Here is a 57,671-nt window from a genome sequence, read left to right as displayed (position 1 = left end):
GGGAAGTTACAAATGTCTTTTTAGTATTCTTCTTTGTTGGGATTGTCGGATTTTTCCCACAAACAGCCTTCTATTATGGAACAATATTACTTATACCCGTTAGTATTTCGTTGGTTTTGTTAGCAATTCGAGGCTCCTACTATGCGTTTGAGGCATATGGTTCACGTGGACATATCGGTTACACACTAACGTATGGAGTGGCAGGTTTACTCATTCCCGCCTCACTTTCTGTTGTCTTTGCGATTGCAGGGGGTGGCTATGTGGATATTGTCAATGAACAACCAGTGCTGAATTATTTTACATTGTATACTAGTACATTTGCTTGGAGCATCGTTGTCCTGAGTATTGCCGCGGTATTGTATATATCAGCCGTGTTCTTAACGTGGTACGCCCATAAGGCAAATGATAAGGAAGCAACAAATTTAATGCGAAAATATGCCCTTATTTGGGCCCTTCCTTTAATGATTAGTGCACTTGGAATCATGTATGAAATGAAATCCATCAATCCAGAAAGTTATAGCCATATGGTAAATTTATGGTGGATGTTCGCTATTTCAGCGATACTATTTATCATTACGGTGGGATTATTATGGATGCGTAAAAATTACGGGCTTGCTGTAGGGCTTTTAATTGCACAATTTGCAGTGGCCTTCTTTGCGTACGGTATTGCTCAATATCCTTATTTACTGTATCCATACTTAACAATTTATGATGGCTTTACAAGCACACAAATGGCGATTGCATTAATCATTGCCTTTATTTTAGGATTATGTCTGCTCATTCCATCCTTGTATTTATTGTTGAAACTATTCTTGTTCAACAAAAATTATGTAACAGGAAAAGAAGACAATCACGCGTAGGAGGTTGTGGTTATGGATAAGTTTATTATTTTTTATGCTCCGTTTATAGTCGTTATTATCGGCATTGTAGTTGCTTTTTGGTGGGCACCAAAAGACCGCCATGCCACGAAAAACGGGGGAGAGAGTCGCGAATAGCGGCTCTTTTTTAGCGCTAGTTATGTAAATGAACGTATAGCTTATTCACTGCTCGGATGATGGTGGGGACTGCTCGGGAAAGTGGAGCTAGCGCTCAGGTCTGTCGCGAAACCGCTCGGGTAGAGCTTCGTAACGCTCAGGTCGTTAGATTTACTTTCCAGCTATACCTAAGAAATTCAAGTCTTGTTCTTTTTTCATCCGCCACTGCATGCTACAATAAGGAGATTGAAATGGAGGATGTTCGAATGTCAGCACCCGTAAAAAAGAATGATCGACTCACTGTTTATATAGAAGATTTAACACATGATGGTAATGGCGTGGCTAAAGTCGATGGCTATCCGTTATTTATTCAAGGCGCTCTTCCCAACGAAACGACAGAGGTGCATGTGTTAAAAACATTAAAAAACTATGGCTTTGCCAAAGTCATAGAAATTTTAAAGCCCTCAGCAGACCGTGTAGACGCACCTTGTGAATATTTCGCCCAATGTGGCGGTTGTCAATTGCAGCATTTATCCTATGAGGGACAGCTGAAGTGGAAAGAAAATATGGTGCGAAATGTCATGCAACGTATTGGCAAAATTAATGCACCAGTTTTACCGGTTAAGGGGATGGAAGAACCTTGGCACTATCGTAATAAAGCGCAGATTCCTTTGTCGATAAATGAAGCAGGACAAGCCATTGCAGGCTTCTATAAAACGAAAACGCATAGCATTGTAGATATGGAGCGTTGTTTAATTCAAACGGGAGAAGCGGACGCCGTTCTCGCTGGATTGAAAAAGGAATTGGCAGCGAGTGGTATTCAACCATATAATGAGCTAACTCATGAAGGCATGCTACGTCATGTAGTTATTCGTAAAGCACGAGCGACTGGTGAAGTCATGGTTGTCCTCATTACGAAAAAGAAAAAGTTCCCTCAAAAAGAAACAGCTGTAGCCATCATAAAAAAACTTGTACACAACATCACATCGATTATGCAGAATATTAACAGTGCTAAAACAAATGTTATTTTTGGTGATGAAACTGTAAATCTATGGGGCAAAGACGTTATTATTGATACAATTGGCGATGTTCGCTTTGAAATTTCAGCTCGTTCATTTTATCAGGTTAACCCTGAGCAAACGGAAGTGCTATACAAACAAGCACTAGACTACGCTGACTTACAGGGGGATGAACGAGTAATTGATGCTTACTGTGGTATCGGTACCATTTCCTTATTCCTTGCACAAAAAGCACAAGCTGTTATGGGTGTTGAAATTGTACCGCAAGCTATTGAAGATGCAAAACGCAACGCTGCATTAAATGGCTTTACCAATACGTATTTCGAAGCTGGACCTGCAGAGGAAGTCATCCCACGTTGGTATAAGGAAGGCAAGGAAGCAGATGTGCTTGTAGTGGATCCACCACGCAAAGGGTGCGATGAAGCACTTCTCAATACGATTTTAGAGCAACGTCCAAAGCGTGTTGTTTATGTTTCCTGTAATCCAGCTACATTAGCGCGGGACCTCCGTATTTTGGAATATGGAGGCTATCAAACACAAGAGATTCAACCTGTGGACATGTTCCCGCATTCGACGCATTGTGAAGCTGTCGCGTGGTTAAACTTAACTTAGATATAAGAGCAAGAGTTATGGCTTGAAATACCCCGTAAATGTTAGTTAAAAAACTAACGTTTGTGGGGTGTTTTTATGACAATATTTACAATAGAAGAAACTATACAAATATCTTGCATGTATTTAACAACTTGACAGAAGTCTAAATGGGGAGTAAGCTACATTAGCTGCGAAAAAAGCTATTGTGAAAGTACATTTTTTCGAATTTAATACTTATAATCTAAATTAATATAAATCTAGATTTAAATTTAAGTAAGTAAAAGGAAGGTGCAAAAATGAAAAATCTAGTAAGTAAAAAAGATGACCTATTAAACAACTTTTTAGGGATATATTTAATTGCTGTTTTGATGTTATGGTTTAAAACATACATCACGCAAAAAGCACAATTTGAATTAGGTGTAGAAGGATTCCTTCAACAATTCCTTTTAATAATAAATCCACTAGGTTCAGCAATGCTATTTCTAGGATTTTCATTTTTATTTAGAGGAAAGAGAAAATATACATCACTCGTTGTAGTTTACACTCTTATGTCTATTCTTTTATACGCTAATGTTGTTTATTACCGATTTTTTAGTGATTTCATCACATTGCCCACGATTTTCCAAACGCAGAACTTCGGAGATTTAGGTGGTAGTGTTCTTTCTTTATTAAAACCTTATGATATTTTGTTCTTTGTGGATGTATTTGTAATGTTTTACCTACGATTCTCAAGAAAAATACAAAAAGAAACCAATCGTTTTGGCAATAAAAAAGCAATGGCAATTATTGCTTTTGCATTAGTAGTATCAATCCTAAATTTAGGACTAGCTGAATCTAGTCGTCCGCAACTATTAACTCGAGGTTTTGATAGAAACTATATTGTGAAATATCTAGGAATGTATAACTATACGATTTATGACTCAGTAGAAACTATGAAAGCATCATCACAGAGAGCATTGGCGGATAGTAGTGATATTACAGAAGTGATTAACTATACAAAATCTAACTATGCCAACCCTAATGCAAAATATTTTGGTGCGGCAAAAGGAATGAACGTCATCTATTTACATTTAGAATCATTCCAAAACTTTATTATTGACTATAAATTAAATGGTGAAGAAGTTACACCATTTTTAAATTCATTAACAAAAGATGACAATACAGCGTATTTTGATAATTTCTTCCATCAAACAGGTCAAGGTAAAACTTCCGATGCGGAATTTATGCTAGAAAATTCTTTATTTGGGTTACCACAAGGGTCTGCATTTATTACAAAAGCACAAAATATGTACCAAGCAGCTCCTAGTATTTTAAAAGATTATGGTTATACATCAGCTGTCTTTCATGGTAATAACGGAAGCTTTTGGAATCGAAATGTAATTTATAAATCATTTGGCTACGATAACTTCTTTGATGCTAGTTATTATGACACGAGCTCTTCAGAAGACATGGCTGAATATGGTTTGTTAGATAAACCATTCTTTGAACAATCTGAAAGTCTTTTAAGTTCGTTACCGCAACCTTTTTATACGAAATTTATTACGGTAGGGAACCACTATCCATATAAAATGAATCAAGATTTAGTAACAATTGATAAAGCCGATACTGGAGATGCAAGTGTTGATAATTATTTCCAAACAGCACGTTATGCGGATGAAGCAATCGAACAGTTCTTCAATCAATTAAAAGAATTAGGCTTATATGATAATACGATGATTGTTCTTTATGGTGACCATTATGGTATATCAGACAATCATAATAAAGCGATGGAACAAGTCATTGGAAAAGACATTACGCCATATGAAAGTACTAATTTACAACGTGTGCCATTACTAATACATGTTCCAGGAATGCAAGGTGAAACTAACCATACTTATGGTGGCCAAATAGACCTTCTTCCAACGGTATTACATTTACTGGGGATTGATACGCAAAACTTTATACAATCAGGTTCAGATTTATTATCAGAAGAGCATAATGAAATTGTGCCATTTAGAAATGGCGATTTTGTCAGTCCTACAATTTATTCAATTAATGAAAAACTTTATGATAATAAAACAGGTTTACCACTAGATGATAGTCAATTAGAGTTGGCAAATGCTATCAAAAATGAAGTAGAACATAAATTAGGATTTTCTGACAAAGTTGTGAATGGTGACTTATTGAGATTCTATACGCCACCACAATATACGCCAGTTGATCCTTCCCAGTACAATTACTTTAAAGATACGCATGTAGAATCTAATTAATTGTTGAAATTTGGTGGGCAGTTCAAGAAAATGTGTTTGAAATCAAAGAGTGTATGATCCGATTGCTTGATGATGTCTTACCGTTATCTTGAACTGCCTTTTTTATATGTTATTTGGATAGGAACTAAAGAAGCAAACCCACCAACACCCATGTGCTGCCACATACACTCTGAACATTGTGAAGCGGTAACTCGGTTGGAGTTGGACTAATAATAAGCAGTTGATATAGAAAAAATCTATACATCTGCTTTTTTGTTTATAAATTACCATTCAGGACCGATTTTCGTTAAAATAAACATTGCTGATTTTCACAATAGTTTTTCACATTTGATAATAAGTTATTAAGCATGATATAAGTGTAAAAGAAGTGGAACATTTGGCTTTATGTTTTTTGACCGAGAGTTTAAAGTTGTATCCATAGTGAGAGGATTTGAGTTTGACATGATAGATAATTTTTGGCGTGATTTACCACGACCATTTTTTGTACTGGCACCAATGGAAGATGTGACGGATGTTGTTTTTCGTCACGTAGTAAGTGAAGCCGGTCGACCGGATGTATTTTTCACAGAGTTTACAAACTCGGATAGCTATTGTCATCCAGAGGGCATGAAAAGTGTGCGTGGCCGTTTAATATTTACAGAAGATGAACAGCCAATGGTGGCACATATTTGGGGGGATAATCCCGAATATTTCCGTCAAATGAGTATTGGTATGGCAGAGCTTGGGTTTAAAGGCATCGATATTAATATGGGCTGCCCTGTACCGAATGTGGCATCGAGAGGGAAAGGTAGTGGCCTTATTCTACGTCCAGATGTTGCGGCAGAACTTATTCAAGCGGCAAAAGCAGGCGGACTGCCTGTCAGCGTGAAAACACGACTTGGCTATGACGATGTAAATGAGTGGCAGGAGTGGCTAACGCATATTTTAAAACAGGATATTGCAAACCTTTCTATACATTTACGTACAAGAAAGGAAATGAGCCAAGTAGATGCGCATTGGGAGCTAATTCCGGACATCAAAAAATTACGTGACCGTATCGCGCCAAATACGCTATTAACCATCAATGGAGATATTCCTGACCGTCAAACTGGGCAGGAGCTTGCTGAGAAATATGGTATTGATGGGGTTATGATTGGACGCGGTATTTTTAAAAATCCGTTTGCCTTTGAAAAAGAGCCAAAGGAGCACAGCAGTAAGGAGTACCTGGATCTTTTAAGACTGCAGCTTGATCTTCAAGATCAATATGCGGAAGCACTACCACGTTCAATCACGGGGCTTCATCGCTTTTTCAAAATTTATGTTAAAGGTTTCCGTGGAGCAGGTGAATTAAGAAATCAATTGATGAACACGAAATCAACAGATGAAGTGCGTGCATTGCTTGATAACTTTGAATCAAACAATGTTGATTGACGATAGACGGTAGACTGATGTAACCGCAAAAAAGTTAGAGCTTATTAAGCCATAAATTGGCAACAATGCATGCGGTATTGAATCCACTAGCACCCTTGTGTTGCCACATACACTCTGCACATGTAAAGCTGTTTTAAGAGGCTGAAAGAAATGAAAGCCTTATAATAAGAGTAGCAGATAATTAAATTAAAACAGGATTAGTTTAATGGTTATTGATTTTAATATTAAGTTTAAGAAGCGCTTGCTTTAGTTTTTTAATGGTACGGAAATATCTTCCGTACCATTTTCTTTTGTAATTTGCTTAGTCATTTACCGTCCTCTGATTTTATCCTGCATGAACTAACCGTAGAAGCTCGATTTTTGAAGACTAATAATCAGTGAGGGTTTCTGCGACTAAAGTCTCGTATTATAACAGGCAGTAAGACTCCCACCCAAGGTTCAACGAAAGCAATGAACTGAGTAAAGTTTTACGTTATCCCGCATTAACCGCCCATAAAAGTAAGATAGCCCCCACTAAAAAAGTTTCACTTTATCCTTCTTTCACACTGTATATTTAACCACTAAAAATCTAATTTTTCCGACCTATAGGAATACTTTTTGTCTATTCTCATTAATATTGAAGATTGATGTTGACTTTTTAACTATGGTTTATTAGCATGTTTACAGATAAAAATAACCAATTAATTAGTTAATTACCATATATGTAATTAAATTTATCCTGGTGGTAAAAAAGGTAAATTATTAACAAAGGCATCAATTTATTAGGTTATGAGATAGAACGAATACATAGAAATGAAATAAAGGAGCGTGAACAAATGGATTTCATGGATGAAGAAGTTATTGAAATGACGAAACATGCAAGGCAGAAGAAACGAATGGAGAACATCGAAAACCAATTATTACATACTGATATTGTTAAAGCGATTAAAGATGGTCAGCTAATGATCGAAGATGAAACGATTGCCTTTACAGAAATTAGTTTTTATGAGGATCAAATCCGGATGTGCATGCCTACATCATTTGACGTGATGGAACCTGAATTAATGGATATTAAATATCCATCAAGTCGTAGACCAGATTATATCTATACAAGCGAAAGTACGTCAATCAACGTCACGATGAAGATCATGGAACAACAGATAAAAGCAGAGGAATTGGAAGATTTCACACAGACCATGATGAATATACTTCAAAAAACGCAGCCAACTGCAAAAATGTTGGATATCGACATGGAAGAAGTTAACAGTGTACAAATTGGTTACTTTGATTTCATCATGCCAGCACTAGATAACAAGATTTATAATTTAATGTTTTTGTTTAGGGTAGGCGAGAATGTGACGATGGGCTCGATTAATTGTTTGCAGAAAGAGATGAATATTTGGAAACCCATTGCTTACGGCATGATGGAATCTATCTCGGTTGAAAACAAATTATTAGATGGAGAAGGTGTTGTTTGATGGATCGGATGAAAAAGGAAACAGCCTTAACGTATAAAGATATGATTGTGATGCCCTATAATATTCGCGTCAATCAAATCGAAATAACGCAACAAATGAATGAACATGCTACATTGCATTTAACGGGCGTGATTCCAGATGAGCTCGAAGATTCTTATGTATATATGACAGATGCAGAAACGGCTATTGAAGTATTGCAAATCGGCAGTGATGGACAAACTATTCCTATTTTTAATGGGCTAGCGTTAGATGTGCAAGTGAAATCAGTTATGGGCACATATTATTTGGAAGTTAAAGCCGTTTCGCATACGTATGTGTTAGATGTTAAGAAGAAAAACCAAACCTATCAAAATGCGAGTATGCCCTATAGTGAATTAATAGATGTCTGTATTGCCGATCAAAAAGGTGCAGATTTCATGGATTATGTCACAAATGGCGCTAGTCTTGGTAGCTTCACGATGCAATATTTAGAGACAGATTGGGAGTTTCTTAAACGAATGGCATCACGATTTCATACAGGCTTGGTGCCAAACACTGTTCACTCAGCCGCAAAGTTTTACTTCGGTGTTCCATTTCAAGCCGGCAACACGCAGAAAATGGATGCCATTAATTATCGCGTCAAAAAAGCGATTGGCAACTTCCTTGTCTCCAGTAAAAATCACCTCGACAGTATTACCGATAGTGACTATATGTACTATGAAGTAGAATCGATTCAACTATTCAAAATAGGCAATGAAGTTACTTTCCAATCAAAAAAATTGTATGTCTATAACATCATCTCGACACTAAAAGATGGTTTATTCAAGCATATCTATACGTTAACACCTCAGAACGGTTTCAGTGTCCACACTACTTATAATCAAGCCATTATTGGAGCTTCCATTCAAGGAAAAGTAATTGATGTTGCAGGCGACAAAATTCGCATTCATGTCGATTTCGATGAGGGGCAAGAAAAAGATACGGCCTATTGGTTTCCATATTCAACGATCTATGCATCAGCAGATAATACAGGATGGTATTTTATGCCAGAATTATCTGATAATGTTAGAATCTACTTCCCAAGCAATCGTGAGGATGCAGGGATTGCGATTAGTTCCGTATCAAAAGCGCCTCCACAATCTGGTGCGATGTTAGCCAAAAGTAATCCAGCCAGTCAAGGTGGCGGCGGTCAATCAAGTGCTGCACCATCGGTGGATGGTCGCCAAGATCCAGCGCGGATGGCCGACCCAGATGTAAAAACACTCAGAACCAAGCATGGTAAACAAATTCTACTTGCACCTGATCGGATTGTTATATCGGGTGGAGGATTAATGATTTCACTGATGGATGATAATGGAATTTCGATAATTAGTGATAAAAATATTAACTTACAAGCAGCAGAGAAAGTCGTCATCAATGCAAAACAAATAATGATTAATGCGACTGAGAAAATTGAGATGACTTGTAAGGACAATTCAATCAAGATGGAAGACAAAATGGAGATTAAAGGAACAGAAGTACGAGCAAATTAGTGAGGATGTGGATGCATGAAACGAGAAGAAGCAATACAGCATTTTATGGATGAATGCGTGTCAGTTCATGTCAGCCGGTTGCAGGAGAAGGTTGATCGACAGTTTCGCCAAGAGAAGGAAAAATTGCTACAACCAATCATTGACGCACTTGAACAGCTGTTTGCGAATATTAGAGATCAGCAAGAACAGGAAAAGCTAGCGCCAGTTGGCTTTATACATTTCTCATTATTGCGAACATCATTACTAGAAAACAAGTGTACATATTTGCTAGAAGCATATGGAGAAACATGGTACTACGATTGGGTAGAATGCACGGCACAGTATGAAGCAGAATGGCTTAGTGAGGCGATTATAGATTTACAAAAAACGCTTGAAAAAGAAAGAAAGCCATATCTCTCCATCCAAGCAGCTGATATTCGAGGGATCATTCAACAGACAGTAACCCTGTTTCATCAATATATCATTCAATTGGTACGCTACCTCTTTCGCTATCAACAAGAATGCGTGCCTGAAATAGATTTTCAACGAACAGCGTGCTTACGAATTCGTGTCGGTGAATATAAAGGGTTTAGTGAAGATGTTGCGGTCATAGATGAACGGGAACGGGTGGAAAAAAATCTTCTCGCATGGTTAGAGAAAGAAGAGACGGACAAATCGTATACGTTTGAAAATTTCTCAAACCTTCAATTACAGCAGAAGCATTTCAACCAAATAGACTTTTCCTATGCGAATTTCAATGGCAGTGACTTAGAAGGTGCTTCATTGAAACGAAGTGTTTGCATGGGTACTAGTTTTGTAGATTGTAGGTTAGTACATGTTGATTTTTCTTATGCAGTCATTCAAGATGCGGATTTTCGAAATGCCAATTTAGCAGGCGCTGATTTTACGCATGCACAGGGAAAAACGCTGATGCTTTCCGATGATGAAGTTGCGTGTTACCTAGGTACTGATTTCAGTAATGCGAATTTGGAAAATGCAAGGTTTGAGTTTGCGCAGATCGCAGGTACCAATTTTACAGGTGCCAATTTAAAAGGGGCCACGTTCTTTAAGCGCGATCAAGAGAAATGTTTATTTAGCCCAGACCAGATAGAAGACATTCATTGGATTTATTAACTTGGATGTTATGTGCAAAAGTTATGAGATACAGCAATGATGGTTACAGGAGGAAAAGATGGAGTATTTTATTGTTCGGCAAGATCAAAGTATTACAAATCCAATCATTCCGTTGAAGACAGACCTCGATGATAACTTTGTCTGTTCATCTGTATTCGGGGAAGTGGTAGAGAAAGAGAATGCGCTATATCTGGATTATTTGGACAAGCCTCGAAGAATTGTGTCTGATGATTTGAAAGCATTGTTAGCGAAATACGAGGATAACTTAGATTTTACTGCCATAGTGTTTACGGATATGAAGAAAGGGACACAGCGCGTATATTGGCTTATGGACATTGTGAAGAAGAACTGTATTTCCCATGAGACAACTTATTATCCAGACGGACAAATGAAGGAGCTCGTGATCGACCCTAAGAAAGTGGAACTGGATTGTATTTTTCAAGTCGATAGCAAAAAGCAATCTTTCACCATAGTCAATTTAGATGTGGCAGAAAGTATGTTGCGCAGACCCTTTCTCGGGATCCAGTTGCAGCGAGTAAGACTAGAAAGACGATAAATAAATTCCAAAACACTGTTGCATGTAGTTTTGGACAGTGTTGAAGCGATATTTAACCACAAACGAATACGAAAGGAAGAATGTCTAATGGCTCAAGTTGTGGAAAATTTGGAGACAGAAAGTACGGAACAGGAGCAATTTAGTTATGTGGTACATGGGGCAATTATTTCCTGTGAGCATGGTAGCCATCTTAATTATTTAAACTTACCGCAAGATCATGGCGTATATATCAAAGGGAAGGCCGTGATGAATGTAGGGGATCGAAACCCTGAAAATATTCCAACCTTTGGTGTGTGCTTACAGTTGAAAAAACCTTGTACGCCAGTATGTTCCATTGATTGGTTGGAAGGGATGGAAAATGTCAATGTCGAAGGGAAGCAAGCGTTATTAAACCGCTGTCATACTCAATGCTCAGCAGGTGGAGGCAAAATCGATATTGTTCATGACGGGCAAGAGGAATTAGAAATACCGATACAAGGTTTTTAAAAGAAGTGGTTCATTGAAAGGAGGCAAGTAATGAAATCGCTAGAAGAAAATAAAGTACATATGATTAGTACGTATGAAGATCTTGTGCTCGAATGGCCTTATCCACTTATACATTTAGATAAACTAACAATCAAACATAAGGGCAATGACCATGCGAAATTGTACTTCACAGGAATGATTGCTGAGGAGCAAGCGCAAAAATATATTCAGCGGGTCAGTCATACAGATGAAGTTGTAGTGAGATTTGGGCGAGAGAGGGACATATTATTCTCAGGAAGAATTGAAAATGCGGAGTTGCAGGCATCACAAGGCGTGCATTATGTCTCAGTTGAGGCTGTATCGTTTACGGCAAATATGGATATTGAGAAGCGCTCACGTTCTTTTCAAGATGTAAGCATGACGTATGTACAGTTAATCAATAACATCGTGAGCGCCTATCCTAATGGGGATTACATCGACCAGGCTTCTAACGGTCAAGCCATGGATAGTATTTCGATTCAATACTTAGAAACAGATTGGGCATTTATTAAAAGAATGGCCTCCCGTTTGCACGCGGTTGTTTTTCCTGATTTAAAAGGAAAGGGTGCTCGATTCTGGCTTGGTACACCTCAAAGTAGGAAAAGTGTAACCATCGACCATCTACCTTCTGTCTTACGTATGGATGTCGATGCGTACCGGTTGATTACTGAAAACGATGGTACGGATGTGAGCGAAGCCGATTATACTTTTTGTGAGTTTGAAAGTACGGAAGCTCATGAATTGGGCACGTTGGTGCAATTCAAGGGAAGATCCTATGTCGTAACGGCTAGGGAAACCCATCTTGATGGGGGTGTGTTGAAGTTTCAATATACTGCCCAACCAGAGAAAAGTATTCGTCAGCGATTGGTACGCAATTTAGATCTCATTGGTGCAGCATTTACAGGAAAGATTATTGATGTCACGCAGAACACAGTCAAAATTCATTTAGATATAGATAAAAACCAGGGTAAAGAAAAAGCACATTGGTTTGCTTATTCCGCAGATGCCAATGGCGTTATGTATTTAATGCCCCAAATAGGTGCACGTGCTCAATTGCATTTTCCGAGTGCAGTTGAAGAAGAGGCCATCGTCATCAGCTCGGTGCGTGTTGACCCAGTCACACCAGAGGGTGGGCAAAAGGCAACGAAGAAAATGGCTGATTCTACCGTTAAGTCATTGGCCACCAATGCTGGGAAAGACATGACATTAGGTGTTGGAAATATTACCTTTAGTGCAGTAGATGGGGTATTGGATTTAAAAATGGATGATGGAGAAGGCATAACATTTCTTAGCAACAGTACCATCATGCTAGCGGCAGATGAAACACTCGAAATTAGTGGAATGAAAGAGCTAGCTGTGGAGGCGGAAGAATGGATTGCTGTATCAGCGCAGGAGCAAAGTCATGTGATTCTTGCAGCTGACACACAGTTAATTAGTACGCTCATTGAGCAAGAAGGTACGGAGAAGCAAAGTCAACCACCGAAGTTAAATGAAGAAGCAATCGAAGCTACGTCGAAAGTCGACTTAATTTTCCCGCAAAAGGCAGAAGAGAAGAAAGAGAAGAAAGGCTGGTTTAGTAGTTTAGTAGATGGCGTAAGTTTAGCACTGGATGTCGCTGGGTTTATTCCTGTCATCGGTACATTTGCAGATATTGCGAATGCAGGAATTAGCTTGGCAAGAGGAGATTACATGGGGGCAGCTATGAACATAGTAGGTGCAGTCCCAGTAGTTGGAGATGCAGCAAAAACAGCCTATAAGGCCGGTAAAGCGGCAAAAGTTGGAGATGCAGCCATTACAACCGCAAAAGCTGCGGATAAGGTAGTGGATGCATCAAAAGCAGTAAAAGGGATGAAAGCAGCTTATACGAAAGTTTCTAAAACGCTAGATACAGTAACGGGGCTAGCCAACAAAGGATCTAAGAGCGTGAAGACGGCAGCAGATAAAGTCATCTCCTCGATGGATGAAGTGCTAGCTGTTTCGAAGGCAGTAGACGGAATGAAGGCTATGGCGAAAACGGAGCTAACGAAATTTAATCATGGGGTATTAAAGAAATTTAATTGTACAAAAGGGTTAAGTGATAAATTCTGTAAAAAAGGTTTTGAACCCGTTGATTTAATCACAGGGCGTATGATATATGAAGGTGTCGACTTCGAACTACCTGGACCGATCCCCCTATCATGGGAACGTGCTTGGTACAGTGATAGTAGTCGGGTTGGCTTGTCAGGTCATGGTATGCACTTTACATACGATCTAGCCTTAGAGATATTTGAAGAAGAAGACCTGATTGGGATTGTGGTGACAGATGGTCGCGCAGTTGGCTTTCCAATTTTACCAATAAATTTGTCATATTTTAATAAAAAAGATAGAATGACCCTGAAAAATACCGGTGAGGAGTATCATTTGTTTGAGCATGATACACGATTGATTTATGTATTTGAACAAACAATAGAGACGAAATACCGATTAAAAGAAGTAAGAAATGAGCAAGACCATCATATTCAATTTGCGTATAACCTTAAAGGCTTCTTATCCCAAGTAACAGACAGTGTTGGTAGAGTGCTCGAGGTTACTACTAATGAGGCAGGCAGAATGACAGAAGTCGCCTTACGTAATCAGATGAGTCGTGAAGTTTTGGTCCGATATATTTACAATGATGGTCAAGATTTAGTTGAAATCCAAGATGCATTAGGGCAAAGTACGCATATAAAATATAACAATCACTTAATGATGCAAAAAACGGATCGAAATAAAAATACCTTCTTCTGGCGCTATGATGGGCCAACTACAGGTGCACGAGTCATCAAAACATGGGGAGATGGCAATGTCCTTGCAGGTGAGCTTGCGTATCACGGGGGCTATAACGAAATTACGAATAGCTTAGGCCATAAGAGTACTTACTATTTTAACGAAGATAACCTCTGTACGAAAATCGTTCATCCAGATGGTAGTGAAGTCAGCTATGAATATAATGAGGACTTTGAATTACTCCAAGCAGTAGAAGAAGATGGTCGTGTGACGACATTTAGCTATGATGAGTGGGCAAATCCAGTGACGATTACGCGTGCAGATGGCAGTACCTTATCCTCTCAGTATGATGACAAGGATAGACTGATTCGAGCTGTTAACGCAGAGGGGGGAAGTAGTCAGTGGATTTATAATGAAGTTGGGACATTACAGGCAAATATTTTAGAAAATGGCACGAAAACGGAATTTTCCTATAATAAGCATCATTTAATTGAAACGGTAACAAATGCGCAAGGTCATGTGATAAGCTTAACTTATGATACTGATCTAAACTTATGTCAAGTGACGTTACCAGACGGGACGAGTTCGACATGGGCATATGACCGTCGTGGTAATTGTACAACCACGACAAATCCGCTAGGGGCCACAGAGAAGTTCCGTTATGATAACTTGAATCGCCTTGTACGGGCCAATCTTTCAGATGGTAACGACGTTCAATTAAAGTATAATGCCTATGACGATATTGTTTTTGCGAAAGATAACCATACGCAAGTAGCCTTTGATTACACCATTCTTGGCAGCTTGAAGGCTCGAGAACAAGGTGGCAAGAACGTCAAATTCAACTATGATACAGAGGAGCAGTTAACCGCTGTCATCAATGAAAAAGGCGAAACGTATCAGTTTGATCGTGATACGAAAGGCAATATCATCAAGGAAATCGGCTTTGATGAGCTAACCAAAACGTATGAACGAAGTCTAGCAGGATTGGTGCAGAGGATTCAACGGCCGGGTAATCGTTGGACAGCGTATCAGCATGATGGTCTAGGGAATGTCATTCGCTCAGATTATTATGACGATACCTGGGAAACATTTGGCTATGACAAAAATGGTTCGCTAATAGAGACTGCCAATGAACATGTAACCGTTAAACTGGAGCGAGATCCATCTGGACAAGTAATCAAAGAGTGGCAAAATGACCATTGGATTGCGAGTAGCTATGATGAATTAGGGAACCGTTCACAGATTACAAGTAGCTTAGGTGCAAAAATCGATGTCGCTCGTAATGTGATGGGCAATGTGGCGCAAATCACGGCTTCTCGCTTAGAACAAGACAATTGGACAGCAGTGATGCAATACAATGAACTTGGTCAAGAGATTGAGAGAATCTTACCAGGAGATGTCATCAGCAAATGGCAATATGACGTGACCGGTAGGCCAACACACCATCGAGTAAGTAGTCAAAACCGTGATACACGAAGACGCGTCTATAATTGGGATGTTAATCACCAATTACGAAGCATGGTAAACGAGTTAACAGGTGTTCGAGTTACCTATGGTTACGATGAATTCAGTAACCTCGTGTGGGCCAATCAAGGCGGTCAATTTGACTTCTTACACCGCAGTGTTGATGATGTCGGGAACTTGTATGAAACAAAAGAAAAGACAGATCGTGTCTATGGCGCCGGCAGTAGATTGCTTGAAACGAAAGAAGTAACATTCTCTTATGATGAGGAAGGAAACCTCGTTCAGAAAGTCGAAAAGAATGGTGATACGTGGAAGTACGAATATAACGGCAATGGCATGATGTCGAAGGTCATCAAACCAGATAAGACAGAAGTTACTTTCAAGTATGATTCACTAGGTAGACGAATAGAGAAGAGTTCTGACGATAAAACAATACAATTCGTATGGGATGGGAATACCATTCTACATGAGTATTGTTCGGAGAATGATTCAGTTGAACTAGAAAATGATAATCTAGTCACATGGGTATTTAATGATGGGTTTGTACCTTCAGCTAAAATTACGAATGAAGGTAACTACAGTATTAGTAGTGATTACCTAGGAACGCCTGTCGAAGCTTATGATCAAGAAGGTAAGAGGGTTTGGTCAGCTAAACTTGATATTTATGGGCGAGTAAAAGAATTCACTGGTGAGCAGGGTTTCATTCCATTCCGTTATCAAGGGCAGTATGAAGATGTAGAAATAGGATTGTATTATAATCGATTCCGATACTACGACCCAGAACAAGGGAACTATACTCAAATTGACCCGATTGGACTTGCAGGTGGGAATCCGACTCTGTATGGGTATGTTCGTGATCCTAATCGGATGATTGATTCATTAGGTTTACATGAAACTTTGGCAGATACAGATATAGTTGTCAGAGCTGGAGCATGTTCGTCTACAAGTTTTGCAAATGGTTCGGGTGTTGTTACCGATTCAGCAGGTAAGTTAAGTGGTATATCTACTCAAGCTAAACCAGGTGCGAGTCTAGCAGAATTGGCTCAGCCTTTTCCACATAATCAAGTTGGGGTAGCTACGGTTGGAGAAATAGAAAAAGCTGGAGGGAAAATTACTTTGGATGGTAAGTTGAATTCTACTAATGGAACAATGGTAATGAATCATGCAACAGTAGATGGGTTAACAGCAGACCAGGGAGAAAAACTGTTTACTCCAACAAAAGCAAATCCAGTACCAAAAGAGTCCAGAGGAATTCCGAAATGTTCAAAAGGTTAATTACCCAACTTGCTATTTTTATGTATTGACTGAATTTCCCCTAAACAAACTTAAATACAGTGAGGTTTATAAAAGTGAGTAAAGCACGCATTTACGTTGATTTCAATGAGTTAGTTACTGATAATATAGTATTGTTGTCCAAAAACGATACAAAAGCTGACTCTCAAGGAAATATAATTACTTTTTACGAGGGTATGCCGGTGAGTATTTATTCTGAGGATATTTCAGATAATGGACAAGTGGATAATCTTGTCGCTGAAGGTATAGCCATAAAAAAAGATCTAAGTAGTTATCCTAATTGGCAACATATAAAATGGTGTTGCCAAATTGATTCAAACGGAATTATTCATGAATCCGATTTGAGATAAATTTTTAAAAACATAGGCAAAAAAGAGCTTTATCGTCTGCTTTGCCTTTGTTTTTTATTAGAATAGAATTGAGATAGAAGTAACCCCCTTCTTCCTTGACGAAAACAATCAAATAATGCTCCACCATTTGATTGTTTTTGTTGAGCATGTAAGCGATAGCGCGCAAGATGTTTGTAGCCTTCATGGTTGGTGCTAGCGTTAACATCTGTAGTTATTAAGTATGGTTTTAAAAAATGAAAAAGAGCCAGATGAACAGATCTAGCTCTTTTTGTCATTTTCAGTTTTATCTTTGAGTAAGTTCATTTTGTTTATACAAGTTGTAGAAATGGATGTCAAATGATTTTAAGTCTTGTAACATAAGCGTTTAGAGCGTCTGGTAATCATGATGAAATAGGAACAGCTTCTTACATTGAAGTTGCAGATTTAAACCATGAGTCTATTAAGGTAAAGAGTCACAACTCTGTACGAGCTGATCAAAATCTGAGGGCACTAGGAGGATGCAAATGAAAAAAGCAATAATATATTGGTTTTCAGAAGCAGAAGGAGGAAGAAAGGCTCGTCCAACAGGAACAGAGTATCATCTAACTACAGAGATACTAGAAGGTGGAAATATAGTGAGTTTATCTATTAAATTCGATAGGGCAAATCCAACTCAAAATAAAATGATAGATAACTGTGAAGGCTGTTTTTTATTTGATCATGCACCACAACACTTACTAAGTAGTAATGCAAAACTTATCATTTGTGAAGGACCTCATAAAGTAGGTAAACTGGTAATCAAGTAATATATAATCCTCCCTTTCAAATAGACAAGGAGTGGTTCGCGTCTCTTTGCTACATGAGTTTATGTGTAAGAAAAGGAACTGTCTGTTTTATCTCGTGTATTTACTACACACTCTCCTTCTAATTTGTGAACGATTGCCTAATTCAACATAGCTACTTGCAATACAAGGTGAAATACCTAAAAGTGCTTATACTATTCATAAAAGGGAAGGTGTCGTTAAATTATGAAAATAGATTTTCGAAGTGAAATCGACAAAATTAGAAATTCTTTAAAGAACTACTACAATGAGCAATTCAAAAGTGAAGAGGAAGATTACATTGAAAACAAAAAGACTAAAGAACAAATAAAAAAATTAATAATTCAAGTTTATAATGATAGTACTCTGTCTGAAGCAGACAGAGGGTATATAATAAAAGTAGCGGTAGAACTTCTGGCAAAAAATACAGGTTGTGTAGAAGACGTAGTGATTGCTGAAGATATTCTTGATAGTCTTTTTAATGATATGAAAATATTAAGTCAGGAAAATATTGATAATTTTTACGAGCAATATTCAAGCAGAAGATGGCGGTAAGGACTGGGTCATTCTCAAAAAAGTAGACGTCAGTTTAGAAAAGTAAAAACGAAGCCCATGTACAAATAGAAAATAGACTCGCCATGACTTTTCATGTCATAACGAGCCTATTTTCTATTATTTTGTTTTAGCGATGAGTATTAAATATGGAAAATTAGGTCTTTTTGTGAACAAGGAGATTGCGATTATTAGTTTCGTTATGATAACTTGAATCGCCTTGTACGGGCCAATCTTTCAGATGGTAACGACGTTCAATTAAAGTATAATGCCTATGACGATATTGTTTTTGCGAAAGATAACCATACGCAAGTAGCCTTTGATTACACCATTCTTGGCAGCTTGAAAGCTCGAGAACAAGGTGGCAAGAACGTCAAATTCAACTATGATACAGAGGAGCAGTTAACCGCTGTCATCAATGAAAAAGGCGAAACGTATCAGTTTGAACGTGATACGAAAGGAAATATCATCAAGGAAATCGGCTTTGATGGGATGGAAAAAACGTATGAACGAAGTCTAGCAGGGATTGGTTCAGAGATTCAACGGCCGGGTAATCGCTGGACAGCGTATCAACACGACGGTTTAGGAAATGTCATTCGCTCAGATTATTATGATGATACCTGGGAGACGTTTGGCTATGACAAAAATGGTTCGTTAATAGAGACTGCCAATGAACATGTAACCGTTAAACTGGAGCGAGACCCATCTGGACAAGTCATCAAGGAGTGGCAGAATGACCATTGGATTTCAAGCAGTTATGACGTTCAACACAGCATCGAGTAAGTAGTCAAAATCGCGATACACGAAGACGCGTGTATAATTGGGATGTTAATCACCAATTACGAAGCATGGTCAACGAGTTAACGGGTGTTCGGGTTACCTATGGTTACGATGAATTCAGTAACCTCGTGTGGGCCAATCAAGACAGTCGTCAATTTGACTTCTTATATCGCAGTGTTGATGACGTCGGGAATTTGTATGAAACGAAAGAAAAGACAGATCGTATTTACGGTGCCGGCAGTAGATTGCTTGAAACGAGAGAGGCAACATTCTCTTATGATGAGGAAGGGAATCTCGTTCAGAAAGTCGAAAAGAATGGCGATACGTGGAAGTACGAATATAACGGCAATGGCATGATGGCAAAGGTCATCAAACCAGATAAGACAGAAATTACTTTCAAGTATGACTCACTAGGTAGACGAATAGAGAAGCGTTCTGACGAGAAGTCAATGAGATTCGTGTGGGATGGGAATACCATTCTACATGAGTATTCAGAGAATGATTCAGTTGAACTAGAAAATGATAATCTAGTCACATGGGTATTTAATGATGGGTTTGTACCTTCAGCTAAAATCACGAATGAACGTAACTACAGTATTAGTAGTGATTATCTTGGAACGCCTGTAGAAGCCTATGATCAAGAAGGTAAAAAGGTTTGGTCGGCTGAGCTTGATGTTTATGGCAGAGTAAAAGAATTTACAGGTGAACAAGATTTCATTCCATTCCGTTATTAAGGGCAGTATGAAGATGTAGAAATAGGACTGTATTATAATCGATTCCGATACTACGACCCAGAACAAGGGAATTATACTCAAATTGATCCGATTGGACTTGCGGGTGGAAATCCGACTTTGTATGGGTATGTTGGGAATACAAATATTACAATTGATCCGCTAGGTTTAAGTAGTTTTAATCCCTTTGAATTTGGCGAAATAACTTCTTTTCCAAGTGGCTTACATTTTGGTCAAAATAGAATAGCACCTAATTTTAGTACAATTGGATTCCAAGCTGTAGGTACTTGAGGTTGCCAAAGATATTAGACTCGGTAAGATCAATCCTAATGAGTTTGTGATTTCGTATACTATTGATCCTGCAACAGGTAAAGCAGTAACATTAAATAATAGGGGATTAGCTACATTAGTCGAAGGAGGCAAGTTTCCAGATAACGCAATCTTTGTTCCGTAATAAAGATGGTTCTGGTCTTGTTAAGAATGTAACAAATTGTTTAGGCTAAAAATTGGGAGGTTTTAAGAATGTTAACTTTAAAGCCATTAAATTTTATTTTCAAAATATCTACCACTGATATAGAGTTGATTTATACAGAATCGGGTGGCGTGAGAATTGAGGTTGGTGCTATACCATTAAAGAGCATAGATAAAGAAAAATGTGTTAACATAGAAATTATTTTTTTCAATTGTAGCCGAAGTTAAATGCGTAACGTTAAATTTCGATGAATCTAATTATAAGGGTTTTTGTATTTTTGAGGAATCATCTATTGGAAATCACTTGCAGAATGGTGAAGAGAGACTTAATCATCCAGATTCAGGGTTTTATGAAGTGATAGATTCTAAACATTTACAGGAAAATATAAAGAAGTACGACCCCAGAAATAGGTTGAATTTGAAACATTATATTGTTAAAGGATATGATAGCTATATTGAATTAATAGCATCGACGTATTCTGTCAATGAGCTAAATTGATTAGTATGATAGCCATGCCGATGGATTGTATACACAACCCGATCCAATTGGTTTGGCAGGAAATAGTCAGACTTTGTATGGGTATGAATACACAGCAAGACCAATTAGACACGTGGGGAATAATCCAACGCTGTATTTTGACGGATGATAATTATACTTAAAAAACGAATATAATTAGTCATCTATAATATAGGGAAATAAAAACAAATTAGGGCATCTATACTTACAACAAGTCTTTAAACTTCAAGTGATTTAAAGTGTAATTTAAAATAGGCAATAAATCCATTAATCAGGGGATTTATTGCCCTTTATTTTTCCCATGATTACAGTTCGAAAAAGTAGTCTCATTGAAAAGAGAAACACTATTTAATAAACTAACAGAAATGTACCCCGTAGAGAAAAATATCCCTATGCGGTATGCCTATGGGAGTTTAACCTATGATAAAAAGGTAATAGGGATTGGTCAGTAGAACTTGATATTTAAGGACGAGTGGTTGAGTTCACTGGTGAGCAGGATTTCATTCCGTTTAGGTATCAGGGTCAGTATGAAGACATGGAAATCGGATTATATTATAACAGATTCCGTTACTTTTCTCCTGTGGAGGGAATGTATACTCAACAGGATCCGATTGGTCTTGAAGGCAAGAATCCATCTTTATAAGGGTATGTTAGGGATACGAATAAGAATATAGATAAATTTGGATTATACTCAGATTTATTAGATACTGGTATGGGCCATCATTTGATGCCGAGATCAATAGCTAAGGCTTTAGACATTCTAGAATTAAGTCAAAATAATTCGATTTCATGGTATCCAAATAAGGGGGCTGGAACAGCAGAACTTCACAAAAAATTGCATAAAAAACTTATAGAAGCTGGAATACCTTATCACGGTTCAAAGTTTACTGGTACAGTAGATGAATTTTTTGAAAAAGGTGCTAAAGCATACGAAAAAATTGACGTTAAAGGTTATTTAAAAATCCCTTACACTGACGAAAGATTATTCAAAAATTTAACCCCTGCAGAAGCTTTAGAGAAATTAAAAGAATTACATTCGGAGGGGAAAATCCCTTGTAAATAGAAGAAAAGGAGATGCTACCTTGGAAAAAATTTTAACAGTATCAAGTTATGGAATTAGTTTATTTTCATTAGATGTATTAGAAGATTTTTTAAAAAAAGAAAAAGTTAGGTCAAAAAAAATTTTAAAGAATTTTCAGGATAATCATAAGCGATATTTAACTTCACTTGCTGAAGGTATTTGGACTCCTTTTTTACCAATAAACTCTATAAAATATGTAATCAAATTTGATAATTATAATCAATCATTTGACGATGAGTGGGAAGAGAAATTGGTATATCATGACTTCAATATTGAAGTTAGAGATACATTATGGGTTGGTAGTATAGGTTTATTTTATGAATTCGACAATAAAAAATTTATAGGAAATGATGAAATATCATATCAAACTTTAGATGGGGTGACGTTATATTCTGGATTTAGATATAATGTATCTTCTGGTAAGTATTTGGTATCTATAAAGGGCTATGCACGTAAGAAGAAATTAGATTATCCTAATGCAAATTTTGGATTTTTGTTTTCTCTTGTTAAAGTAAATGAATTTAAAGGTTTTAATGATCCACGCGAAGATGAAAAATATAACTTTAATGTGGCAGATGTGAATTAAATCTTATAGACTAAGAAGCTGAAAATGCATATACGAAACGACTTTAGAATTATCACAGATAAAAGAAATACTACAGGGTATTATTTTGAAGTTAAATTTAAAAAGGGCAATAAATCCATTTAAAAGGATTTTATTGCCCTTTTGATCTTTTATAATAAAGATCAGAACTTTTTTAAAAACTGTTGATTTAAATCCAACTAAAGCTTAGCTTATGATACTGATCTGAACTTGTGTCAAGTGACGTTAGATGGTAACGAAGTTCAATTGCAGTACAATGCCTATGATGATATTGTTTTTGCGAAAGATAACCATACGCAAGTAGCCTTTGATTACACCATTCTTGGCAGCTTGAAGGCTCGAGAACAAGGTGGCAAGAACGTCAAATTCACCTATGATACAGAAGAGCAGTTAACCGCCGTCATCAATGAAAAAGGCGAAGCGTACCAGTTTGAACGTGATACGAAAGGCAATATCATCAAGGAAATCGGCTTTGATGAGATGGAAAAAACGTATGAGCGAAGTCTAGCAGGATTGGTGCAGAGGATTCAACGGCCGGGTAATCGCTGGACAGCGTTTCAACATGATGGTCTAGGGAATGTCATTCGCTCAGATTATTATGATGACACTTGGGAAACGTTTGACTATGACAAAAATGGTTCGTTAATAGAGACTGCCAATGAGCATGTAACCGTTAAACTGGAGCGAGACCCATCTGGACAAGTAATCAAGGAGTGGCAGAATGACCATTGGATTGCGAGTAGCTATGATAAATTAGGTAATCGTTCACAAATATGGTTGTTTCTCGAATTTTTCTCCTCATGCGGTATAGAAATCCCCTTTAAGTATGATGCTAGCTACAGCGTACTGTAGTTTTTTTAACATTATCTACTTAAAGGGGTTAGTATTCGTTTTTTACTTTAAAACCTTTTATATTTAAAATTTGCCTTTTGATTGTCTTTCAGCCATTTCAACAAGTCGTTTCGTAATTTCTCCACCTACTGAACCGTTTGCGCGAGAAGAAGCTTCTGACCCAAGCTGTACGCCGAATTCTTGTGCGATTTCATATTTCATTTGATTAACAGCTTCTTGTACACCTGGAACTTGAAGTTTATTTGAGCTTCGATTATTTGTAGCCATATTTCTCACCTCCTTGTGATATTAGAATGGTCGATTGTTTGTTTTTCATACATTTAAAAAAGTGATAGATGCGCAAGCTAAATACGAAAGCTAGGTAATATCTAATTGCGTGAATTTAAAATAGTTAGTTAGCTTAAAAATGCAATTACCTCTGTTATAATTAAGCCAAGTATTCATTTCACATAGAGTGAAATTGCGGTTTCAATGGAAAAATCAGGAGGGTTTTAGATGACGGATAATGATATGTTGATTCGTTTAAGATACGCATTAGATATAAAAAATACAGAGATGGTAGAAATTTTTGAACTAGGCGGTATGAGCTTTACAAAAGAGGATGTATTGAACATGCTGATGAAAGTGAAGGATGAGGAAGAAGCACCCGAAAACTTCATTAAATGTAATAATAAGATGTTCGAAGCATTTTTAAACGGTTTTATAATTTTTAAAAGAGGGCCTCAACAACCAAAACCTGGTCAAGCAGTAAGTCCAGCAGTGCCTGTTAAGACTACAGAGAGCCCTAATAATATGCTATTAAAGAAAGTCAAAATTGCACTAGCACTAACAAGTGAAGAGATGCTTGAGATTTTATATGAAGGTGGCGTCACGGTATCTAAAGGTGAATTAGGCGCTATTTTAAGAAATCCAAGTCATCGCAACTACAAAGAGTGTGGCGATCGCTTTGTGAGAAACTTCTTAAAAGGTTTAACGATGAAATATAGAGGTTAAAAAGACCCTCAGCCAGATGTATCAACTCAGTTGAGCAGGAAATTTATTGTATATTCAATTTAGAAAGGAGCTATCTCATCCATTGAGACAGCTCCTTTTGCGTGGTTATAAATAGGAAGTTAACGACAACTATAACGTTGAATAATAGAAATTAACTCTTCACCAAATGCATTTACCTTGTTATCACCTATACCGTGAATCGCTTTTAACTCGGCTAAGGTAATGGGTCTGTGTTGAAGTAATTGTTCTAATGTTTGATTAGAAAAAATATGAAAAGCTTTGAGATTGGCTTTGTTGGCTTGTTGTTTACGATAAGAACGTAAAGCTTCTTCTAACTCAGAATGATTTAATGTCCTCACAGGAGCTTGCACATCTTTAATGTCTGTTTCTAATGTTTCCTCTAATAATTTGTGATCGATGGTATCGTCTTTATGTAAAAAAGTCTCTTCTTGATGGTGGGATAGTATGCCGTTACTAATTTCTTGCATTTTATTGTCAAGAAAATGAACAGGAGATTTTTGCTGTAATTCTTTAGTGATGTAGGAAACTAATTGATCTGCACGAAGTACAATTTGACGTACTTCAGTACTCGCTTCCTTCATATCTAAGATTGTTTTTGAATTAGTAAATACGACGACATGTTTAATAGGTGTCTTATTAATTACTTCATGTTGTTTTAACACATTCTCTAAAATAATAGCCTGTCTTTGTACTTGACGAATAGGGCTATAAAAGCCTCCCTCGAATTGTAAGTGTTTATTTCTATAGACTTTGCGAATAAATTCATCTTTATCATTTATTTTGATGTTACCATAGTAATTTTTCACTTCGATTACTAATATAAATTTTCTTGTTAAAACTACAAAGTCTAATTGTGCTTTGTTTTCCTCAGATGCAATTTTTATATCATGTAGAATATGTAAAGGTAAATAAGAATTTTTCAGTTCGAATAAAACATTGTTTTCGCCCTTAGCACCTAACTGCCAAAGTTGTATATCCTTCGAAATGTTATGTTGAAGTTTGATGTCAGAAGCTTGTTTTACGACAATGGGTTTCTTTAATTTTTCAGTATCTTTTAGTGCAAATGTGATTCTTTCAAAAAAATTTCGTTTTATCAAACTGTATCACCTGCTTAGACTTATTTATTATATTATAACCATCATATGGTAAATGTGGATATCTTATATTCTATTATAACGTAAGTAGAGAAGTCGTAAAGACAGAGTGATCCATTTGAATGTCGTTTTAAGAACAATGAAATTTAAAAAAACTGTGTTTTAGACCGTTGACAAATTGTGACGAAATTGTGTACAATTAAATTGACACAAAATCGTCACAAAAGGGGAAAGTAAAATGTTCACGAATAGAGGGGTGCTTTATGATCTATTTTGATATTTTCTTAATTGCTATTGCATGTGTAAGTACACCATTAATTGTTGCGGTTATATTGGATATTTTCTATGCTGAAAAAAAACAGGTTCGTTTTTCATTACGGCGAACATCGTTATGGTATGTATCTGTTTTTGCATTATCCTTCATACCATCCGTCTTACTAGTCATGCAAAATGTCTAAATTTATGAAACAAGATTCATCACTTAGGGGTAAGTGAAATGTAAAAATAAATAGGGTAGCTGGAACGATTGTAAAAAGCGTTTTAGCTACTCTTTTTTTGTTTTGATTAGTCAAGGCCGAATGATTAATAGTAATGTTCTCATAGTTTGTAAAGTTGTAGTAAAATAGTGATAAAATATGTGTATTTTTACATAGTAATATTGACTGATTTTACCCATTGTGTTAATTTGAGGGTGTAAAGATAGGCAAATCTACTGAAAAGTAGAGACGCAAAGCTACAGGTCTAAGGCATTAATGCTATGGCGGCTGGGTTGCCGAAGATTGCTAGTTATAGAAGTTATTGCTAGTGTATATTCTTTAGTAACCTATTTCTTTTGAAATAGGTTTTTTTGCACTTAAACATTGGAGGAGGAAATAATCATGGGCTTTTTAAAAAATGCATCCTTAAAGAACAAACTGTTACTTACTGTTTCGATTATTGTATTAGTTCTCATTTCCATTATTACTACGCAAAGTATTACTGAATTAAACAACCGAATGAACGTTGATCTTGAACAAGAATTGACAAGTGTTGGCTTATTAACAGCCATGAATCTTGATAGTGATGACATTAAAGAATTATTATCAAAAAAAGGGGAAAATAATGCAGAATTCAAGAAAATTCAAGAGAAGTTAGACCTGATACAAGAACAGCAAGGTACTATGAGTTGGAGTTATATTTGGGATGTGCAAGATGAAGGTGGTGTTAATCCGATAGGTTATACATCGAATCTGAATGAGGTATATGAAGCAGGTGAAATCTTTAAAGATTTAGCGGATGAACATGTTGAAACAGCTAGACTAGCGATTGAAAATAATCAGACAGAAGTAACAGATATTTTCGAGGATCCTTTTGGCTCTTGGAGAACTGTTTTTAGTCCTATTAAAGATGATAGTGGCAATTTGATTGCATTACTTGGGATTGATTATTCTGCAGATTATATTAATACAATTATTAAATCAAGTGTTATTAAACAAATTGCTATAGCGGCAATTGGACTTGTTATTTTATTAATTTTACTTTACATAATTATTGATCGACTACTAAAACCTTTGAAGAAAGTAGTAAATGTTGCAAACCAAGTAGCCAATGGTGAATTGAAAGATGTGGATTTAGAAATTACAAAAGATGAAATTGGTAATCTATCTCAATCAATTAAAACAATGGTTACAAATTTACAACATATCATTCTGAATATAAGAAATACATCAGATCATGTTTCTTCTGCAGCCAATCAACTGACTGTCAATGCAGGTGAAACGTTAAATAGTTCAACTAATATCGCTAAAGATATGAGCGAGATAACGCTAAATGCCGAAGCGTCTATGGTTATGACGGAAGAAACCGCTGCTGCAATGGAAGAAACCGCAACAGGTATTCAGCAAATTGCTGATTCAGCAAATACTGCTGCCGAATCGTCTATTGCAGCTTCCCTTGCTTCAGAACGTGGCGACCATGTTGTTCAGCAAGTGATTGCGCAAATGCAATTAATTAATAATTCAGTTGAACAAATTGGTACGACTATAAACGGCTTACATGTCAATACGAAAAAGATTAGTGATATTGTGAGTATTATTACGGCAATAGCAGATCAAACGAACTTGCTAGCACTCAATGCAGCTATTGAAGCAGCAAGAGCTGGAGAGCATGGCAAAGGCTTCGCAGTAGTTGCAGATGAAGTAAGACGTTTAGCTGAACAATCATCACAATCGGCAACAGAGATTTACAATCTGATTAGTACCATTCAATCAGATTCGAACGCATCTATTACGGTGATGGAAAAAGGAAAAGCAGATGTTAAAGTCGGTATGGAATTCACAAATGAAGTAGGGAAGATATTTAATGAAATTCTTACTTCAGCAGAAGAAGTTGCAAACCAGATACGAGAAATCTCTGCAGCATCTCAACAAATCTCTGCATCCTCAGAGGAAGTTTCGGCATCTGTCAATAACATTAAGCAATCGGCAGAACAATCATCAGAGTTCTCGTCAAATGTATCGAAAGCCACACAAGAACAATTGGCAACAATGCAAGATGTTAAAGAAGCATCTACTTCTTTAGGACAGACTGCACAAGAATTGCAGGCACTGGTAGCCAAATTTAAATTGGAGAATGATCATGATGGAAATTAATTTCAAAGGAAAAAATGTGCTAATTACCGGTTCCAGCAAAGGCATAGGGAAAGCCATTGCCTTAGCATTTGCGAAGCAAGGAGCCAATGTATTGATTAACTATATCGGTGATGATAATGAGGCTGAAGCAGTCCGTATGCAGGCGGAAAAATATGGTGTTCATGCATTAAAGTACACTGCGGATGTCTCTAATTCTCAGCAGGTACAAGATATGTTCCTTTACATGGACAATCACCTAGGAGCTATTGATATTCTCGTCAATAATGCAGGGTTTGCACAGTCTTCTAGTATCACAGATTTAACAGATGAACAATGGGACAGAATGATTAAAGTTCATCTATATGGATGTTTTTACAATTGCCGAGAAGCCGCAAAAAGAATGAAAGAACGCAACAACGGAAAAATTATTAATATTTCCTCGGATATTGGTAGTTTAGGCTGTGAAGAGTTTACGCATTATTCGGCAGCAAAAGGTGCTATCAATGCTTTCACAAAAGCTTTGGCAAGAGAGTTAGCACCCAATATATTGGTCAATGCAGTAGCTCCAAGTGGAACGCTGACTGACATTCTACAAGAATTTGGTGAAAATTATATTGAAGAAGAGTCTGCTAAATATCCATTAAAGCGATTGGCACATCCGGAGGAAATTGCAAAAAGTGTATTGTTCTTAGCCTCTGATCATGCTGAATTTTATACAGGTCAAGTACTCACACCTAATGGTGGAGTCGTGATGAATGGATAATGTAATAACTGAGGAGCAATAAAATGTTAAATATAATCGTCTTTAGCTTGTACTTAATTTTTATTTATTATATCGGATATAAAGGCTACAAACGTGTAAAAACAGCAGAAGATTTGATAGTAGCCGGTTGGAGTATGCCACTATCGGTGGTCACAGGAAGTTTAATTGCTGCATTATTAGCAGCCCCATTCTTTTTTGCCGCTGTAGGTTCGGGGTATACAAGTGGTGGCTTTGAAGGTTCTGCAACAATGGGTGGCTTAGGAACTTGTATGATTCTAGGGGCGTTGATTTGGACAAAACCACTGAGAAGATTAAAGGGCTGGACTTTAGCGGACTACTACGGTTTAAGATATGGTAGTAAAAAGTTAGGTGCATACACCGGAATCGTCATGGCAATTGCATTTGGTGTTTTTAATGCTGCTGCCTTAACTGTTGGCGGAACATACATTATACAGCAACTATTGCAAATTGAATTTCTTCCGGCAGCACTGCTATTTGTTTCCTTAACGGCTCTTTATTCAGTAATTGGTGGTTTATGGGCCGTAGCATATACTGAAATTGTACAAGGGGCACTTGCAGTAGCCGGCATTTTAGGGATTACTATCTTTATTCTATTCTATTATCCTGACGTTACATTTAACCCAGAGTGGTGGAATATCAGTGAGTTATTCAATAAGGCTGGTGCAGAATTTTGGACACTTTATCTTGTACTTGCACTTGGTGACATTCCAGCAGTGGACTTAGGACAAAGGGTTGCAGCTGCCAAAAGTCCAAGGGTAGCACAGCGTAGTATGATTATTGCAGGTTCAGTCATCATTGCGATTAGCTGGATACCAGGTATGTTAGGTGAAGCTTTCAAAACGATTTACCCTAATAGTACAAATCCAGAAACGCTAATGCTTACTTTTGCCCAAGGGTACTTCCCACCGTTATTGGCGGCTATCTTTTTAACTGCCATGGCAGCGATGGGGATGTCTACTGTAGCAGCATGTTATGTTGCAACTTCTGGTATTGTGACAAAGAATATCTACCTAGATTTCATTAATCGTAATCCTGACCCTAAAAACCTATTAAGATTTTCGAGATTAGTGATTCTATGTAGTGCTTTACTCGGTTTAGTACTAGCGATTAGCTTTCAAAAAGTCATTGATTTAGCTTATTTAGCATGGGATGTTATATTTGTAACGATTTTCTGGCCAATCGTTTTAGGACCGTTTTGGAAACGTGTAAGCACGCCAGCAGTATGGGCTAGTATCTCAGTAGGACTAGTCTATTATATAATTACGACACTAACGTTTGTGCCTGGGTTTAATGTACAATCAGAAGGTTTCCTAGGTTTATTAAGTGAGTTATGGTTAGCACCTGTTTTCTCTGGTGTAGTTATATCAGGTATAACAATTGTTGTTGTGAGCCTTCTGATCCCTCCTACACAACATGTGCTTGATATGCATAAAATTGAAAAAGATAAAACGTTAGATGATGTGGGGAGTAAAGATGAACTAATGGAACAATCAAATTAATTGACGATAGTCTATTAGGACACACTGATAATTTATGTAACACAACAACATTGCAGTATGTGATGTTGTTGTGTTGTTTTATTTTATCCTTTAATCTCCAGATAAATTAAGCATGAAAAGTGTTTCTCTTGAATAAGATTTCTAGTAAATAGATATTTTCCTATCTATTATTTTTCTGAAGGTGGGATTTTTGTGAAAACCTTTTTTCTACTGTTATTAGGTATTATCTATTTGATGCTAGCAAATGCAATGGAAGTAGCTATAGTAAGAGGTATATTTTTTTATATTGGATTAGGATTATTGACGGTAGGGATTTTCCGTTATGTTAAGGGAAAATACAGATCTTTCAGCAGAAACGCAGCATTGAAAAGACAAAGCGAAGAGGAACTAATGAATATTCCACATACCCAATGTACAATTTCTAGTGACTGCTTACATGCATTGTTATTAAATGAACCGACTAATACGCTGTTGCTTGCTAATAGAGCAGATTGGGAAGCTGAAGTGACAAAGAAAGAAATACAGTTTCAAAAAATATACGAAGTATCTATAGTAGAAGATGACAATATTATAATTGCTAGTACTAGAAATGGTTTGTTAAGCGGATCATTAATCGATGGAGAGCAAGACCCTTTACCAGATGCTGATGATTTACAAGAAGAAACAGATGATACAGTATCACAAATAGCTTTAAAAATAGTCGTTGATAATTTATCTACACCCATCTTAGAATATGTATTTATGGCAAATAACAAACCGATTTCCAGAGAAGAGGACGCATATAGTGAAGCATTAGAGTTATGTGAGCAATGGTATCGAAAGATAAGTATCATTATTAAGCGATATGAACTTGAGAGAGTCCCAATTCGAAATTGGCATTGACTATTATTGCGTGAAAAAATAAAACGAGGCTGGGACAAAACTTTAAATATTAACAAAGAGAAGCAAAGGTATTATTAAATTTTTACTATCTAAAATGAAGAAAAATTTAGACGTTCTTCCTTTTGGCATAAATAAAATTTAGAAGAGAGCACTAGTTGATAGTATCGAAGGCCCGCCCCTGGAAAGCGTCCGCCGTAGTGGACATCAACGTTTACAGCAAAAAAGTGTTAGATCGACATCAGTCAAACTAACACTTTTTCTCTTTTGTCCCAGCCTCGTTTTAAATTTTAAACTTCTGTAGTTGTATGTTTAGCTCTTCAGCCATATCAGCCAGTTGGTTTGCACTTTTTGAAATTTCATCCATGGTAGCTGCTGTTTGTTCTACGGTAGCTGTTGTTTCTTCCACACCAGCAGCAGATTCCTGTGAAATAGAGGCTATTTCATCAATAGAAACATTTATGGATTCGGAATTTTGCACAACTTCGTTTAGATTGCCTGAAATGACAGTAATGTTATTAATCATCTCTGTCACAGCATCAGAAATATGATCGAATGTTTCGTTTGTTTGATTCAGTTGGGAGGTTCCTTTTTTTACTTCCTCGTAGCCTAATTGCAGAGAATTTGTCACATTACTTGTTTCACTCTGGATACGATTGACGATTGTTGATATATCCGTTACAGAGAACTGCACCTGTTCTGCTAGCTTACGCACTTCATCGGCTACAACGGCAAAGCCTTTTCCGTGTTCTCCTGCACGTGCTGCTTCAATTGCCGCGTTTAGTGCAAGTAAATTTGTTTGGTTTGAGATCTCATCAATGACTGAAATAAGCTTTGAAATTTCAGCAGATTGCTCATTTAAGCCTTCTACCTTTTTCACTGAATCTAATACAATCTCATTAATCGTAGCCATTTGCTGTGTTGAACGTACCATTAAGTCCTTACCTGTTGTTGTTAAACTTTGTACTTGACCTGAATGCTCTTTTAATTCCATGCCTTCTTGTGTTGTATCCTGAATGCGGCGTCGGAAAGTTGTCATTGTTTCTGCTAAATCGCTAGCAGTCGATGCTTGTGTCTCTGTCCCTGTAGCTAGCTCTTGCATTGTAACGCTAATTTGCTCTGTCCCTGTTTGCACTTCATTTGAAGATTGAGCCAGCTCTTCACTACTAGCTGCTACATTTTCTGAGACAGCATGAATCGTGCTAATCGTTTGGTTTAGCTGCTCACTCATGTCATTTGCCGAAAGCATTAATTGGCCAATTTCATCTCGATGAGTAATTGGCAGTGGTTCGTTTCGGAGGTTTCCGTCAGCTAATTCTTTCATGCGTTGTGAGACGATTTTTATAGGTTTTGAAATTTGGCTTGCTGTACTAATGGCTATTAGGATTCCTACTATTGTCAATAGTATACTGACAATTACGCCAATTGTTTTATTGTTTGAGCTTGTCGAGATAACTTCATTGCCGATGGCTGTAATATCCTCAGCGCGTTTAGTTGATAATCCTTCATAGCCTTTTCGTACTTCAGTTACAAGATTATTAATAGCAGTTAAATTATCTAATGCTAATTGTTTATTGCCACTTTTATAGACATCAAATACTTCACTATTTACTCGATTGCTCCATTCGCGTGACATTTCTACAATTTTTGCACGCTCAGTGCTATTGTCGTACTGTTCAATAATGCCGTTGTTCTCTTCAGCAATTTGACGATACTCATTAAAAGTATCTATGTATTGTTCCTCTCCTGTTACAACATAGCTTAAAGCCGCAGATAGTCGAACGCTTGTAGACATGGCTAAATTTTTACTGGCAGTTAATACAGCTAGATCTTCTTCAACAAGTCCCTTAGCTTGTTGTTCCATCTTAGTATTAGAAATATAGGTATAGGCTGTAAAACAAATAACTAAACCTAGCAAGACGATAAATGCACTTAAAATACGAGCTTTAAGTGTTTTAAATTGAAATAAACCTTTCATTTTTCCCATCCTTTAATTGACCCATAAATGAGCAGCCCTCAAATGTTAATTGTTATAGTACAATTATTATTTTATATCTATTTTAAAAGAAAAATAAGACTTTTTTATCGGAATTTTAAAAATAGTTTTATTAGTATAAGACTGTAGAAAGTTAAGGCCGCTAACCTCCACCATCTAGTTAAATGTATGTACGTATATTTTTATTTCAATTTTCAAAAAGAAACGAATGTGAAATTTATCACTTCCAATTGTAGATGAATGGACAGGATTTAATGACTACTTTCTCAATAAAAATGCTGTCCAAAGTTTATTGGACAGCACCTCTAGTGATAGAAAGGGAAAAAATATATTTAGTTGTTGCATAAGCTATGACTGCTATAGCACTATAAGCTAGTTCGAATGTTCAATGAAGTTTTGTGCAAATTCATATATTTTATCGGCAGGTACTGCTAGATTTAGGTTTTGCCCTTTATCAAAACCGCCAGTTATTAGACCTACTAGTCTTCCGAACATATCTAACAGTGCACCACCAGAGCTACCATTGGAAATAGGGGCAGTAAATTGTATCATCGGAATATTATCAATGTCTCTGAATCCTGATACGATGCCATCGGAAAAGGAATTAAATAACCCTAATGGACTTCCTATAGCAACAATCTTTTGACCTCTAACTAAATTGTCATCAGTTTTTAGCGTGAGTGGTGCGCAGTTTTTATCCACTTTAATAATTGCCAAGTCATACAGCTGATGATACTTAATGAATTTATCTGTAAGATATTCTTGCGTATCGTTTTCATATATAACCGAGTAGTAATGCCCTCCTCCAACTACATGTAGATTCGTTAAAATATAACCACTACTATGGATAATAACGCCTGAACCACCGCACATAATTTTATTTTCTTTATCGTACACTTTGATCATGACAACGGCGTTCGATAGCCCCGCTAACTGCTCATAGCTTAATTCGCCAGCATTGACCGGACTTTGCTTTCGGTTGGCAGTATTAGACGGCGGGGATTGAAAGATCATATGTGGTTTGGAAGGCGATATGGCATGCTCTTTTTCTGTTGCAGCTATAAATTCAGGAATGCTGACTTCAGCTGAATATAAGGTTGTGCATTTATATAATGTTGAGTGTGTGGCTATGTCAGGAAACAAATTGGCAATGTCCTCTTTCGGGTTCATATAGCATATATCACAGCCAAGACTAGATAAGAAATACAAAAATAAAAATTCATGATGTTTAATATCTCCGATAAAAATAACTTTTGGAGACATATTGATGGGCTTAAAAAGCTTTGGTAAATAGATTTCTATCCAGTGTAAAAATTTCACGACAAAATTTTTTAATAATGTCGCATTTGAATTAGGGTAGGTTTTTGTATATATTTCAAGGATTTTAATAAAGTTGATTTTTTTAGTCCATTCAAGAGTATCGTTATCTAATTGACAGCAAAGAGGTGTTTGATAGAGTGAATAAGCATCAATAATCGGATTATCGACGATCGTCTGCCAATGATGCCAAACAGTTGATAATCTATTAATATCATTTTTATCTGTTATTGCTTCGAGTCCATTCAAACGTAAGTAGTTTGTAGTTGATATGCTTGAAGTAAAATATTGGTCTATGCTAATGATATTTTCAACGTAATGTTCGATGGTATTCGGAAGGCCAATATATCTTACGAAAAGAATTTCTTTGCTAACAGAATCAAGATTATTTTTATTGATGAGCATAAAATCTTCGAGAGGATTTTGTGTTTGTTTAAGTTGGATTTTTAAAGGTTTTGTTTTCACTATCATATCCATTCTCCAGTTAAAATTATTTATTTATTACAAGTATAGAGAAATTTCAAATCGTTGCATAGTTAAATTTTTACAGTTTAGTTGTTGATAAACAATCCATAATTTTTTATGTAAATAGAAAAGGCTATTCAATAAGCAGAACATGCTTATTGAACAACCTTAAAAAAGTTTTCCTTATTACTTTGCTTTTTTTGCTTGTCGTTCCCATTGAAGTAATGAAGGATATGGATCAAATGCCCATTCCGTGCGTCCGTTAAACTTGTAAATGCCATAATGAAGATGTGGTGGGAATTTTCCGGATGTCCCTTCTTTGCCGTAGCCGGAGCTTCCAACATAACCGACAACTGTTCCAGGCTTTACAATGTCTCCAATCTCAATATCCTTATGAAAGCTACCTAGGTGGGCATAATAATGATATGAATTATGATTATCCCGAATGCCAATTCGCCAGCCACCAAATTGATTCCAGCCTTTTACTTCGACTACACCATAGGAAGTAGATAGCACAGGCGTACCATAGCCGGCAAAAATATCGGTTCCTTCATGTATTCGTCGTCCGCCCCAGCCTCTATTATCGCCCCAAGTTCCTCTAAAGCTGTAATTGTTACGGACAGGGATTGGGAAGGTATGTGCATCAAGGTCTGTTGTTTTAAAATGCCTATACAAGGTGGATATTGTTGTGATTTGATTGACGGCTTCTTCACTTCTGTAGTATTCCCATAACGCTAATTTAAAATCTTCGTCCGTCGAACCAAACTTACTTAAATAGCTGGCCATGGAAAATATTACATCTTCATCATCTTTCGGACTTGCAATACCATCACCATCGCCATCAAGCCCCATCCCTCCGAAATAACTAATGGTTTCGGGGATTGTATCTTCCTTTACAGGATTCAATGCACCTGACCAATATTCGTCAGAAAATTGAATAGCAATATAACTTTCACGCTTTGGTATGTCTGAGCGGACCGACTGTAAATTTCGTTCGTATTGGTCGATGGCAGCTAAGAAGTGCCATGGAATCAATAATTCATCAAATTGTACATAATAAGACATTCGTTGTTGTAAAATCTCCTCTTTAGAGTGCTCTTCATTTGCCAATGTAACAATAGGTAGAGTAAAACTCCATATGAATAACAATGTTAAAAGGAAAATAACATGACGACGACTCAATAAATGAACCTCCTTTCTACAGTTAGAATAACCGAATTTAACTATTTCATAAGTATAGTTTGTCCAACGAAGTACGATCATCTAGTGATTCACTTGTTACAACAGTTTGAAGGCAAACTAAAAAGCAAGGTGGATTTTTTAGCTATGATTTGTGTAGCGGTATGAAATGAATTTTTTAGCAGAAGTGTTCTTGGAACTAACCTAGGTATGGAGTGTAGTTTGGCTATCATTCAAACACTATGCATCGGATTATTTAAAGAATGCAAAAAAGTAATGGGTATCATAATGTCTCTTATTTCATACTATGTTATAAATCAAGCCCTGAATGGAGGGAAGGCTATCAACATTTTAAACAAAGTGATGAGCTATCGCGAAGAAGAAAATCGACTGAAGTGGGAAGGTACATTTGCAGATTATTTAAGCATTATTAAGGAAAGACCTGAAGTTGCTCAAACTGCCCATTCACGCGTCTACAATATGATCAAAAGTGCAGGTTTAGAGGAACGCGACGGGCAAAAGATGTATCAGTTTTTTGGTCAAGAAATTTTTGGGCTTGAAACAGCAATTGAAAGATTGGTGGAGGAGTATTTCCATCCTGCAGCACGAAGATTGGATGTAAGGAAACGAATTTTGCTACTAATGGGACCAGTAAGTGGTGGTAAATCAACGATTGTAACCTTGCTGAAACGAGGACTTGAGCAATATTCGCGAACGGATGAGGGAGCGGTCTTTGCAATTAAGGGATGTCCAATGCATGAAGACCCCTTACATTTGATTCCTCATCATTTACGCAAAGATTTTTATGAGGAGTATGGTATACGGATAGAGGGTAGTTTATCGCCTTTAAATACGATGCGTCTTGAAAAGGAATACGATGGACGTATTGAGAATGTCATCATTGAGCGTATTACTTTTTCGGAAGACAAACGAGTAGGGATCGGAACTTTTACACCTTCTGATCCAAAATCGCAGGATATCGCGGATTTGACGGGCAGCATTGATTTCTCGACAATTGGTGTGTTTGGGTCAGAATCAGACCCCCGCGCTTATCGCTTTGATGGGGAACTGAACAAGGCCAATCGAGGAATGATGGAATTCCAAGAAATGCTGAAATTAGACGAAAAATTCTTATGGAATTTATTGTCACTAACTCAGGAAGGTAATTTTAAAGCGGGGAGATTCGCATTAATTAGTGCTGATGAGTTAATTGTGGCACATACAAACGAAACCGAATATCGTTCATTCATTTCTAATAAGAAGAACGAAGCATTACATTCTCGAATTATTGTCATGCCGATTCCTTATAATTTGAAAGTAAGCCAGGAAGAACTGATTTATGAAAAGATGATTAAGGAAAGCGATATAGCTCATGTTCATATTGCACCACATGCATTGAAGGCCGCAGCAATCTTTTCGGTCCTAACAAGACTGGAAGTTCCGAAAAAACAAGGTGTGGATCTTATTAAAAAAATGCGCTTGTACGACGGAGAAAATGTGGAGGGATTTAATTCCGTTGACTTAGAGGAGCTTAAAAAAGAGTTTCCAAACGAAGGCATGAACGGTATTGATCCACGGTATATTATTAATCGGATTTCTTCAGCCATTATTCGCAAAGAAATACCATCTATAAATGCGTTAGATGTTCTGCGTTCACTGAAAGATGGGTTGGATCAGCATGCTTCCATCTCGCAGGAAGACCGAGAAAAATACATGAATTATATTGCAGTTGCTAGAAGAGAGTACGATGACATTGCGAAAAATGAAGTGCAAAAAGCATTTGTTTATTCGTATGAAGAGTCTGCAAAAACATTAATGAATAATTACCTCGATAATGTTGAGGCATTTTGTAATAAAAACAAAATTTTTGATCGTTTGACTGGTGAAGAAATGAATCCTGACGAAAAATTGATGCGTTCAATTGAAGAACAAATCGGCATTTCGGAAAATGCGAAAAAGGCATTCCGTGAGGAAATTTTAATCCGTATATCTGCGTATGCGAGAAATGGCAAACGATTTGATTATAATTCTCATGAAAGATTACGAGAAGCGATTCAGAAGAAACTATTTGCAGACTTAAAAGATGTTGTGAAAATTACAACGTCTTCTAAAATGCCAGATGAATCGCAGTTGAAGAAAATTAATGAAGTTGTGGCAAGACTTGTTGACGAACATGGTTATAATACAACATCCGCAAATGAATTATTGCAATATGTAGGTAGTCTATTGAATCGATAAAGGCTGAATAGGAGTGTCCCATTTTTAGGGCACTCTTTTTATCTTCATTCATTTTTGAGGAAGCCAAATGAAGTAGCGGAGCATAGGCTAAACTTGCCGCGCCCTGAGTCTTTAGCGACCGGACTGACATCATGAGGGACTTCCTTCGAGCAGCTGAGCATCATTTGAAAAACAGACGCATTGTTTATGTGTGCGAAAATGAAGTGCCAGCAAAAATTTCAATAATGTGTAATTGATTTTAAAAAAAGTGCAATATAGCTGATTACAAGCATAGTATAGAAAAAGTAAATTTGATAGATGGGTGAGGATGAAAATGACTGAAAATCAGAATAAACGATATGTCATCTCTCAGGAAAATTGGTCCCTCCATCGTAAAGGGCACCAAGATCAACAACGGCATATGGAAAAAGTTAAAGATGCCATTAAAAATAATTTACCAGATTTAGTAAGCGAAGAAAGTATTGTGATGTCCAATGGCCGCGAGGTTATTAAAATACCTATACGTTCTCTGGATGAATATAAGATTCGATATAACTACGATAACTCGAAACATGTAGGCCAAGGACAAGGGGACAGTAATGTAGGTGATGTTGTCGCACGTGAACCAGGTAGAGGAAATCAAGGTAATGGCCAAGGCAAAGAAGCAGGTGATAAGCCTGGTAAAGATTACTATGAGGCAGAGGTAACCATAGAAGAAATACAAAATGTGTTATTTAAAGAGTTAGAGCTACCAAATTTACAGCAAAAAGAAAAACAAGATATTAAAACCGAAAAAATTGAATTTAATGATATAAGAAAAAAAGGGCTTATGGGCAATGTCGATAAGAAGCGTACTATCCTAAATGCACTGAAACGGAATGCAATGCAGGGGAAAGCAGAAATTACGCCGATTCATAATGATGATTTGCGCTTTAAAACATGGGATGAGGTAGAAAAGCCAGAATCGAAGGCAGTAGTCCTAGCTATGATGGATACCAGTGGTTCGATGGGTTCCTTTGAAAAATATTGTGCCAGAAGCTTTTTCTTTTGGATGACGAGATTTTTACGCTCAAAGTATGGATCAGTGGAAATTGAATTTATTGCACACCATACGGAGGCCAAAGTGGTGACCGAGGAGGAGTTTTTTACTAAGGGAGAGAGTGGGGGAACTATTTGTTCATCTGCCTATATAAAAGCCCTAGAACTAATACAAGAAAAGTATAATCCTTCTCGCTACAATATTTACCCGGTACATTTTTCGGACGGTGAAAACATTTCGATGGATAATGAGAAGTGCTTGAAGTTAGTTGGAGAGCTAATGGATGTTTCAAGTATGTTTGGATACGGTGAAGTAAATCAACATAACCGTTTTTCTACACTAATGTATACTTACAAAAAAATCGAAGATGAGAAATTTAGGTATCATATTTTGAAAAAAAAGGGCGATGTCTATGATGCCCTAAAAAGTTTTTTCCAGAAAAGTGGATCTTAATTTGTAGATTAATGATGGAGGGTACTGAGTATTCAAATCCAAAGGAGGGAGCGGAAAATGGAGAATGAGCTTCACCGAGCGATTGATGAAATAACAGAAATTGCGACAGGTTTCGGTTTAGATTTTTACCCGATGCGATACGAAATATGTCCAGCAGATATTATTTATACATTTGGCGCATATGGTATGCCTACACGTTTTTCGCATTGGAGCTTCGGGAAACAATTCCATAAAATGAAATTGCAATATGATTTAGGGTTAAGTCAAATTTATGAATTGGTCATTAACTCGGATCCATGCTATGCATTTTTACTTGATACAAATTCATTAACACAAAATAAGCTAATCATTGCCCATGTATTGGCCCACTGCGATTTTTTCAAAAATAATGTGCGCTTTTCCAACACAAGACGAGATATGGTCGAGAGCATGACAGCAACAGCTGAACGAATTGCAAGCTATGAAAGTGAGTACGGTAAGGAAGAGGTTGAACAGTTTTTAGATGCAGTGTTAGCTATTCAAGAGCATATCGATCCATCCATAGTACGACCTAAGCTGTTTAAGGATGATGAGGATGAGTACGAAGAAGAAATGATTACGTCAAAGTCACCATATGATGATCTTTGGAGCTTGGATGAAAAGGAAAAAGAGCATAGGCCGATTCGAAGAAAGATAAAGCCATTTCCGTCAAAACCAGAAAAAGATATATTGCTATTTATTGAGGAACATAGTCGAGAGCTGGAGGAGTGGCAGCGCGATATTTTAACAATGATGCGTGAGGAAATGCTGTACTTCTGGCCGCAATTAGAAACAAAAATAATGAATGAAGGCTGGGCATCTTATTGGCACCAACGAATTATGCGTGAGCTCAAGCTCACTACAACAGAAACGATTGAATATGCTAAATTAAATGCAGGCGTTGTGCAACCATCAAAAACGTCTATTAACCCTTACTATCTGGGACTGAAGATTTTTGAGGATATTGAACAACGCTATAATAATCCAACAGAAGAAATGACAAAGCTGGGTGTACTACCGAACTCTGGTCGTGAGAAAATGTTTGAGGTGCGAGAGATTGAATCGGATATTTCTTTTATTCGTAATTACTTAACGAAGGATTTAGCAAAACAAGAGGATCTTTATCTGTTCCAGAAAAAAGGCAATGAATACCGCATTACAGATAAAGACCATGAGATGGTGCGCGATCAGCTCGTATCCATACGAGTAAATGGTGGATTTCCATATATCGTCGTAAAAAATGGCGACTACTTACGGAATGGTGAATTATATTTGGTGCATGGCTACGAAGGGATGGAGCTTGATCCACACTATTTAGAGAATGTTTTACCCTACATTTATCAACTATGGGGGCGCCCAGTACACTTGGAAACGTGTGTTGATGCGAAGCCTGTACTATATTCATATGATGGGACTAAAAATTATAAGCGTTCTGTATAATTGTAAAACTTCTATCGGTTGGAGAGATAAGTTAAATCCTGCAGATAGAAGTTTTACTAGTTAGATTCAATGGGGTATAACGCTTATTCTTTTTTCTTGGTGTTTCTTTTTAAATGATCTTGGTTTTCTTCTTGATTTTGATTGGAACTTGAATGTATGTCGCTATCGATTACTGAGCTATCACGTACTTTTATTCCTTGTTATCCACCGGTTTCGTCATTGTCATTACCCGCTATGCCACTTCTACCATTCCCATCAGCGAATTGAGAATTATGGTTTCTTGTTTGGCTACCGTTTAAAGCATTTTGCCCACCTCGGTTGGCATTTGTCCCCACATCTTTATTAATCTGTCCACCACCCTCAGCTCTTTGTTCAAAATGGATATCCGTATTTCCAATATTAAACGTGAGATGAATCGTGATATTATCTTTTGCGTGATTTTTTGAATGTTCTCTTTCCGGTTCTTCTGATGAATTATTTCTCCTCGAGAAATCTTTATATCCCATCGTTTGCTTACTCCTTTCATCCAGGTATATTACTAACGTATTAACTTAACTTGAACTTACTTGTACGTGTAGCCTTGTACTGACATAGAAATATTTCAAAGTAAGTGTCATATTAAAACCTAGTACGAGAAATAAATGCTGAATAACTGCTCGCTATCGTGAAAATTTGTTAAAATGAATAAGATTATTTGAATAACATAGAACTGGAACGGTGAAAAACGGTGAGAACATTTAAAAAGGTTTATATAGAAATTACGAGTGTCTGTAACTTAGCCTGTAGTTTCTGCCCGCCGACTGCACGTGCAAAAGGGCTGATTAAGGTAGAGCAATTTAATAAAATCCTTGATGAAATACGACCACATACTAAATATATTTACTTGCATGTCAAAGGGGAACCACTGTTGCATCCCCGCATTGATCAGTTATTAGATGCTGCACATGCCAAGGGCTTTAAGGTCAATATTACAACCAATGGGACATTGATTAAAAAGAATCGTGAAAAATTATTAGGAAAACCTGCGCTACGCCAAATCAATTTCTCATTACATAGCTTTGATGGTCATGAGGGCTCAGAGAATCGTGAGAAATATTTAGGTGACATATTAGATTTTGTTCGTGATGCAAAAGACTTTAATACCATCATTTCATATCGTCTCTGGAATTTACAAAAGGAACATGTAACGGATATTGCGGCGAGACGCAATCGCGAGACGTTAGAAATCTTAGAAAATGAATATGAACTTGATTATCGTATTGAGGAAGAGGTTCAACCGGGGAAAGGCGTGAAAATTGCCAACAATATTTATTTGAATCAGGATCATGAGTTTAGATGGCCTAGTCTACTTGCGCCTGAGGATGAGGGCAAAGGTTTTTGTCATGCATTACGTAGCCAAGCTGCGATTCTTGTGGATGGTACTGTTGTGCCGTGCTGCCTTGATGGAGAGGGTGTTATCAATTTAGGTAATGTCAATCAGACATCATTTACAGATATCGTCGAGGGTGAACGTGCGACTAATATTGTTGATGGTTTTTCAAGACGAGAAGCGGTCGAAGAACTATGTAGAAAATGCGGCTATCGTCAAAAATTTGGCATGGAATAACTAACTCTATCGACATAAGCCGATACATCTCATGAGCAGTGTTGCCATAAAAAGCATTATGAATATTTATATAAAACGAAAAACAGCTCAAATGGAATTGTTATCCATTCGGGCTGTTTTTCTTTGATTGTGCATCGACAGTATCTAAAAAATCCTTTGTTATGCGTACAACATATTTTACTTCATCTAAATTACGCTCTCTTAGTAATGAGCGATGAATGTCGAGCATAAGATTTTTCTCTTCAATATCGGTAGCACCAGATAATTTTTGAAAATTAAAAAGTTCTTCAGGTGCAATATCTAATGCTTTCATAAGCATTTCTAATGTGCTTAATGTGATATTAGATTGACCATGCTCAATATTTGAGATTCGACCTTTACTAAAACCTAACTTCCCCGTTCTTTCTGCAACTTCTTCTTGACTAAGACCCTTAGATAATCTGATGATACGGAGTTGTTCGCCTACTAGCTTTAAAAAGTCTGACATATCATTCACCTCTATGTAAAAAGCTAGAGAAAAACATTTAAAATGCATATACCATTATATTTGTATAATAGAGAAAAAGTTTCATTAAAGTGGTACAATTGAGAGGGGGAATAATTTATCCGTGTGAGATTTAACAATTATACATAAAAATATGTAAAAAAATTCAAGAAAATATGTTGTAGACTAGGCAAATAAAAGTGAGGGATACAAACATGATAAAACGTTATAGATTAAACGAAATAGTTTTAATTGTTGCCGGATTATCAGCACCAAATATGCATTATTTCTCAAATATAAAGCGTTTTAAGTATGTAAAAGTACCAGCTAAGACAATCATTCTTGCTAAAAATGGCATGAGTAGCACAGAAAAAAATATCTACCAATGTGAAACAGAAGTTTGCATTAAAAATGATATCGTAGCAATCATCCCAGATGAAAGCATCATTTTGAGTGATTACCTACTGTATTTTCTCAAATGGTACCAGTTAAGTAATGATTGGCAACATTTGTATTATGCAACCGTAGATCTCCCTGAAATTGAAGTGCAAACGGAAATCGTGCAGTTTTTAAATGCCCTGCAGCTTTTAATGAAAAATAAGGAAGCCTTAATAACAGCGGTAGAAGGTTTACCCCAGCATTTTAGCAATATTTCATTGCAGGTAGAAAACCATACTAGCGACTTACATCGAGGATTTAATCAAGCTCAAAATTGTTATAATTCTTTGCTTCATAAAGTTTTTAAAGGTGATTTTTTTAAAGAAATCCAAGAAACACACTTTTCGATTGAAAGGCTGTGTGAAATAAAGTAACAAAAGATTTGTCGGTGCAAGAGGTGACAAGTAGCTCCTACACCGACTGTTTGTTTTAGCTATATTTGAGCGATAATAAACAAATACTCTTGCATGTGAAATGTCTTGTGGATCTTTATGCAAACGAAAAGCCTCTTCTTATATCAAATCAGATTTCAATAATAATTGGCAATATCATTGGTTTTCGCTTCGTTTGAGAAAAGAGATATTGGCCCACTACTTTCTTAATTTCTTTTTTTAAGACGAATATTTGCTGTTTATTTTCTTCCTGCAATTCATTAACCGTTGTTTTTACGAGAACATCTACTTTGCTTAACAGTGTTTCCGAATCTTTTGCATAAACAAACCCACGTGAAATCTTGTCAGGTTCTGAAATAATCGTGCCATCTACCTTACTTAGCGTTAACACAATAACGAGCATTCCATCTTCAGACAGCTGTTTACGGTCACGTAATACAATACCTTCCACTTCACCTATACCAATGCCATCAACATAAGTATCACCGGATGGAATTTTGCGAGTTTGCCGAGCCTGTGCATTTTCTATATCAACGACATCCCCATTTTTCATGATAAAGGTATGACCTCTTTTGACGCCTACCGCTTCTGCTAACAACCGATGCTGGTGTAACATACGAAATTCCCCGTGAATGGGTATGAAAAATTTTGGCTTCATAAAGGTCAGCATTAACTTTAAATCTTCTTGATAACCATGTCCAGAAACATGCATCCCCGTATTACTAGCAGAACCATAAATTACCTTTGCTCCTAGCTGAAATAAATTATTGACAATACGTGATACGCCTTTCTCATTTCCAGGAATAGGAGAAGCGGCTAAAATAACCGTATCATCAGGTAACACTTTAACCTCGCGATGATTTCCGCTAGCTAAGCGAGAAAGCGCTGCTAAAGGTTCCCCTTGACTACCTGTACATAAAACAACCACTTCTTCTGGTGGGAGATACTTTACTTCGCGTGCATCGATTAGCATATTGTCTGGTATTGTTAAATATCCTCGTTGTAAAGCAACGTCTACCACATTCACCATACTACGCCCAAGCAAGGCCAATTTTCTGTTTGTGGAAATTGCTGCGTCGACAATCTGTTGAATACGATTTACGTTAGAGGCAAATGTAGAGATAATGACTTTACGTTCTGCATGTAAAAAAGCTTCTTCAATATGACCACCGACAAGTTTTTCTGATGGTGTTAATCCAGGTCGTTCGGCATTTGTACTTTCAGATATCAGAACAAGCACACCCTGTGTACCAATTTCGGCCATTTTATGAATATCTGCATATTGATTGTTCACAGGTGTTAGATCGAATTTGAAGTCGCCAGTGTGTACAACATTACCTCCAGGCGTGTGAAAAACGATGCCTAAGCAATCAGGTATACTATGGTTCGTCCTGAAAAAACTAACATCAACTTGTCCGAAGTTTAACGTGGAATCGGAATGTATTTCTATTAAGTCTGTCTCTCGCAAAAGCTTATGTTCTTTTAGCTTTAGCTCAATTAATCCGAGTGTAAAACGAGTTGCATAAATAGGAACATTTAATTTTTTTAAGAGATAAGGAATGCCACCAATGTGATCCTCATGTCCATGTGTCACAATCAGTGCTTTTACCTTATCTTTATTTTCCTGCAAATAAGTAATGTCGGGAATAATCAAATCAATGCCCAATAAGCTCTCATCTGGAAACTTAGCACCACAGTCGATAATCACCATGTCATTTCCGTATTGTACAACATACATATTTTTACCGATTTCATTGATGCCTCCTAAGGCAAAAATGGATAATGTATTGTCTGTCATAGCCAATGTTATGTCCTCCTATTTTTAACTTACTACAATACTTTTTAGTATTGCTTCGGGTGATGTATCCTATACTTTTGATGCATAATCAAAGAAAAAAGAAAACAACTATGCTTATAAAAAAATTGCATAGTTGTTTCATGTGGTTGAAAACACTATAAAATTGATTGGAGTAATCGTGACCAATAAACGACCATTTAAAGCGTACAACATTTACGAAGATTCCTTAGACCATGTTGTTTCTTAACACTATATAAAGACTGTGGCTATAAAATAATTTGCATAGGCGTTTACTTTCGGTTTGATGATAATTATTCTGCCAATGCTAAGACAGACAAAGCATTTAGATGTAATGGATGTTATGGATGGATAGAAACTGCTGTACCAATAGGCACGATGCTAGCAAGCTCTTCTACATCATGATTATGCATACGTATACAGCCACGTGAAACGGCATGACCAATAGAACGAGGATCATTGGTACCATGAATACCATAGTGTTCTTTAGATAAACTCATCCACATTGATCCAAAAGGTCCACCTGGATTAGGTGCCTTATTAATAATAATAAAACTGCCTACAGGTGTATCATGTAACATTCTACCGACGGCAATAGGATATTGTTTTTGAAGAATTCCATCTTTGAATAATCGTAACCAACGATTCTCAGTGGAAATATCGATTTGATAAGGGATTGTATTAGGATCTGGAAAACCCGGTATAACAATTTGTTGTCCGATATAAAGAACATTTGGATTAATGCCTGGATTAGCCCCGATTATTGAAGACAAAGGTGTCCGATAATCTCTAGCGATTTGAGATAATGTTTCGCCTGCTTTGACTGTGTGAATCACTGTAATCACCTCCTGATTTTTAGTTGTTATAGTGTATTTTATGCATGTTAGAGAGAAAGTGCCGAAAGTGATTTTGCAAAGGATGAAATGAAGAAATAGCGGTTAAGTTAAGCGCAAAGAATATCTGATATTAGGGGAGCATGTCATCATGAGGGAATTTAAAATAACTTATTTTTTTGACGAAATGCATTATGTCCGGAGATTTATTCATATGGAATCGCAAGAAAAAGCTGAGCAATTAGTTCAAAGTGAGCGAGATCAATATATTTCATTTACAGATAGTAGAGGAATTTATCATGAACTGCATACAAGGCATGTCCGAGTCATTCAAATCTCGGAATACCATCGTGTAGATAAAAAGAAGCTTTAATCGGTAAGTCTTACGGAATAAAAGTAAAACGCTGTAGACACATAATATATTCACCTTTACACACATTATAGGTAAAGGAGAGTGAAATGATGGACAAAGAAAATGTACCCCATGACAAAAAAATGTTTATGAATTTAGCGAGCAAAGATAAACCCGACATGGTTGATTCGGATACAATTAGTATTTTTGATTTGCACGAAGACATGCAAACAGTGGATAGTATACCAATTGAAGAGCTCAATAAAAGGGTAAAAAGAGAAGGCGATGAACTGATTGAAATGCAACCTGATGAATTATAGGAATGGAGGTATTAGTATGAACAATCATCATGAAGCTCAGTTCACTTCTTCCGGTACGAATATTAATGAAGTAAAAAGACAAAATGCTGCTTCTGGGTTATCGTATAATGAAGTAAAAGAGCTGTTAGCTAAAAATGGCGGACAGGGTACAGCAATCTATAGTGATACGAACGTTCAAGAAGTGAAAAAGGAAAATCAAACATATAAGCATAAATAATAATGGCTCAAGAGGAGTGCGAAATCTATCTTATTTCGTGCTTCTCTGATTGTCCAGTACAATCATTAGTAGAAAGGAGTGGAAGTAATTGTCTACCGATGAAAAATGTTGCCCATTATGTGGAGAAAAAAACGGTTGTGAGCTTGTTGCAGGTCAAAATACTTGTTGGTGCATGAGGGAAAGTTTTCCAGAAGGCATATTCGAAGCAGTAACTGAGGAACCTCATAAATGTATCTGTCAAACGTGCTTAAATACATATAAAGGTGTGTAGTTTTTAGAATCTGTTGGTACAAATGTCTATTGCACAACAACCTACAGGGCATACATTACTCTGAAAGGAGTGTGTCTAATGTCTAAACCAATTGAACTTAGTAATGTAACGCAGGCATATTTAGAGGAATATCAAAAAATCCTCAATAAAATGATGCAGGGTATGACCTATGTTACGATTACATGTAGCATTTCAGAGAACTTCATTAAACAAATAATTCCACATCAAATAGCTGCTATTAAAATGTCAGAAAATGTTTTACGTTATACAACCAATATACCTGTTCAAAACTTCGCATTAGAAATTATAAAAACTCATTCTGAAATAGTGGAAAATTTAGAAGCAATACAAAATAGATGTTGTATCGTGCAAAATTCAGAATATGAATTATATGAATATATGTGTGCATTTAAAGAAATAACAGAAGCCATGTTCCAAGCAATGTGTTCGCCGCCAATTTCAAATAGTATCAATGTAAATTATATTCAAGAAATGATTGTCCATCATCAAGGTGGCGTACGATTGGCACAAAATGTTTTAAGATTCTGCATTTGCCAAGAGCTAATACCAATTCTCCAATGCATGATTCAAACAATGTGTCGTCAAATCGATGAGATGGAAAAATTACTGGAAGGCTTGCAGGATTGTTAAGAACCAGACGCTAAAATCGGTGGTGATTTTAGCGTTTTTTGTTATCTAGAAAACAATTTGCAAAAAATTGATGTCTATTGCGTGTACAAAAAAATATAATTATCTAAAGAGTTAACGTCCATGCTATGCGTGTTTTCGTATTTGTCTTTTTTCATTTACAGTAAATATAGATGGATGAGGCCGTGGATTCCCACTACTGGCGAACGCTTTCTGCGGTGCATCTTCCTTCGCTACGCTCAGTTCGAACGCGAAAGTACAGAGTAGATTGCTAATTTCGGTTACCCAATACCATTGAAAGTCGTGATTCTTCCTGAGATGAAGTGAATGGTGCGCACATAAACGTTACTGTACGCTGTTCACTGTCATAGAGACACCATTCACGATGGTCGACAACAGAACCAACATTAATGCCATATTGTTTTTCTTGTAAAGTAATTGGTTGACCAAAATGAATCCGAATGGGTAACTTTTTATTACGACGATAAAGACCTGACTCATGACTATGTCCGAAAAACAGAAGCTGTTTTTCGATTGTCGGAAAAGTAGGTTGCCATGTAACACTCCATTTAAATTGATGACCATGCATAAGTGTTGCTCCATCAATTTCCATTGTTTCAGGTAGTTCGATAAAACGATTGATGCCGGTCACTTGTGTAATTCGTTCTTCTTGATTGCCTCGGATAGAGGGGAACGTTAGTAAATTTTCAAAATCTTTTTCTATAATAACGGCTTTTTGCAACGGCAAGTCAGACACTGCTTTCGCCCTTTTTTTACTAACGATACATTCATATAAATCACCTAATCCAATTATTTGAGCATCATTTGCTGTTTGTTTTATATGGGTCAATACTGCTTTTGTATCTTCTATACTAGAATGTAAATCTCCTAAAAGTGCGTACAGCATGTTAATCAGGCCTTTCCTCAAAAAATGATTGTACAAGTATCATACACCTAACAGAAATTGATAGAAAAGTAAAATGTATAAGTATATTTTATGACACATCATTGCTATTTTCGAATGTTTAGAAAAATTGCCATCTTATTGATAGCTTGTTAAAATATAAAATATAGTCAAAATTTTCTGAATTCATATACTAGAATAGTATTTTATCGGCAGTCATAAAATTTAAACTACACGATGTTGGTGTAATAATCGTAAACCATTAGGGGGGCCTATAATGACAATGTTAATGACGGATATTTTACAGAACTATGCAGAGCAACAACCAGAGGCAATTGCAACAATGTATGGCAGCGACAATGTGACCTATGGTGAATTTTATAAGCGTGCAAGTAAATTTGCAGCATATTTACAAGCGCAAGGTTATGAAAAAGATGATGTTATTGCATTGTACACGCTCAATTCAGATTTATTTTTAATTGCTTATATCGGAGTTCAAATAGCAGGCTTTGTTGTCATGCCGATTAATACAAAATTGGCTACACCAGAGGTTGAATTTATTTTTAATCATTCACAAGTAAAAGGTCTTATTTATGATGAACGAATCGAGGATACTATTGCAGAAATTCCCTATGCATTCCAACATGTAATAGGTTTAAAAGACATGGCAGAAATTATTCAAAGTTTTGAAGGGCAAAGCAAGACTGTCTTACTAGAAGCAAATGATACAGCTGTGGTGATGTATACTTCCGGTACAACGGGTAAGCCCAAAGGAGTGATGCTGACCCATCAAAATATTGTTGCGACAGCAGACATTTGGTCAACATCCATGAACATGAAGAAACAGGATAACATGTTTATATGTACACCCCTATTTCATTGTGCAGGACTCCATGTATTTGCTATGCCGATGTTTTATAAGGGAGGGACTGTCATTATAGAGGAAGGATTTTCTCCAACAAATACGCTTGTACAGCTTGCAGACTCACAAGCGACTATTTTCTTTGGCGTGCCGTCCATGTATACAATTATTTTAAATACACCGGCATTTAAGGAACATACATTTAAGAATTTACGTTTACTTTGTTACGGAGCCGCACCGATGCCTTATGAGCTTGTTAAACAGGTCAAAGAGGCATTTCCACAGGTGAAGGTTCAAAATTTATATGGTCAAACAGAAAATTCACCAGCGGCTACTTCTCTACTAGATGCTGATGCATTGACGAAAATTGGCTCGGTTGGGCAACCGTTAGCACAAACCGAGGTACGCGTAGTTGATAGCTATGGCGAATCAGTGCCAGCAGGTGAGGTTGGAGAGATTTGTGTGAAAGGGCCGCAGGTGATGAAAGGTTATTTACGAAATGATGAGGAAACTGCTCGAACGATTCGAGATGGCTGGCTTTATTCAGGAGATTTAGGGCGCTTTGATGAAGAAGGTTATTTATATATTGTAGACCGTAAAAAAGATATGATTATTCGTGGCGGTGAAAATATTTATCCAATTGAAGTGGAAGAAGTTTTATACCAATTGCCAGATATTTTAGAAGCCGCAGTTGTAGGTTTACCGCATGAAGTTTATGGTGAGGTACCAAAGGCGTTTGTTGTTTTGAAGGAAGGGAAATCTTTAAATGAAGAGACAATTCTAGCATATTGCCGTACACAACTTGCGAAATATAAAATGCCTCATGAAATTGAATTTTTAGTAGAGTTACCACGTAATGCATCTGGCAAGGTGCTGAAACATACATTACGCCCTACTGTGAAAACAACTTAATATATTGTGAGAACAAGAGTAAGTTCATTAAAAAGTAGCATGATAGAATAGGAACACCTATAAAATTAGCGTATAATAGAGACTACAATTAATTGTAATAATAGAATTGAAGATAGCCTCATTGTCTTCGAACAAGATAGGAGCGGAATTTTGCCTTGAGGACGGGGTATAAACGCCTTTTTATAATAGGTCTGATGATAATAATGCTACTTTCAGGTTGTAATCAGCTTGTGCAGCAAGATAAATCTAAAAATCACTTAACCGTGTTAACGGTGGAATTTAATAGTGGAGCACCTATTCCAAATCTCTATATAAAAGTGACAGATTTGGAGACTGGTGAAGAAATTGAGGATGCACTTGGTTCTGAAGAGGGCGAGGCGACATTCTCCAAACTTGTAGAGGGTAAAACATATACAATTGCTGCAACCACACTTGAAAATAGTATGGGGGGCGATGGCTATACAACAATTGATACGTTTATCTACGATACGTCAAAGCCCTATTATCGACTGCAAACTCATTTTTCAAGGGATGAACAAGAGTTAGATGTGCCTGTTGTTATGCAAAATCCTGAACTACCACATGGCTGTGAAATTACATCGTTGACAGCTGTATTAAATTATTATGGTATGAATGTTACGAAGCTTGAAATGGCTGATACGTATTTACCGAAGCAAAATTTTAAAACAATCGGTGGGCAAAGATTTGGACCAGATCCAGCATATGCATTTGCTGGAAATCCGCGTGACAAAGCGGAAGGTATGTATGTCTTTGCAGCTCCGATTGTAAAAGCGGCGGAATCAGTAATAGCAGATAAACAAGCAGATTTACGTGTCAAAAATATGAGTGGTGCTTCACAGGATGACATTTTACAGCTTGTCCGTGAAGGTGTACCAGTTGTGACATGGGTTACATTGGATTTATCAACTCCTAAAACAAATAATGATAGGGGCTGGATCTATGAAGGTGAGGCAGCCTCGCGTGCCGCGTATATGAACTTGCATGCTGTTGTTTTAACTGGGCATTTAGGCGATAAAGTAGTTGTAATGGACCCATTAAAAGGCTTTGTTACATATAATGTCGATCAATTTTTTAAAAGCTATCAAGAGTTAGGGTCACAAGCAGTAGCAGTTCATAAATGAGTTTTAGAGCGTAAAGCTATCCCAAAAGGATATAATTGCACCATATAAAGGCCTATCCAAGAAAAAAGATGAAGTATGTTACACTACTATAAATAGCTAAAGGGAGCTGAGTAGAATGGCCATTGAGCACACTTTTTTACCGATTTTATTGGGCGACGAGATGAATGCTTACGGCATGGCAAGAGCATTTTACGAGTCCTATGGCGTGAAACCACTCGCTGTAAATCATACGAACACAGCCAAAATTCAACAGAGTGATTTACTAACGTTTCGTGAAGTACCAAGACTACATATCGAAGAACGTTTTGTTGTTGCTTTACAAGCGATAGCGGAGGAATTCCCGGGAAAAAAACTGCTATTGCTTGCCTGCGATGAATTTTATGTGAAGAAAATTGTGCATCATCAAGAAGAACTGTCCAAATTTTTTATAATCCCGTATGTTGATGCTACACTTGCAGATCAGCTTCTGACACGTGAAAGTATGTACCAGCTTTGTGCGGAATATGGCTTCGATTTTCCCGCTATGCATATATGCACAGTGAATGACTATGAGCAATTTAATATACCCTTTGAATATCCAGTTGTGATAAAGCCCATGAATATGATGAAATACGCTACATGTATTTTTCCAGGTAAGAAAAAAGTATATATTGCACATGATAAAGAAGAAAAGGATGCAATTTTCCACGCAATTTATAAAGAGTCTGCATATCGTGATGATTTAATGATTCAGCAGTATATTCCAGGCGAGGATGCCAATATGCGTGTTGTAAATGCTTATGTTGGACAAGATCATGAAGTTAAATTACTATCTGTAGGAAACCCTATTTTAGAAGAACATTCTCCCGATGGTATCGGTCGCTATGTTGCCATTATAACAGCCTATGACAAAGCATTGATGGATCTTGTGAAGGTATTTCTGGAAACAATACAATTCCAAGGCTTTGCGACGTTCGATATGAAATATGATGAACGCGATGGTCAATACAAGTTATTAAGTATTGAATTACATAATGAACTTTCAAATTATTATGTGACAGCAAGTGGCTATAATTTAATGCAATATGTAGCGGATGATTTCATTCGTGGCAGTAAACAACAGCTAACATACGTTCAAAATAAGCATCTATGGACGATTGTGCCAAACGGTGTATTATTTAAATACGTATTAAATGAACAACTAGTGATGGAAGCAAAGAGTCTTATTCGCCAAGGCTTCGCGACAGATTCTATTTTTAATTATAAAGATATGAATGCAAAACGCTGGTTGAATGTGACGCTCGAAAATTTAAACTTTTATCGAAAGTATAAGAAATATTTTAACAACAAAGGTCTGTCGAACTCATGAAAAAACAAACTTTAGGTATTATTGGTGGCGTTGGTCCACTTGCAACAATGTTTATCGGTGAAATGATTGTAAGACGTACGAAGGCTATAAAAGATCAGGAGCATGTACATACAATTATAGATAATGATACAAATATTCCTGATCGAACTGCATTTATTTTAGATAATACAAAGAAAAATCCTGTGCCAATTTTAATTGAAGATGCGAAAAAACTAGCTTCTGTTGGTGCAGACATGATTGCCATCCCATGCAATACAGCGCATACTTTTTATGATGAATTAGCTGAAGGCTCTCCAGTGCCCGTGCTACATATGATTCGTGAAACGGCCAAGCGTGCGCATGATTTAGGGGCGAAGCGTGTTGGTATTTTAGCGACAACAGGTACGTTAACATCGCATATGTATCAGGATGCGTTAGAGAACTATGGCATTACACCGGTTGTACCAGATGAAGCTATGAAGGAAAAAGTCATGGCGATTATTTACGATTATGTAAAGGCTGGTAAGGATGTCACGCAAGAAGAGTGGCAGCCAATAGAAGAAGCGATGCTTGCACTTGATTGTGACCGAATTGTTTTAGGGTGTACAGAGCTATCTATCGTCAATCGAGATTTAAAATTAAAAGACAAATATATCGATTCACTAATTGTTTTAGCTGAGTGTGCTATATTAGCATGTGGCTATGAATTAGTGGAGTAACATTTGGCTCACCTGTTTGCAATAGGTGAGCCTTTCACATCGACACTGCGACTCGTAAGGTGTGTAAATTGTGTCAGCGAAGGTCGTTTTAAGCTACAAAAGTGGAGCGGCAACAATGTATTGAATGTTGTACACGCTTAGCGTCAGGTACAATGATATCGAGCAATAATTGATAGACAGAAGGAAAATGCTTGTCCAGAGCTAGTATGTTAAACTAGTGTCAAGCAGGATAAAAGGTGGGAATTGACATGTCAGTAATAAATTTATTAAATGAAGGTCTACAAGAAAAATGGAATTTCGAAGAGCCAATGAAAATTCAAGATGAAATGATTCCAGCAATGCTTGAGGGCAAAGATATTGTAGCAGAATCGCCAACAGGCTCAGGGAAAACATTAGCCTATGTATTGCCTTTATTGAACAAAGTAAATGGATCGAAAAAACAAACACAAGGACTCATTGTTGCCCCATCTCAGGAATTAGCAATGCAAATCGTGGAGGTTATTCGCGAATGGACAGCTGGTACTGATATTACTGTTCAGCAACTAATAGGTGGTGCAAACTCTGCACGTCAAATCGAGAAGTTAAAGAAAAAGCCGACAATTGTTGTAGGGACACCAGGTCGTCTAAATGAATTAGCACGTTCGGGCAAATTAAAACTGAAAGAAATTGAAACAGTTATTTTAGACGAATGTGATCAGTTATTAAGCCGAGAATATCGCGTCGTAGTAAAATCCTTTATCGAAAGCTCAGCCTACGGTCGTCAAGTAGTGGTCGTTTCTGCCACAATTACCGAAGAAATTGAACTAGTGGCAAGTCGTATGATGTTTGAGCCATTACGTTTCAAAATTAAACCTGAGGATATGGTGAAGTTTGGCAAAGTTGTACATTCCTTTGTAAAAGTAGAAGAACGTGATAAAACGGATTTCCTGCGCCGCTTATCACATACGGATGGCTTACGTGCACTAGCCTTTGTCAACAATATTGACCAGTTACTTATGAAGGAAACGAAATTGCAATATCGTGCTGCACCGATTGTAACCCTACATTCTGACATGAAAAAAGAGGAACGTAAAAAGGCATTAGATGCATTCCGTAAAGGTGATGCCCGTATTTTAATTGCCACTGATATTGCGGCACGCGGTTTAGATATCGCAGGTTTAACACATGTTATTCATGTTGACGTACCGCGCACGATTGAGCAATATTTACATCGTTCAGGTCGTACAGGACGTGCAGGTGCAGATGGTGAAGTCTTAACATTATTATCGTACCACGATGAAAAAACCTATAAAAAGTGGACACGCGAAATTGCTGGCAAGCCAGTTCAAAAAGTATGGCATGACGGAGAACTAGTAGAAGGTAATTCAAAAACAATTGGACAAAAGCGAGGGAAATAATATGACTTTTGAAGAGAAATTACAAGCATATGCAGAGCTTGCTGTAAAAGTTGGCGTCAATATTCAGCCTGGTCAATATCTGTTAGTAAACACGTCTGTGGATGCATTAGACTTTGCTCGTTTGGTAGTAAAAGAAGCCTATAAAGCTGGAGCAGGCCGTGTGCATGTTAATTTTTCGGATGGTGAAATGGAGCGTGCCTATTTCGAACATGCTTCTGATGAAGAGTTCAATCGTTATCCAGAGTGGATTGTCAAAATGCGCGATGAGCTAATCGAGCGTAAAGGCGCACTTTTATGGATAGACGCAGCTGATCCAGATCTTTTAACAGGTGTTCCAACAGATCGCTTGGCAACACATCAAAAAGTCGCGGGTGCTGCACTGAAAAATTATCGAAATGCTGTGATGAAAGATTTAATCGCATGGTCTATCGTAGCAGTACCATCTCCAAAATGGGCAGCAAAGGTATTCCCAAATTTAGTTGTAGAAGAGCAAGTCCCTGCACTGTGGGAAGCTATTTTTAAAACAGTGCACATCGGAGAAGGCAACGCAGTTGAAAATTGGCATTCACATGTGGCGAATTTAGAGTCCCGAGCAACTTTATTGAACAGTAAAAAATATGCAAAGCTTCATTATACAGCACCGGGTACAGATTTAACGATTGCGTTAGCACCTCAGCATAAATGGCTTACTGGTGGAAGTAAAACACCTGATGGTACTGTATTCATTGCCAATATGCCGACAGAAGAGGTATATACATTACCAATGAAGCAAGGTGTTAGTGGGGTTGTCAGCAATACTAAGCCATTGGTCTATCAGGGTAATATAATTGATGGCTTTAAGCTTACTTTTGAAGATGGAAAAATTATTAAGGCGGAAGCACAAATGGGCCATGATTTATTGCAAGAGCTCATTACAGTGGATGAAGGTTCCTGCTATTTAGGTGAAGTAGCACTTGTACCACATGGATCACCGATTTCAGCATCAGAGATTTTATATTTCAATACGTTGTTCGATGAAAATGCCTCAAACCATCTAGCGATTGGTGAAGCATACCCAACTTGCCTAGAGGGCGGTAGAGATTTAGAAAACGGTCAACTTGAAGCACTTGGTGCAAATATTTCAGTGACACATGAGGACTTTATGATTGGTAGCGGTGACATGGATATTGATGGTATTTTACCTGATGGGACTGTGGAGCCGATTTTCCGTAAAGGTAGCTGGGCGTTTTAAGCTAAATAGCATTTTACCTATAATTTATATATGATAGTCAATGAGTGGAAGGTGAGCGGATGAAACGACTATTGAACTTAATAAGTGTAACGGTACTGACAGCCACAATAGGTGTTTCATCTGCGTTTGCACAGACTGAGAATTATGTGGCTATCGGAGATTCTTTAGCAGCG

The 57,671-nt window shown here is 37.1% G+C and carries 53 protein-coding genes, 2 pseudogenes and 1 riboswitch (2 of these 56 cut by a window edge); of the genes and pseudogenes, 45 read left to right on the top strand and 10 right to left on the bottom strand.

Annotation, left to right across the window (positions count from 1 at the left end; translation table 11 throughout):
- The 22 genes and pseudogenes from C9J35_RS12235 to C9J35_RS12140 form a co-directional block, all read left to right on the top strand.
- Positions 1 to 860, top strand: partial view of a cytochrome d ubiquinol oxidase subunit II gene (locus C9J35_RS12235; RefSeq protein WP_107924727.1) — the 3' portion only. It extends 166 nt beyond the left edge of the window; the window shows 860 of its 1,026 coding nt (coding positions 167-1,026); its start codon lies off the left edge, out of view; the stop codon is at positions 858 to 860.
- A 12-nt stretch (positions 861 to 872) separates the two neighbouring features.
- Positions 873 to 995: a cytochrome bd oxidase small subunit CydS family protein gene (gene cydS, locus C9J35_RS24555; RefSeq protein WP_268807925.1), complete on the top strand. Its 123-nt coding sequence runs from the start codon at positions 873 to 875 to the stop codon at positions 993 to 995.
- A 245-nt stretch (positions 996 to 1,240) separates the two neighbouring features.
- Positions 1,241 to 2,605, top strand: coding sequence for a 23S rRNA (uracil(1939)-C(5))-methyltransferase RlmD (rlmD, locus tag C9J35_RS12230; RefSeq protein WP_107924726.1), 1,365 nt, complete (start codon positions 1,241 to 1,243; stop codon positions 2,603 to 2,605).
- A 275-nt stretch (positions 2,606 to 2,880) separates the two neighbouring features.
- On the top strand, positions 2,881 to 4,833 hold the full coding sequence (gene ltaS / locus C9J35_RS12225; RefSeq protein WP_107924725.1) for a lipoteichoic acid synthase: 1,953 nt from the start codon (positions 2,881 to 2,883) through the stop codon (positions 4,831 to 4,833).
- Between the two features lie 441 nt (positions 4,834 to 5,274).
- Entirely contained in the window at positions 5,275 to 6,243 is a 969-nt protein-coding gene (locus C9J35_RS12220; protein WP_193767089.1) for a tRNA dihydrouridine synthase, read from the top strand.
- 815 nt (positions 6,244 to 7,058) lie between these two features.
- On the top strand, positions 7,059 to 7,700 hold the full coding sequence (locus C9J35_RS12215) for a hypothetical protein (protein ID WP_107924724.1): 642 nt from the start codon (positions 7,059 to 7,061) through the stop codon (positions 7,698 to 7,700).
- On the top strand, positions 7,700 to 9,211 hold the full coding sequence (locus C9J35_RS12210; RefSeq protein WP_107924723.1) for a phage baseplate assembly protein V: 1,512 nt from the start codon (positions 7,700 to 7,702) through the stop codon (positions 9,209 to 9,211). The genes C9J35_RS12215 and C9J35_RS12210 overlap by 1 nt, the downstream gene beginning before the upstream one ends.
- Before the next feature lie 15 nt (positions 9,212 to 9,226).
- Positions 9,227 to 10,324, top strand: coding sequence for a pentapeptide repeat-containing protein (locus C9J35_RS12205; protein ID WP_107924722.1), 1,098 nt, complete (start codon positions 9,227 to 9,229; stop codon positions 10,322 to 10,324).
- Positions 10,325 to 10,382: 58 nt separating this feature from the next.
- Complete coding sequence (locus C9J35_RS12200; RefSeq protein WP_107924721.1) at positions 10,383 to 10,880, top strand: hypothetical protein; 498 nt, start codon at positions 10,383 to 10,385, stop codon at positions 10,878 to 10,880.
- Between the two features lie 87 nt (positions 10,881 to 10,967).
- Positions 10,968 to 11,366 carry a DUF4280 domain-containing protein gene (locus tag C9J35_RS12195; protein WP_010857170.1) on the top strand — a complete coding sequence of 133 codons (399 nt, stop codon included), beginning with the start codon at positions 10,968 to 10,970 and terminating at the stop codon, positions 11,364 to 11,366.
- A gap of 30 nt (positions 11,367 to 11,396) precedes the next feature.
- Entirely contained in the window at positions 11,397 to 16,868 is a 5,472-nt protein-coding gene (locus tag C9J35_RS12190; protein WP_107924720.1) for a DUF6531 domain-containing protein, read from the top strand.
- A gap of 74 nt (positions 16,869 to 16,942) precedes the next feature.
- Positions 16,943 to 17,236 (top strand): hypothetical protein, encoded by a 294-nt coding sequence (locus C9J35_RS12185; protein ID WP_107924719.1) that lies wholly within the window; start codon positions 16,943 to 16,945, stop codon positions 17,234 to 17,236.
- Positions 17,237 to 17,739: 503 nt separating this feature from the next.
- A complete protein-coding gene (locus tag C9J35_RS12180) occupies positions 17,740 to 18,021 on the top strand; it encodes a hypothetical protein (RefSeq protein ID WP_107924718.1) in 282 nt (93 codons plus the stop codon).
- A gap of 222 nt (positions 18,022 to 18,243) precedes the next feature.
- The gene (locus tag C9J35_RS12175) at positions 18,244 to 18,591 is read left to right on the top strand and encodes a hypothetical protein (protein WP_107924717.1); all 348 of its coding nucleotides are present in this window, start codon (positions 18,244 to 18,246) and stop codon (positions 18,589 to 18,591) included.
- Positions 18,592 to 18,798: 207 nt separating this feature from the next.
- Complete coding sequence (locus C9J35_RS12170; protein ID WP_107924716.1) at positions 18,799 to 19,371, top strand: hypothetical protein; 573 nt, start codon at positions 18,799 to 18,801, stop codon at positions 19,369 to 19,371.
- A 20-nt stretch (positions 19,372 to 19,391) separates the two neighbouring features.
- A pseudogene (locus C9J35_RS12165) lies at positions 19,392 to 20,102 on the top strand (RHS repeat domain-containing protein); the annotation flags it as partial.
- 12 nt (positions 20,103 to 20,114) lie between these two features.
- Positions 20,115 to 20,390: pseudogene (locus C9J35_RS24720) on the top strand (RHS repeat-associated core domain-containing protein); the annotation flags it as partial.
- Positions 20,391 to 20,621: 231 nt separating this feature from the next.
- Positions 20,622 to 20,798, top strand: coding sequence for a hypothetical protein (locus C9J35_RS23935; protein ID WP_201262063.1), 177 nt, complete (start codon positions 20,622 to 20,624; stop codon positions 20,796 to 20,798).
- A 761-nt stretch (positions 20,799 to 21,559) separates the two neighbouring features.
- The gene (locus C9J35_RS24865) at positions 21,560 to 21,730 is read left to right on the top strand and encodes an RHS repeat domain-containing protein (protein ID WP_369122292.1); all 171 of its coding nucleotides are present in this window, start codon (positions 21,560 to 21,562) and stop codon (positions 21,728 to 21,730) included.
- A gap of 69 nt (positions 21,731 to 21,799) precedes the next feature.
- Positions 21,800 to 22,150: a hypothetical protein gene (locus C9J35_RS23595; RefSeq protein ID WP_499842726.1), complete on the top strand. Its 351-nt coding sequence runs from the start codon at positions 21,800 to 21,802 to the stop codon at positions 22,148 to 22,150.
- A gap of 19 nt (positions 22,151 to 22,169) precedes the next feature.
- Positions 22,170 to 22,754 carry a hypothetical protein gene (locus C9J35_RS12145; protein ID WP_107924714.1) on the top strand — a complete coding sequence of 195 codons (585 nt, stop codon included), beginning with the start codon at positions 22,170 to 22,172 and terminating at the stop codon, positions 22,752 to 22,754.
- Positions 22,755 to 22,991: 237 nt separating this feature from the next.
- Positions 22,992 to 23,624, top strand: coding sequence for a hypothetical protein (locus tag C9J35_RS12140; protein WP_167395958.1), 633 nt, complete (start codon positions 22,992 to 22,994; stop codon positions 23,622 to 23,624).
- Between the two features lie 63 nt (positions 23,625 to 23,687).
- On the opposite strand, the gene C9J35_RS12135 is transcribed toward C9J35_RS12140, so the two are convergent.
- Positions 23,688 to 23,891: an alpha/beta-type small acid-soluble spore protein gene (locus C9J35_RS12135; RefSeq protein ID WP_054767660.1), complete on the bottom strand. Its 204-nt coding sequence runs from the start codon at positions 23,889 to 23,891 to the stop codon at positions 23,688 to 23,690.
- Positions 23,892 to 24,119: 228 nt separating this feature from the next.
- On the opposite strand from C9J35_RS12135, the gene C9J35_RS12130 reads away from it, so the two are divergent.
- Positions 24,120 to 24,617 (top strand): YehS family protein, encoded by a 498-nt coding sequence (locus tag C9J35_RS12130; protein WP_107924712.1) that lies wholly within the window; start codon positions 24,120 to 24,122, stop codon positions 24,615 to 24,617.
- Positions 24,618 to 24,736: 119 nt separating this feature from the next.
- Here the strand turns inward: C9J35_RS12130 and C9J35_RS12125 are convergent, their stop codons facing one another.
- Entirely contained in the window at positions 24,737 to 25,735 is a 999-nt protein-coding gene (locus tag C9J35_RS12125; RefSeq protein WP_107924711.1) for an NERD domain-containing protein, read from the bottom strand.
- Positions 25,736 to 25,995: 260 nt separating this feature from the next.
- Here C9J35_RS12125 and C9J35_RS12120 point away from each other — a divergent pair, with 260 nt between their 5' ends.
- The 5 genes from C9J35_RS12120 to C9J35_RS12100 all read left to right on the top strand — a co-directional run bounded on the left by C9J35_RS12120 (position 25,996) and on the right by C9J35_RS12100 (position 31,506).
- Positions 25,996 to 26,190: a hypothetical protein gene (locus tag C9J35_RS12120; RefSeq protein ID WP_054767662.1), complete on the top strand. Its 195-nt coding sequence runs from the start codon at positions 25,996 to 25,998 to the stop codon at positions 26,188 to 26,190.
- A gap of 234 nt (positions 26,191 to 26,424) precedes the next feature.
- Positions 26,425 to 26,509: riboswitch (cyclic di-GMP riboswitch) on the top strand.
- Positions 26,510 to 26,610: 101 nt separating this feature from the next.
- The gene (locus C9J35_RS12115) at positions 26,611 to 28,362 is read left to right on the top strand and encodes a methyl-accepting chemotaxis protein (RefSeq protein WP_107924710.1); all 1,752 of its coding nucleotides are present in this window, start codon (positions 26,611 to 26,613) and stop codon (positions 28,360 to 28,362) included.
- A complete protein-coding gene (locus C9J35_RS12110; protein ID WP_235616291.1) occupies positions 28,349 to 29,104 on the top strand; it encodes an SDR family NAD(P)-dependent oxidoreductase in 756 nt (251 codons plus the stop codon). Before C9J35_RS12115 ends, C9J35_RS12110 begins: the two co-directional genes overlap by 14 nt.
- Before the next feature lie 23 nt (positions 29,105 to 29,127).
- On the top strand, positions 29,128 to 30,624 hold the full coding sequence (locus C9J35_RS12105; RefSeq protein ID WP_107924708.1) for a sodium:solute symporter family protein: 1,497 nt from the start codon (positions 29,128 to 29,130) through the stop codon (positions 30,622 to 30,624).
- Between the two features lie 192 nt (positions 30,625 to 30,816).
- The gene (locus tag C9J35_RS12100) at positions 30,817 to 31,506 is read left to right on the top strand and encodes a hypothetical protein (protein WP_107924707.1); all 690 of its coding nucleotides are present in this window, start codon (positions 30,817 to 30,819) and stop codon (positions 31,504 to 31,506) included.
- 280 nt (positions 31,507 to 31,786) lie between these two features.
- Here C9J35_RS12100 and C9J35_RS12095 read toward each other — a convergent pair whose 3' ends face one another.
- From C9J35_RS12095 to C9J35_RS12085, 3 genes are all read right to left on the bottom strand, one after another.
- The gene (locus C9J35_RS12095) at positions 31,787 to 33,481 is read right to left on the bottom strand and encodes a methyl-accepting chemotaxis protein (RefSeq protein ID WP_107924706.1); all 1,695 of its coding nucleotides are present in this window, start codon (positions 33,479 to 33,481) and stop codon (positions 31,787 to 31,789) included.
- A gap of 390 nt (positions 33,482 to 33,871) precedes the next feature.
- Complete coding sequence (locus C9J35_RS12090; RefSeq protein ID WP_107924705.1) at positions 33,872 to 35,287, bottom strand: trypsin-like peptidase domain-containing protein; 1,416 nt, start codon at positions 35,285 to 35,287, stop codon at positions 33,872 to 33,874.
- 180 nt (positions 35,288 to 35,467) lie between these two features.
- Positions 35,468 to 36,463, bottom strand: coding sequence for a M23 family metallopeptidase (locus C9J35_RS12085; protein WP_235616290.1), 996 nt, complete (start codon positions 36,461 to 36,463; stop codon positions 35,468 to 35,470).
- 339 nt (positions 36,464 to 36,802) lie between these two features.
- Here C9J35_RS12085 and C9J35_RS12080 point away from each other — a divergent pair, with 339 nt between their 5' ends.
- From C9J35_RS12080 to C9J35_RS12070, 3 genes are all read left to right on the top strand, one after another.
- A complete protein-coding gene (locus tag C9J35_RS12080) occupies positions 36,803 to 38,698 on the top strand; it encodes a PrkA family serine protein kinase (RefSeq protein ID WP_107924745.1) in 1,896 nt (631 codons plus the stop codon).
- Between the two features lie 313 nt (positions 38,699 to 39,011).
- Positions 39,012 to 40,169 carry a sporulation protein YhbH gene (gene yhbH / locus C9J35_RS12075; RefSeq protein WP_107924703.1) on the top strand — a complete coding sequence of 386 codons (1,158 nt, stop codon included), beginning with the start codon at positions 39,012 to 39,014 and terminating at the stop codon, positions 40,167 to 40,169.
- A 57-nt stretch (positions 40,170 to 40,226) separates the two neighbouring features.
- The gene (locus C9J35_RS12070) at positions 40,227 to 41,627 is read left to right on the top strand and encodes a SpoVR family protein (protein WP_107924702.1); all 1,401 of its coding nucleotides are present in this window, start codon (positions 40,227 to 40,229) and stop codon (positions 41,625 to 41,627) included.
- A 200-nt stretch (positions 41,628 to 41,827) separates the two neighbouring features.
- Here C9J35_RS12070 and C9J35_RS12065 read toward each other — a convergent pair whose 3' ends face one another.
- Positions 41,828 to 42,133: a hypothetical protein gene (locus C9J35_RS12065; protein ID WP_235616289.1), complete on the bottom strand. Its 306-nt coding sequence runs from the start codon at positions 42,131 to 42,133 to the stop codon at positions 41,828 to 41,830.
- 221 nt (positions 42,134 to 42,354) lie between these two features.
- Here C9J35_RS12065 and C9J35_RS12060 point away from each other — a divergent pair, with 221 nt between their 5' ends.
- Positions 42,355 to 43,233: a radical SAM/SPASM domain-containing protein gene (locus tag C9J35_RS12060; RefSeq protein WP_054767665.1), complete on the top strand. Its 879-nt coding sequence runs from the start codon at positions 42,355 to 42,357 to the stop codon at positions 43,231 to 43,233.
- Positions 43,234 to 43,333: 100 nt separating this feature from the next.
- Here the strand turns inward: C9J35_RS12060 and C9J35_RS12055 are convergent, their stop codons facing one another.
- Positions 43,334 to 43,720, bottom strand: a complete 387-nt coding sequence (locus C9J35_RS12055; protein ID WP_107924701.1) for a helix-turn-helix domain-containing protein — start codon at positions 43,718 to 43,720, stop codon at positions 43,334 to 43,336.
- 212 nt (positions 43,721 to 43,932) lie between these two features.
- Between C9J35_RS12055 and C9J35_RS12050 the strand changes: the two genes are divergently transcribed.
- Entirely contained in the window at positions 43,933 to 44,529 is a 597-nt protein-coding gene (locus tag C9J35_RS12050) for a restriction endonuclease subunit S domain-containing protein (protein ID WP_107924700.1), read from the top strand.
- Between the two features lie 148 nt (positions 44,530 to 44,677).
- Here the strand turns inward: C9J35_RS12050 and C9J35_RS12045 are convergent, their stop codons facing one another.
- Positions 44,678 to 46,345, bottom strand: a complete 1,668-nt coding sequence (locus C9J35_RS12045) for a ribonuclease J (protein ID WP_107924744.1) — start codon at positions 46,343 to 46,345, stop codon at positions 44,678 to 44,680.
- 359 nt (positions 46,346 to 46,704) lie between these two features.
- A complete protein-coding gene (locus C9J35_RS12040) occupies positions 46,705 to 47,199 on the bottom strand; it encodes a L,D-transpeptidase family protein (RefSeq protein WP_054767667.1) in 495 nt (164 codons plus the stop codon).
- A 211-nt stretch (positions 47,200 to 47,410) separates the two neighbouring features.
- Here C9J35_RS12040 and C9J35_RS12035 point away from each other — a divergent pair, with 211 nt between their 5' ends.
- From C9J35_RS12035 to C9J35_RS12015, 5 genes are all read left to right on the top strand, one after another.
- Positions 47,411 to 47,569 (top strand): hypothetical protein, encoded by a 159-nt coding sequence (locus C9J35_RS12035; protein ID WP_235616288.1) that lies wholly within the window; start codon positions 47,411 to 47,413, stop codon positions 47,567 to 47,569.
- 89 nt (positions 47,570 to 47,658) lie between these two features.
- Positions 47,659 to 47,868 carry a YczO family protein gene (locus C9J35_RS12030; RefSeq protein WP_107924698.1) on the top strand — a complete coding sequence of 70 codons (210 nt, stop codon included), beginning with the start codon at positions 47,659 to 47,661 and terminating at the stop codon, positions 47,866 to 47,868.
- Positions 47,869 to 47,884: 16 nt separating this feature from the next.
- Positions 47,885 to 48,085: a gamma-type small acid-soluble spore protein gene (locus C9J35_RS12025; protein ID WP_054767668.1), complete on the top strand. Its 201-nt coding sequence runs from the start codon at positions 47,885 to 47,887 to the stop codon at positions 48,083 to 48,085.
- A gap of 88 nt (positions 48,086 to 48,173) precedes the next feature.
- Complete coding sequence (locus tag C9J35_RS12020; RefSeq protein ID WP_107924696.1) at positions 48,174 to 48,356, top strand: cysteine-rich CWC family protein; 183 nt, start codon at positions 48,174 to 48,176, stop codon at positions 48,354 to 48,356.
- Between the two features lie 78 nt (positions 48,357 to 48,434).
- The gene (locus C9J35_RS12015; RefSeq protein WP_107924695.1) at positions 48,435 to 49,007 is read left to right on the top strand and encodes a DUF305 domain-containing protein; all 573 of its coding nucleotides are present in this window, start codon (positions 48,435 to 48,437) and stop codon (positions 49,005 to 49,007) included.
- A gap of 268 nt (positions 49,008 to 49,275) precedes the next feature.
- Here C9J35_RS12015 and C9J35_RS12010 read toward each other — a convergent pair whose 3' ends face one another.
- Positions 49,276 to 49,911 carry a metallophosphoesterase family protein gene (locus tag C9J35_RS12010; protein WP_107924694.1) on the bottom strand — a complete coding sequence of 212 codons (636 nt, stop codon included), beginning with the start codon at positions 49,909 to 49,911 and terminating at the stop codon, positions 49,276 to 49,278.
- Between the two features lie 274 nt (positions 49,912 to 50,185).
- Between C9J35_RS12010 and C9J35_RS12005 the strand changes: the two genes are divergently transcribed.
- The 7 genes from C9J35_RS12005 to C9J35_RS11975 all read left to right on the top strand — a co-directional run.
- Complete coding sequence (locus C9J35_RS12005) at positions 50,186 to 51,682, top strand: class I adenylate-forming enzyme family protein (RefSeq protein WP_107924693.1); 1,497 nt, start codon at positions 50,186 to 50,188, stop codon at positions 51,680 to 51,682.
- Positions 51,683 to 51,912: 230 nt separating this feature from the next.
- Positions 51,913 to 52,824, top strand: a complete 912-nt coding sequence (locus tag C9J35_RS12000) for a C39 family peptidase (RefSeq protein WP_235616287.1) — start codon at positions 51,913 to 51,915, stop codon at positions 52,822 to 52,824.
- 115 nt (positions 52,825 to 52,939) lie between these two features.
- Positions 52,940 to 54,172 (top strand): carboxylate--amine ligase, encoded by a 1,233-nt coding sequence (locus C9J35_RS11995; protein WP_107924692.1) that lies wholly within the window; start codon positions 52,940 to 52,942, stop codon positions 54,170 to 54,172.
- On the top strand, positions 54,169 to 54,870 hold the full coding sequence (cuyB, locus tag C9J35_RS11990; RefSeq protein ID WP_107924691.1) for a cysteate racemase: 702 nt from the start codon (positions 54,169 to 54,171) through the stop codon (positions 54,868 to 54,870). Before C9J35_RS11995 ends, cuyB begins: the two co-directional genes overlap by 4 nt.
- 248 nt (positions 54,871 to 55,118) lie before the next feature.
- Positions 55,119 to 56,267, top strand: coding sequence for a DEAD/DEAH box helicase (locus tag C9J35_RS11985; protein ID WP_107924690.1), 1,149 nt, complete (start codon positions 55,119 to 55,121; stop codon positions 56,265 to 56,267).
- 1 nt (position 56,268) lies between these two features.
- Positions 56,269 to 57,498, top strand: a complete 1,230-nt coding sequence (locus tag C9J35_RS11980) for an aminopeptidase (RefSeq protein WP_107924689.1) — start codon at positions 56,269 to 56,271, stop codon at positions 57,496 to 57,498.
- Positions 57,499 to 57,557: 59 nt separating this feature from the next.
- Positions 57,558 to 57,671, top strand: partial view of an SGNH/GDSL hydrolase family protein gene (locus C9J35_RS11975; protein WP_107924688.1) — the start only. Its footprint extends 804 nt past the window's final position; only the first 114 of its 918 coding nucleotides appear in the window; it begins with the start codon at positions 57,558 to 57,560; its stop codon lies beyond the right edge, outside the window.

The sequence above is a fragment of the Lysinibacillus parviboronicapiens genome (assembly GCF_003049575.1).
In the GTDB taxonomy this organism is placed as follows: Bacteria; Bacillota; Bacilli; order Bacillales_A; family Planococcaceae; genus Lysinibacillus; species Lysinibacillus parviboronicapiens.
This window is presented reverse-complemented; position numbering and strand designations above follow the sequence as displayed.

Bases quoted from the DNA above. Each gene is read 5' to 3' on its own strand.
- C9J35_RS12200 (WP_107924721.1), top strand. From the start codon at position 10,383: ATGGAGTATTTTATTGTTCGGCAAGATCAAAGTATTACAAATCCAATC.
- C9J35_RS12010 (WP_107924694.1), bottom strand. From the start codon at position 49,911: ATGCTGTACGCACTTTTAGGAGATTTACATTCTAGTATAGAAGATACA.
- C9J35_RS23935 (WP_201262063.1), top strand. From the start codon at position 20,622: ATGTTAACTTTAAAGCCATTAAATTTTATTTTCAAAATATCTACCACT.
- C9J35_RS12090 (WP_107924705.1), bottom strand. From the start codon at position 35,287: ATGATAGTGAAAACAAAACCTTTAAAAATCCAACTTAAACAAACACAA.
- C9J35_RS12205 (WP_107924722.1), top strand. From the start codon at position 9,227: ATGAAACGAGAAGAAGCAATACAGCATTTTATGGATGAATGCGTGTCA.
- C9J35_RS23595 (WP_499842726.1), top strand. From the start codon at position 21,800: ATGGGCCATCATTTGATGCCGAGATCAATAGCTAAGGCTTTAGACATT.
- C9J35_RS12210 (WP_107924723.1), top strand. From the start codon at position 7,700: ATGGATCGGATGAAAAAGGAAACAGCCTTAACGTATAAAGATATGATT.
- C9J35_RS12110 (WP_235616291.1), top strand. From the start codon at position 28,349: ATGATGGAAATTAATTTCAAAGGAAAAAATGTGCTAATTACCGGTTCC.
- C9J35_RS12065 (WP_235616289.1), bottom strand. From the start codon at position 42,133: ATGGGATATAAAGATTTCTCGAGGAGAAATAATTCATCAGAAGAACCG.
- C9J35_RS12130 (WP_107924712.1), top strand. From the start codon at position 24,120: ATGACGGATAATGATATGTTGATTCGTTTAAGATACGCATTAGATATA.
- yhbH (WP_107924703.1), top strand. From the start codon at position 39,012: ATGACTGAAAATCAGAATAAACGATATGTCATCTCTCAGGAAAATTGG.
- C9J35_RS12025 (WP_054767668.1), top strand. From the start codon at position 47,885: ATGAACAATCATCATGAAGCTCAGTTCACTTCTTCCGGTACGAATATT.
- C9J35_RS12135 (WP_054767660.1), bottom strand. From the start codon at position 23,891: ATGGCTACAAATAATCGAAGCTCAAATAAACTTCAAGTTCCAGGTGTA.
- C9J35_RS11995 (WP_107924692.1), top strand. From the start codon at position 52,940: ATGGCCATTGAGCACACTTTTTTACCGATTTTATTGGGCGACGAGATG.
- C9J35_RS12035 (WP_235616288.1), top strand. From the start codon at position 47,411: ATGGAATCGCAAGAAAAAGCTGAGCAATTAGTTCAAAGTGAGCGAGAT.
- C9J35_RS12190 (WP_107924720.1), top strand. From the start codon at position 11,397: ATGAAATCGCTAGAAGAAAATAAAGTACATATGATTAGTACGTATGAA.
- C9J35_RS12055 (WP_107924701.1), bottom strand. From the start codon at position 43,720: ATGTCAGACTTTTTAAAGCTAGTAGGCGAACAACTCCGTATCATCAGA.
- rlmD (WP_107924726.1), top strand. From the start codon at position 1,241: ATGTCAGCACCCGTAAAAAAGAATGATCGACTCACTGTTTATATAGAA.
- C9J35_RS12045 (WP_107924744.1), bottom strand. From the start codon at position 46,345: ATGACAGACAATACATTATCCATTTTTGCCTTAGGAGGCATCAATGAA.
- C9J35_RS12195 (WP_010857170.1), top strand. From the start codon at position 10,968: ATGGCTCAAGTTGTGGAAAATTTGGAGACAGAAAGTACGGAACAGGAG.
- C9J35_RS12220 (WP_193767089.1), top strand. From the start codon at position 5,275: ATGATAGATAATTTTTGGCGTGATTTACCACGACCATTTTTTGTACTG.
- C9J35_RS12105 (WP_107924708.1), top strand. From the start codon at position 29,128: ATGTTAAATATAATCGTCTTTAGCTTGTACTTAATTTTTATTTATTAT.
- C9J35_RS12015 (WP_107924695.1), top strand. From the start codon at position 48,435: ATGTCTAAACCAATTGAACTTAGTAATGTAACGCAGGCATATTTAGAG.
- C9J35_RS12180 (WP_107924718.1), top strand. From the start codon at position 17,740: ATGAAAAAAGCAATAATATATTGGTTTTCAGAAGCAGAAGGAGGAAGA.
- C9J35_RS12005 (WP_107924693.1), top strand. From the start codon at position 50,186: ATGACAATGTTAATGACGGATATTTTACAGAACTATGCAGAGCAACAA.
- C9J35_RS12070 (WP_107924702.1), top strand. From the start codon at position 40,227: ATGGAGAATGAGCTTCACCGAGCGATTGATGAAATAACAGAAATTGCG.
- C9J35_RS12120 (WP_054767662.1), top strand. From the start codon at position 25,996: ATGATCTATTTTGATATTTTCTTAATTGCTATTGCATGTGTAAGTACA.
- cuyB (WP_107924691.1), top strand. From the start codon at position 54,169: ATGAAAAAACAAACTTTAGGTATTATTGGTGGCGTTGGTCCACTTGCA.
- C9J35_RS12215 (WP_107924724.1), top strand. From the start codon at position 7,059: ATGGATTTCATGGATGAAGAAGTTATTGAAATGACGAAACATGCAAGG.
- C9J35_RS11985 (WP_107924690.1), top strand. From the start codon at position 55,119: ATGTCAGTAATAAATTTATTAAATGAAGGTCTACAAGAAAAATGGAAT.
- C9J35_RS12050 (WP_107924700.1), top strand. From the start codon at position 43,933: ATGATAAAACGTTATAGATTAAACGAAATAGTTTTAATTGTTGCCGGA.
- C9J35_RS11980 (WP_107924689.1), top strand. From the start codon at position 56,269: ATGACTTTTGAAGAGAAATTACAAGCATATGCAGAGCTTGCTGTAAAA.
- C9J35_RS12095 (WP_107924706.1), bottom strand. From the start codon at position 33,481: ATGAAAGGTTTATTTCAATTTAAAACACTTAAAGCTCGTATTTTAAGT.
- ltaS (WP_107924725.1), top strand. From the start codon at position 2,881: ATGAAAAATCTAGTAAGTAAAAAAGATGACCTATTAAACAACTTTTTA.
- cydS (WP_268807925.1), top strand. From the start codon at position 873: ATGGATAAGTTTATTATTTTTTATGCTCCGTTTATAGTCGTTATTATC.
- C9J35_RS12175 (WP_107924717.1), top strand. From the start codon at position 18,244: ATGAAAATAGATTTTCGAAGTGAAATCGACAAAATTAGAAATTCTTTA.
- C9J35_RS12115 (WP_107924710.1), top strand. From the start codon at position 26,611: ATGGGCTTTTTAAAAAATGCATCCTTAAAGAACAAACTGTTACTTACT.
- C9J35_RS12030 (WP_107924698.1), top strand. From the start codon at position 47,659: ATGGACAAAGAAAATGTACCCCATGACAAAAAAATGTTTATGAATTTA.